General features: G+C 69.2%; 51 protein-coding genes and 3 pseudogenes (1 of these 54 only partly in view). 25 read left to right on the forward strand and 29 right to left on the reverse strand.

Annotated features, from left to right (window positions below):
* Window positions 1-842 carry the 5' portion of an aldehyde dehydrogenase family protein gene (locus AB0L00_RS31760; RefSeq protein WP_364440753.1) on the reverse strand. The gene continues 532 nt to the left of window position 1, outside the view, so 842 of the gene's 1,374 nt are visible here — the first part of the coding sequence; it begins with the start codon at window positions 840-842; its stop codon lies off the left edge, out of view.
* A complete protein-coding gene (locus AB0L00_RS31765) occupies window positions 842-1,933 on the reverse strand; it encodes a phenazine antibiotic biosynthesis protein (RefSeq protein ID WP_364440754.1) in 1,092 nt (363 codons plus the stop codon). Before AB0L00_RS31765 ends, AB0L00_RS31760 begins: the two co-directional genes overlap by 1 nt.
* Before the next feature lie 137 nt (window positions 1,934-2,070).
* Here AB0L00_RS31765 and AB0L00_RS31770 point away from each other — a divergent pair, with 137 nt between their 5' ends.
* Both AB0L00_RS31770 and AB0L00_RS31775 read left to right on the forward strand, forming a co-directional pair.
* Window positions 2,071-2,718, forward strand: a complete 648-nt coding sequence (locus AB0L00_RS31770; protein WP_364440755.1) for a TetR/AcrR family transcriptional regulator — start codon at window positions 2,071-2,073, stop codon at window positions 2,716-2,718.
* Window positions 2,719-2,776: 58 nt separating this feature from the next.
* The gene (locus AB0L00_RS31775) at window positions 2,777-3,076 is read left to right on the forward strand and encodes a hypothetical protein (RefSeq protein ID WP_364440756.1); all 300 of its coding nucleotides are present in this window, start codon (window positions 2,777-2,779) and stop codon (window positions 3,074-3,076) included.
* A gap of 199 nt (window positions 3,077-3,275) precedes the next feature.
* Here AB0L00_RS31775 and AB0L00_RS31780 read toward each other — a convergent pair whose 3' ends face one another.
* The 3 genes from AB0L00_RS31780 to AB0L00_RS31790 all read right to left on the reverse strand — a co-directional run bounded on the left by AB0L00_RS31780 (window position 3,276) and on the right by AB0L00_RS31790 (window position 6,509).
* Window positions 3,276-4,106: an oxidoreductase gene (locus AB0L00_RS31780; RefSeq protein WP_364440757.1), complete on the reverse strand. Its 831-nt coding sequence runs from the start codon at window positions 4,104-4,106 to the stop codon at window positions 3,276-3,278.
* A gap of 16 nt (window positions 4,107-4,122) precedes the next feature.
* Window positions 4,123-4,980 (reverse strand): NAD(P)H-binding protein, encoded by an 858-nt coding sequence (locus AB0L00_RS31785; protein ID WP_364440758.1) that lies wholly within the window; start codon window positions 4,978-4,980, stop codon window positions 4,123-4,125.
* 107 nt (window positions 4,981-5,087) lie between these two features.
* Window positions 5,088-6,509: an MFS transporter gene (locus tag AB0L00_RS31790; RefSeq protein WP_364440759.1), complete on the reverse strand. Its 1,422-nt coding sequence runs from the start codon at window positions 6,507-6,509 to the stop codon at window positions 5,088-5,090.
* Window positions 6,510-6,562: 53 nt separating this feature from the next.
* Between AB0L00_RS31790 and AB0L00_RS31795 the strand changes: the two genes are divergently transcribed.
* The gene (locus AB0L00_RS31795) at window positions 6,563-7,243 is read left to right on the forward strand and encodes a TetR/AcrR family transcriptional regulator (protein WP_364440760.1); all 681 of its coding nucleotides are present in this window, start codon (window positions 6,563-6,565) and stop codon (window positions 7,241-7,243) included.
* A 408-nt stretch (window positions 7,244-7,651) separates the two neighbouring features.
* Here AB0L00_RS31795 and AB0L00_RS31800 read toward each other — a convergent pair whose 3' ends face one another.
* Entirely contained in the window at window positions 7,652-10,405 is a 2,754-nt protein-coding gene (locus AB0L00_RS31800) for a lectin (protein ID WP_364440761.1), read from the reverse strand.
* 234 nt (window positions 10,406-10,639) lie between these two features.
* Between AB0L00_RS31800 and AB0L00_RS31805 the strand changes: the two genes are divergently transcribed.
* The 6 genes from AB0L00_RS31805 (at window position 10,640) to AB0L00_RS31830 (ending at window position 15,017) form a co-directional block, all read left to right on the forward strand.
* Complete coding sequence (locus AB0L00_RS31805; RefSeq protein ID WP_364440762.1) at window positions 10,640-11,149, forward strand: MarR family winged helix-turn-helix transcriptional regulator; 510 nt, start codon at window positions 10,640-10,642, stop codon at window positions 11,147-11,149.
* 176 nt (window positions 11,150-11,325) lie between these two features.
* A complete protein-coding gene (locus AB0L00_RS31810; RefSeq protein WP_345362992.1) occupies window positions 11,326-11,961 on the forward strand; it encodes a UbiX family flavin prenyltransferase in 636 nt (211 codons plus the stop codon).
* Window positions 11,962-12,075: 114 nt separating this feature from the next.
* On the forward strand, window positions 12,076-12,687 hold the full coding sequence (locus AB0L00_RS31815; RefSeq protein WP_364440763.1) for a UbiX family flavin prenyltransferase: 612 nt from the start codon (window positions 12,076-12,078) through the stop codon (window positions 12,685-12,687).
* A 73-nt stretch (window positions 12,688-12,760) separates the two neighbouring features.
* Complete coding sequence (locus AB0L00_RS31820) at window positions 12,761-14,182, forward strand: non-oxidative hydroxyarylic acid decarboxylases subunit C (protein ID WP_364440764.1); 1,422 nt, start codon at window positions 12,761-12,763, stop codon at window positions 14,180-14,182.
* Window positions 14,179-14,427 carry a non-oxidative hydroxyarylic acid decarboxylases subunit D gene (locus tag AB0L00_RS31825; protein WP_364440765.1) on the forward strand — a complete coding sequence of 83 codons (249 nt, stop codon included), beginning with the start codon at window positions 14,179-14,181 and terminating at the stop codon, window positions 14,425-14,427. Before AB0L00_RS31820 ends, AB0L00_RS31825 begins: the two co-directional genes overlap by 4 nt.
* 47 nt (window positions 14,428-14,474) lie before the next feature.
* Complete coding sequence (locus AB0L00_RS31830; protein WP_364440766.1) at window positions 14,475-15,017, forward strand: hypothetical protein; 543 nt, start codon at window positions 14,475-14,477, stop codon at window positions 15,015-15,017.
* A 33-nt stretch (window positions 15,018-15,050) separates the two neighbouring features.
* On the opposite strand, the gene AB0L00_RS31835 is transcribed toward AB0L00_RS31830, so the two are convergent.
* Complete coding sequence (locus tag AB0L00_RS31835; protein WP_364440767.1) at window positions 15,051-16,937, reverse strand: ABC transporter ATP-binding protein; 1,887 nt, start codon at window positions 16,935-16,937, stop codon at window positions 15,051-15,053.
* Between the two features lie 95 nt (window positions 16,938-17,032).
* Between AB0L00_RS31835 and AB0L00_RS31840 the strand changes: the two genes are divergently transcribed.
* Entirely contained in the window at window positions 17,033-17,512 is a 480-nt protein-coding gene (locus AB0L00_RS31840; protein WP_364440768.1) for a MarR family transcriptional regulator, read from the forward strand.
* A gap of 46 nt (window positions 17,513-17,558) precedes the next feature.
* Here AB0L00_RS31840 and AB0L00_RS31845 read toward each other — a convergent pair whose 3' ends face one another.
* The 7 genes from AB0L00_RS31845 to AB0L00_RS31875 all read right to left on the reverse strand — a co-directional run bounded on the left by AB0L00_RS31845 (window position 17,559) and on the right by AB0L00_RS31875 (window position 27,748).
* Entirely contained in the window at window positions 17,559-18,839 is a 1,281-nt protein-coding gene (locus AB0L00_RS31845) for a patatin-like phospholipase family protein (protein ID WP_364440769.1), read from the reverse strand.
* 179 nt (window positions 18,840-19,018) lie between these two features.
* Complete coding sequence (locus AB0L00_RS31850) at window positions 19,019-20,173, reverse strand: MFS transporter (RefSeq protein WP_364440770.1); 1,155 nt, start codon at window positions 20,171-20,173, stop codon at window positions 19,019-19,021.
* 34 nt (window positions 20,174-20,207) lie between these two features.
* Window positions 20,208-21,083 (reverse strand): family 3 encapsulin nanocompartment shell protein, encoded by an 876-nt coding sequence (locus AB0L00_RS31855; RefSeq protein WP_364440771.1) that lies wholly within the window; start codon window positions 21,081-21,083, stop codon window positions 20,208-20,210.
* Between the two features lie 12 nt (window positions 21,084-21,095).
* Window positions 21,096-21,821, reverse strand: a complete 726-nt coding sequence (locus tag AB0L00_RS31860) for a sulfotransferase family protein (RefSeq protein ID WP_364440772.1) — start codon at window positions 21,819-21,821, stop codon at window positions 21,096-21,098.
* A complete protein-coding gene (locus AB0L00_RS31865; protein WP_364440773.1) occupies window positions 21,818-22,801 on the reverse strand; it encodes an aldo/keto reductase in 984 nt (327 codons plus the stop codon). Before AB0L00_RS31865 ends, AB0L00_RS31860 begins: the two co-directional genes overlap by 4 nt.
* A gap of 23 nt (window positions 22,802-22,824) precedes the next feature.
* Window positions 22,825-25,950, reverse strand: a complete 3,126-nt coding sequence (locus tag AB0L00_RS31870; RefSeq protein WP_364440774.1) for an amino acid adenylation domain-containing protein — start codon at window positions 25,948-25,950, stop codon at window positions 22,825-22,827.
* A gap of 673 nt (window positions 25,951-26,623) precedes the next feature.
* A complete protein-coding gene (locus tag AB0L00_RS31875) occupies window positions 26,624-27,748 on the reverse strand; it encodes an FAD-binding oxidoreductase (protein ID WP_364440775.1) in 1,125 nt (374 codons plus the stop codon).
* A gap of 147 nt (window positions 27,749-27,895) precedes the next feature.
* Here AB0L00_RS31875 and AB0L00_RS31880 point away from each other — a divergent pair, with 147 nt between their 5' ends.
* The 6 genes from AB0L00_RS31880 to AB0L00_RS31905 all read left to right on the forward strand — a co-directional run bounded on the left by AB0L00_RS31880 (window position 27,896) and on the right by AB0L00_RS31905 (window position 35,957).
* Window positions 27,896-29,407, forward strand: coding sequence for a cytosine permease (locus AB0L00_RS31880; RefSeq protein WP_364440776.1), 1,512 nt, complete (start codon window positions 27,896-27,898; stop codon window positions 29,405-29,407).
* 321 nt (window positions 29,408-29,728) lie between these two features.
* On the forward strand, window positions 29,729-32,488 hold the full coding sequence (locus tag AB0L00_RS31885; protein WP_364440777.1) for an AAA family ATPase: 2,760 nt from the start codon (window positions 29,729-29,731) through the stop codon (window positions 32,486-32,488).
* A gap of 159 nt (window positions 32,489-32,647) precedes the next feature.
* Window positions 32,648-33,472: an alpha/beta hydrolase gene (locus AB0L00_RS31890; protein ID WP_364440778.1), complete on the forward strand. Its 825-nt coding sequence runs from the start codon at window positions 32,648-32,650 to the stop codon at window positions 33,470-33,472.
* Between the two features lie 40 nt (window positions 33,473-33,512).
* Window positions 33,513-33,836, forward strand: coding sequence for a putative quinol monooxygenase (locus AB0L00_RS31895; RefSeq protein ID WP_364440779.1), 324 nt, complete (start codon window positions 33,513-33,515; stop codon window positions 33,834-33,836).
* 49 nt (window positions 33,837-33,885) lie between these two features.
* Window positions 33,886-34,578, forward strand: a complete 693-nt coding sequence (locus AB0L00_RS31900) for an SDR family NAD(P)-dependent oxidoreductase (RefSeq protein WP_364440780.1) — start codon at window positions 33,886-33,888, stop codon at window positions 34,576-34,578.
* A complete protein-coding gene (locus AB0L00_RS31905) occupies window positions 34,578-35,957 on the forward strand; it encodes a low temperature requirement protein A (RefSeq protein WP_364440867.1) in 1,380 nt (459 codons plus the stop codon). Before AB0L00_RS31900 ends, AB0L00_RS31905 begins: the two co-directional genes overlap by 1 nt.
* On the opposite strand, the pseudogene AB0L00_RS31910 reads toward AB0L00_RS31905, so the two are convergent.
* From AB0L00_RS31910 to AB0L00_RS31925, 4 genes and pseudogenes are all read right to left on the reverse strand, one after another.
* Window positions 35,930-36,380: pseudogene (locus tag AB0L00_RS31910) on the reverse strand (SulP family inorganic anion transporter); the annotation flags it as partial. The gene AB0L00_RS31905 and the pseudogene AB0L00_RS31910 overlap by 28 nt on opposite strands.
* A gap of 2 nt (window positions 36,381-36,382) precedes the next feature.
* A complete protein-coding gene (locus AB0L00_RS31915; protein WP_364440781.1) occupies window positions 36,383-36,730 on the reverse strand; it encodes a metalloregulator ArsR/SmtB family transcription factor in 348 nt (115 codons plus the stop codon).
* Window positions 36,730-36,909 (reverse strand): DUF3073 family protein, encoded by a 180-nt coding sequence (locus AB0L00_RS31920; protein ID WP_364440868.1) that lies wholly within the window; start codon window positions 36,907-36,909, stop codon window positions 36,730-36,732. The genes AB0L00_RS31915 and AB0L00_RS31920 overlap by 1 nt, the downstream gene beginning before the upstream one ends.
* A gap of 79 nt (window positions 36,910-36,988) precedes the next feature.
* Window positions 36,989-37,132, reverse strand: a complete 144-nt coding sequence (locus AB0L00_RS31925) for a hypothetical protein (RefSeq protein WP_364440782.1) — start codon at window positions 37,130-37,132, stop codon at window positions 36,989-36,991.
* 197 nt (window positions 37,133-37,329) lie between these two features.
* Here AB0L00_RS31925 and rmuC point away from each other — a divergent pair, with 197 nt between their 5' ends.
* Entirely contained in the window at window positions 37,330-38,994 is a 1,665-nt protein-coding gene (gene rmuC / locus AB0L00_RS31930; RefSeq protein WP_364440783.1) for a DNA recombination protein RmuC, read from the forward strand.
* Window positions 38,995-39,078: 84 nt separating this feature from the next.
* A complete protein-coding gene (locus AB0L00_RS31935) occupies window positions 39,079-41,166 on the forward strand; it encodes a hypothetical protein (protein WP_364440784.1) in 2,088 nt (695 codons plus the stop codon).
* Here the strand turns inward: AB0L00_RS31935 and AB0L00_RS31940 are convergent.
* The 9 genes from AB0L00_RS31940 to AB0L00_RS31980 form a co-directional block, all read right to left on the reverse strand.
* Window positions 41,163-41,762: an HAD domain-containing protein gene (locus AB0L00_RS31940; RefSeq protein WP_364440785.1), complete on the reverse strand. Its 600-nt coding sequence runs from the start codon at window positions 41,760-41,762 to the stop codon at window positions 41,163-41,165. The two genes, AB0L00_RS31935 and AB0L00_RS31940, sit on opposite strands and share 4 nt — an antisense overlap.
* A complete protein-coding gene (locus tag AB0L00_RS31945; protein WP_364440786.1) occupies window positions 41,701-42,456 on the reverse strand; it encodes a class I SAM-dependent methyltransferase in 756 nt (251 codons plus the stop codon). The genes AB0L00_RS31940 and AB0L00_RS31945 overlap by 62 nt, the downstream gene beginning before the upstream one ends.
* The gene (locus tag AB0L00_RS31950) at window positions 42,457-43,275 is read right to left on the reverse strand and encodes a hypothetical protein (protein ID WP_364440787.1); all 819 of its coding nucleotides are present in this window, start codon (window positions 43,273-43,275) and stop codon (window positions 42,457-42,459) included. It lies immediately after the preceding gene.
* Between the two features lie 177 nt (window positions 43,276-43,452).
* On the reverse strand, window positions 43,453-44,196 hold the full coding sequence (locus AB0L00_RS31955; RefSeq protein WP_364440788.1) for a hypothetical protein: 744 nt from the start codon (window positions 44,194-44,196) through the stop codon (window positions 43,453-43,455).
* Between the two features lie 127 nt (window positions 44,197-44,323).
* Window positions 44,324-45,175, reverse strand: a complete 852-nt coding sequence (locus AB0L00_RS31960; RefSeq protein WP_364440789.1) for a helix-turn-helix transcriptional regulator — start codon at window positions 45,173-45,175, stop codon at window positions 44,324-44,326.
* A 10-nt stretch (window positions 45,176-45,185) separates the two neighbouring features.
* Complete coding sequence (locus AB0L00_RS31965) at window positions 45,186-45,704, reverse strand: DUF6879 family protein (RefSeq protein WP_364440869.1); 519 nt, start codon at window positions 45,702-45,704, stop codon at window positions 45,186-45,188.
* Window positions 45,701-45,916, reverse strand: coding sequence for a hypothetical protein (locus AB0L00_RS31970; RefSeq protein WP_364440790.1), 216 nt, complete (start codon window positions 45,914-45,916; stop codon window positions 45,701-45,703). Before AB0L00_RS31970 ends, AB0L00_RS31965 begins: the two co-directional genes overlap by 4 nt.
* Before the next feature lie 104 nt (window positions 45,917-46,020).
* Window positions 46,021-46,383 (reverse strand): hypothetical protein, encoded by a 363-nt coding sequence (locus AB0L00_RS31975; protein WP_364440791.1) that lies wholly within the window; start codon window positions 46,381-46,383, stop codon window positions 46,021-46,023.
* Between the two features lie 2 nt (window positions 46,384-46,385).
* The gene (locus AB0L00_RS31980; protein WP_364440792.1) at window positions 46,386-46,691 is read right to left on the reverse strand and encodes a hypothetical protein; all 306 of its coding nucleotides are present in this window, start codon (window positions 46,689-46,691) and stop codon (window positions 46,386-46,388) included.
* 117 nt (window positions 46,692-46,808) lie between these two features.
* Here AB0L00_RS31980 and AB0L00_RS31985 point away from each other — a divergent pair, with 117 nt between their 5' ends.
* The 5 genes from AB0L00_RS31985 to AB0L00_RS32005 all read left to right on the forward strand — a co-directional run bounded on the left by AB0L00_RS31985 (window position 46,809) and on the right by AB0L00_RS32005 (window position 54,067).
* Window positions 46,809-47,627 carry a helix-turn-helix transcriptional regulator gene (locus AB0L00_RS31985; protein WP_364440793.1) on the forward strand — a complete coding sequence of 273 codons (819 nt, stop codon included), beginning with the start codon at window positions 46,809-46,811 and terminating at the stop codon, window positions 47,625-47,627.
* Window positions 47,624-47,806: a DUF397 domain-containing protein gene (locus tag AB0L00_RS31990; RefSeq protein ID WP_364440794.1), complete on the forward strand. Its 183-nt coding sequence runs from the start codon at window positions 47,624-47,626 to the stop codon at window positions 47,804-47,806. Before AB0L00_RS31985 ends, AB0L00_RS31990 begins: the two co-directional genes overlap by 4 nt.
* Window positions 47,807-48,091: 285 nt before the next feature.
* Window positions 48,092-49,702: a class I SAM-dependent DNA methyltransferase gene (locus tag AB0L00_RS31995; protein ID WP_364440795.1), complete on the forward strand. Its 1,611-nt coding sequence runs from the start codon at window positions 48,092-48,094 to the stop codon at window positions 49,700-49,702.
* Window positions 49,695-50,888, forward strand: coding sequence for a restriction endonuclease subunit S (locus AB0L00_RS32000; protein ID WP_364440796.1), 1,194 nt, complete (start codon window positions 49,695-49,697; stop codon window positions 50,886-50,888). Before AB0L00_RS31995 ends, AB0L00_RS32000 begins: the two co-directional genes overlap by 8 nt.
* Window positions 50,885-54,067 carry a type I restriction endonuclease subunit R gene (locus AB0L00_RS32005; RefSeq protein WP_364440797.1) on the forward strand — a complete coding sequence of 1,061 codons (3,183 nt, stop codon included), beginning with the start codon at window positions 50,885-50,887 and terminating at the stop codon, window positions 54,065-54,067. Before AB0L00_RS32000 ends, AB0L00_RS32005 begins: the two co-directional genes overlap by 4 nt.
* Before the next feature lie 162 nt (window positions 54,068-54,229).
* Here the strand turns inward: AB0L00_RS32005 and AB0L00_RS32010 are convergent, their stop codons facing one another.
* Window positions 54,230-54,586, reverse strand: a complete 357-nt coding sequence (locus AB0L00_RS32010) for a hypothetical protein (protein ID WP_364440798.1) — start codon at window positions 54,584-54,586, stop codon at window positions 54,230-54,232.
* 265 nt (window positions 54,587-54,851) lie between these two features.
* On the opposite strand from AB0L00_RS32010, the pseudogene AB0L00_RS32015 reads away from it, so the two are divergent.
* A pseudogene (locus tag AB0L00_RS32015) lies at window positions 54,852-55,199 on the forward strand (ADP-ribosylation/crystallin J1); the annotation flags it as partial.
* Between the two features lie 792 nt (window positions 55,200-55,991).
* A complete protein-coding gene (locus AB0L00_RS32020) occupies window positions 55,992-56,336 on the forward strand; it encodes a HEAT repeat domain-containing protein (RefSeq protein WP_364440870.1) in 345 nt (114 codons plus the stop codon).
* 15 nt (window positions 56,337-56,351) lie between these two features.
* Here AB0L00_RS32020 and AB0L00_RS32025 read toward each other — a convergent pair.
* Window positions 56,352-56,721: pseudogene (locus AB0L00_RS32025) on the reverse strand (hypothetical protein); the annotation flags it as partial.

The following is a 56,721-nucleotide window of genomic DNA, read 5'->3' on the forward strand; positions in this document are numbered from 1 at the left end:
GTGTTCACGCAGGCCGTCCCGCCCTCGTGGCTGATCGAATCGACGATCATGTCGATGTGGTCGCGCCAGTCGGAGTCGGCGGTGATGAGGATCTTCGACCGTCCGGGCCCGTTCGGCAGGACCGTCGTGTCCGCGGCGTACTTGTCGATCACCTCCTGTCCGCCGTACACCATGCTCAGGTCGGCCTGGCGCAGGATCTCGTCGGCCTCGGCGTAGTCGGTGGGCAGCAGCACGATCTGGTCGTCGCCGAACCCCGACGCGCGGAGTGCGGAGATCAGGCGGTACGGCGTGAGCGGCTCGCGGCGCGAGGGCCGCACGGCCACCCGGAATCCGAGGGCGAGGGCCTCCAGCCACAGGCTGTGCACGCCGGGGTGGTTGCCGGCCGCGTGCACCGCGAAGACGTCCCCGCGGCGGATCCACACCGCCGTGCCCTCCTGGGCCTTCGGGTCGCGCCAGTCGTTCACCGCGCCGACGGGCCGGGCCTTCTGGGCGCTGTCGTACGAGCCGACGGCGCTGCGGGCGATGGCCCGTACCGCGCGCTGGACGATCGGCAGCGGGGTGCCGGAGATCCGGCTCACCGTGTACTGGTAGTCGGCCGCGGACATGCCGTCGACCACTCCGGTCGCGAACAGCTCGCCCGCCGCGCGGAGCGCGGCGAGGCGCTCCTCCGTGGGAAGGGTCTCGGCCTTGTGCAGCGCGGACATGGCGCGGGTGACGAACAGCCTCGGGACGAGGCTGAGCTCGACCAGCGGGTTCCCGGCCACGTCGGAGACGGTCAGCCGGTTGCGGGCGCGGTAGGGGCCGTTCGGTCCCAGCGCGTCGATGAAGATCGGATCGGTCATCAGTACACCCCCTCGATGACGGCCTCGTCGTCGAAATGGGCGACGGGGGAGACGTCGGCCACCGAGTCACCGGCCCGGCCGGCCGGCGGTTCGACCCGGGTGGCGAGGTCTCGTTCCAGGTTGTTGGGCAGCAGCATGTTCCTGGTCACGTGGTTCATCACGACCTGGCCGCGCTCGCCGTAGTCGACGGTACGGCCGGTGTCGGGGTCGACGACGCGGAAGGTGATCCACGGGGCGGGCGGGTCGAAGACGCACGCGTCGTCATGGGCGAGGTCGAGGCGCTCGTTCGAGCCGCCGAGGATCATCGTGCTCCCGTAGGTGCCGCGGAGCTTGATGCCCGGGAAGACCTCGGTGCGGTACAGGTAGCGGGTGTCGGCGTCCATGTGCGCGCCGCCCCAGACGATGCCCTTGACCTTCTCGTTGATCAGGTCGACGAGGTCGTCGTGCCGCGTGATCCGCTCCAGCAGCGGCGGCGTGGTGATGATGACGCCGATGTCCTGGGTGCGCAGCACGAACGCGGCCTGCTCCACGAGGTGCTCGGCGTACGCCTCGGCCTCCTCGGCCTTGCCCGCGGCGACGAGCTTCTTCACCCAGCGCGGATCCATGTCCACCGTGAACCTGATGCCACCGCGGTCGGTGGCGTGCTGTTCGGACATCTTGCCGGCCATGTGCGGGCCGCTCGGCATGACGACGAGCCAGTCGACGCCCCTCGGGAACCCGGCGGCGTCCATCCCGGCGTTCATCCACGCCATGATCCGCGTCCACCAGTCCCGCAGGATGACCACGCGCTTCGGGGCGCCGGTGGTGCCGCCGCTCTCGTACACGCCGACGACATCCGGCTCCGGGCCGTAGCCCCGGGGGATGAGGTCCGCGGCGCGGACGTCGCGCAACTCGTTGACGATGTTGGGGAACAGGGCCAGGTCCTCGACGCTCTTGACGTCCCTGCGCGGGTCGAAGCCGAGCGTCTCCGCCCTCCGCAGCCAGTACGCCGAGCCCGTCTCCGGGTTGAAGTGCCACTCCATCGCGGCGCGGACGAACTCGTCGGGGTCCGGCCGAGCGTCGAGTGGAAGATCCAGAATATTTTCGCTCACTTTGGAACACCCTCCTTGGCCGCGACGGGCGGCCAGGCGGTTCGTGGGTTGTCTTCGTTCTCCTTCCAGAGTATTTTTTATTACGGTACTGTCAAGTAAAGAAATGATCGTTTGTGCAGGTCAGGAGGCGTGTGACGGTGGCGGAGGCTTCGAGAAGGCAACGGGGGCGCCCGCGCGACCCGCTGATCGAGGAGGCGATCCTGCGGGCGGCGCGCCGCCGGCTCGCCGTCGACGGCTACTCCCGGATGACCATCGGCGACGTCGCCGCCGACGCCGGCGTCACCCGGCCCACGGTGTACCGGCGCTGGGAGAGCAAGCACGACCTGGTCGTCGACGCGCTCGACCATGGCTTCCGCGCCCTGCAGGAGGCGGCCCCGCCGATCGACCTCGAGCGGCTCACGGCGCGCGAGGCCGTCACCGAGGCCGTCCGCCGGCTCGACCTCCGGGCGCCCGACCGGACGGGGATCATGCTCGTCGGCCACGTCATGGCCGAGGCCGAGCACAACCCCGAGCTCCTGGAGATGGTCCGGGCCCACGCCGTGCTGCCCCGGCGGCGGCTCCTGCTCGACACGCTCCAGGCCCTCCAGGAGCGCGGGGACCTCCGTTCCGGCCTCGACCTGGACGCCGTCGCCGACATGTGGATCGGCAGCTACTACGCGGCGTTCATCCGCGGGGGAGAGGACGAGGAGCTTCCGGCGCGGGTGGTCGACACCCTCTGGCCCGCGATCTCGACGCGATCCGAGGAGCCCGCCGACGATGGCGAGGCCGCGCAGTCCAAATCGTGACCGAGGGTCTCCCGGAGCATGTGAGGAAGCACCTGAAGGTGTCACCTCACGCGTCCAGATGACGGCGAAGGAACGCGGCCACGAGATCGTCGTCTGGTACTACTTCCCCCAAGAGGGCCCACATGCCTCGATCCCGAAGACGGCCACGACCACGCAGATGCGGTCCGGCGAGGCACTGAGGCCCATCAACGACGGCCTGGCTGCGCTCGCCCGGCCTTCGATCACGCCGCCGGCACCGCCGTCCCCCGCCGTCGTCCGCCCCAGCGACGGGCAAAACGGACAAGGGCGGAACGGCCACGACCTCCGGCTGACGCGGGATAGAAACCGCCCGATCGGCGAAAGGGCAGAGCGGCTTTGAGACTCAAAGAAGCCGCGCGAACTCTCGCCGCGTGGTTGACCCGACACCTCGATAGCGCGGGTAGACCTGCAGGTCCGCCCGGCCGGGTGCGTGCGGGCCGAATAAGCGTAAAAAACCGGCAGCAGCGCGTGTGTCTCGCCTTCATCAGCATCGCTGCACCCTCATCTGCCGTCGCAGACTCACCAAATGAGATGACCTCTTAGTCGTGGTCGGTGGAGAGGGCGACGTGCCGCCAGATGTCCATCTCCTTGCGGAAGCTGTCCAGCTTCGCTTCGAACGCCTGCAGAGTGTCGGCTCCGAGCTGGACACGCAGGGGCGGCTCAGGGGCGGCGGCGATCTCGACGATGGCGCGGGCGGCCTTGGCCGGGTCGCCGGGCTGGGCGTGGTTGAGGCCCGCAGCGGCATCACGCATCGCGCCGGCCGTGGCCGCGTAGTCATCGATCACGGTGGGACCGGTGTTCAGGCTGGCCGGGTCGAGGAAATCGGTGCGGAAGAAGCCCGGTTCGATAAGCGTCACGTGGACGCCCAGAGGGGCCAGTTCGGTATGGAGGGTCTCGGTGAAGCCCTCGACAGCGAACTTCGTCGAGGCGTAGATGCCCCAGCCCGGAGCGGTCGCGAAGCCCACGATGGAACTGATGTTGATCACGTGCCCGGAACGCTGGCGCCGCAGCAGCGGCAGTACGGCGCGCTGGACGGCGAGCAGGCCGAACACATTGGTCTCGTACACCGCGCGCACCGCGGCGTCGTCGGACTCTTCCACGGCGGCGAGCAGGCCGGTGCCGGCGTTGTTGACCAGGACGTCGATGCGTCCGAATCGTTCGACCGCGGCGTCGACCGCGGCCTGGATGCCCTGGGGGTCGGTCACGTCCAACGGCACGGCCAGCAGCGCGTCACCGGCATCGGGGAACTGCTCGCGGACGGCTTCCGCCTTCCGCGCAGTGGCCACCACCTGGTGTCCGGCGGCGAGCGCCGCGCGGGTGATTTCCAGGCCGAGTCCGCGAGACGATCCTGTGATGAGCCAAACACTCATTGTCTTCTCCTAGGCTTTAGGCGGTGTGCAGGTCGAAGGACGCCCGGTTGAGGGCGGTGAAGCTCTCGACATCGAGGGGGTCGGCCCCGCCGATCGTCTTGACCAGGTCGTTCGTACCGGCGAAGATGCCGTTGCGGTAGTCGATCGCGACGGCGAGAAGGTGCTGGATGAGGTGCTCCGCTGCACCGCGCTTCTCCAGAATGGTCCTGAATTCGTCGAGGCTGATGGGCACGTAAGTGACCTCGCGGCCCAGCACCCGTGACATCTTCTCGGCGATCTCGTAGTGGTTAAGCTCCACCGGCCCGTACAACGGGTAAATCTGGCCAGCGTGCGGTGCGGGATCCTCCAGGATGGCTGCGATCACCCTCGCCTGGTCGCTTTCGGCGATCGGGGCATGGCGTCCGTCCGCGAAGGGCAGCCGCAGCTCGCCGGTCCCATCGGCCCAGGTATCGATCAGCCACTGGGCGAAGAAGGTGGGCCGGATGTGGGTGACGGCCACCGGGAAGCGATCCAGCACGCGCTCCGCGACCCAGTGCTGCCGTGCTGCATTGCTGGCGGTCTCCCGGCGCGCGGAGATCTGGGACATGTTCACGATCGCCTGCACCCCGTTCTCCTCCGCCGCCTGAGCCACGTTCACCGTGGCGTCGACCAGACCGGGCGAGATCGGATAGGTGAAGTACAGGGCATCGATCCCCTTCGTCGCCTCTGCCAGGGAGTCGAGGCCGAGGACGTCACCTTCCACGATCTCTGCACCGAGACCGGCGAGCCTCTCGGAGCGCTCATCGACCCGGCGGACGAGCGCACGGACGTGATGGCCACGTTCGAGCAGCAGCTCAGCCGTGTGACCACCGGTCTTTCCGGTCGCCCCGACCACCAGGAGGTTGCGTTTCGTAATCATGATTTTCCGTCTCCAGACAGGTGCCGGTGTGGGGAGTGAGTCCTTCGCGCGGTGCCGCACGAGGAGCGATGGGGGCCAGGCGGTCAGAGCGTGCGGCGGGGCCGGAGCGCGAGCAGGGCGGTGCCGGCGGCAAGTCCGGCTCCGGCCTGGACCCACCAGGCGTAGTCGAACCCACTGATCGTGGCGTGAGGTGTGAGGGCGACGAGTACGGCCACGCCCACGGCGCTGCCGATCTGCCGGCTCATGTTGAGCACGGCGCTGCCGGTGGTGGCGCGTTCGGGGGCGAGGGTACCGGCGGCGGCGAACAGCGGGGCTTGGGCCAGGCCGCCGGCCAGGCCCACCAGGATCAGGCCCGGGAACATGCCGCTCCAGTAGCTGGGGGTGGTGTGCACGGCCGCGAGCCAGTAGCCGGCCGCGAACGCCATCATGAGGGTGCCTGCAACGGCGGGGGCGATGCGCCCGAAGCGGCGCTGGATCGGGCCGGCGTTCATCGCAAAGGCGATCGAGGCCAGGGGGGCCGGGGCGATACCGACGCCTGCGCGCAGTGGGCTGAAGTGCCACACCTCCTGCATGAACAGGGCGGTGCTGAGCAGGACGATGGCGAAACCGACGAAGAACAGAAACAGGGCCAGGGTGGCGGCGGTGAACGGCCTGCTGGAAAAGAGCTGCTTCTCGATCACCGGCGCCTTGGCGCGTAGGGTCCGCTCGATGGTCGCCGCCCCGGCCAGAGCAGCGGCGGCGAACAGCGCCACGGTGCGTGGGTCCGTCCAGCCCCACCCTGGTCCCTGGACGGTGGCGAGCACCAAGAGGCTCACGGCCAGCAAAAGTGTGAGAGCGGAAGCCGCATCCGGCAAGGAGGCGCCCCTGGGCTGACGCACCTCGGGCAGCAACAGCGCGCCGGCCACGAGGGTGGCGATCCCCACGGGAACGTTGATCAAGAAGATCCACCGCCAGTCGAGGGTGACGAGCAGACCACCGACGGGCGGGCCGACCGAGGCCGCGATCGCGGCCACGCCCGCCCACAAACCGACCACGAGGGTGTGCTGGCGTTTGGGAAAGCTCGGGTAGAGCAGGCCGAGCGAGGTCGGCACGATCATCGCCGCGCCGACGGCCTGGAGGGCGCGGGCACCGATCAGCACGCCGAGACTCGGTGCGGCGGCCGCGGCGACGGAGGTAAGGGTGAAGACCCCTACGCCGGACAGCAGCACCTTCTTGCGTCCCCAGTGGTCCGCGATCCGGCCCGCGGGCACGAGCGCGGCGGCGAAGACGATCGCGTAGGCCGACAGGACCCACGACACGCTCGCGACGCTCGCGCCCGGGAACGACCGGCCGATCCCGTCAAGGGCGACGTTCACGACGAAGAAGTCGAGCTGCGCCAAGAAGGCGACCGCGCCGAGCACCGCCATGATGCTCCAGCGGCGCGGGTGGCCCGTCTCGGTGGCGACCGGGGCCGGGCCGGTGTGCGGCGTCGTTGCGACACCTTGCAATGAAGCCTGTGTGGGCATCCCGTCCGCTCCTCCAGCAAAGTGGGCTTCCTAGCCCTTTTTGATCCGCCTCCATGGAACACGACAAAAAGTGGGCTGTCAAGCCCTTTTTTGGTACGATCGTCACCATGCCGACAACCAGCGACGCGCCGGCCCAGAAGCTGACCGCCAAGGGCCTTGCCACACGCGAGCGCATCATCACCGCGGCCGCGGAGCTGATCTACGAACACGGCGCGCAGAACACCAACAACGAGCAGATCCGCGAGGCCGCCGGAGTCAGCGGCTCTCAGCTGGCCCGCCACTTCCCCACCAAGGAGTCCCTGGTGCGCGCGGTGCTCGCCTGGCGCGCCGACGGCATCCTTGCCCGCCATCAGATCCCCGAGCTGGGCGAACTGGACAGCTTCGCCGCGCTGCGCCGGTGGGCCGACTCCTACATCGCTTCGCGGGAGGCGTTGCGCGGCGGGTGCATTTTCGGCTCCCTTGCCGCCGAGGTCGTCAAGGCCGAACCTTCCCACCGCGGCGCGGTGGCCGAGGGCTTCGAACGGTGGCAGGAGTTGTTCAGGCACGGTCTGAGCAGGATGCGCGAGCGCGGCGAGCTGCGGCCGGAGGCCGACCCGGTTGCTCTCACCCACCTGCTGACGGCCGCGTTCCAAGGCGGAATGCTGCTGGACCAGGCGGCTGGCGAGTCCACGCCGCTGCGCGACGCCCTGTACGGCGCCCTGGCCTACATCGAGTCATTCGCCGCAGAGAGATGAACGGCCCTCCGACGCCGCCTGACCCGTGAGCCCCAACAGCTCCAGGCCGGCCTGTAACGACTGCCTGCTCCGAGCGTGATACCAGTGCGCCGTCACACCGACGGCCATCGCGTTGGTCTCATTCGATCTTGACTTCGTATCTCGAAGGATCACGCGATGGCCGCCTCAGTTCACGACGCCCCCTCTCATCAGCGGAAACTCGTACACCACGCCCCGGACGCACCCCGAGACACAAGAGCGGATGCCTCCCCCTGGATGAGACTGAGTCGGCTCCAGTGAGACAGGACACGTCGGCATGGCGCCGGGCGTCCGGCCGCTGGTCGGCAGGCGTCCGGAAGAAGGTCGCGAAGGTGCGGCCGTCGACCGCGCGGCGTGCGGGGGCGGGGCTCCCGCACGCCGCGCGGCGTGTCAGCCCGGCAGCGTCCACTGCTGGGCGGCGGTCTTGTTGCAGCCGTAGATCTGCAACTGGGTGCCGTCCGTGGTGGTGCTGTTCGGGTCGTCGAGGCACTTCCCCGACTCGGGGTTGGTCAGCGCCTTCGCCGTGGAGTCGTAGGTCCACTGCTGCGCGCCGGTGTTGTTGCAGTCGTACAGCTGGACCTTCGTGCCGTCGGCCGTGCCGCTGTTGGAGACGTCCATGCACTTGCCGAAGGCCGTCAGGGTGCCGTCCCCCTGCACGGTCCACTTCTGCGCGTTGCTGCTGTTACAGGTGTAGAGCTGGACGTGCGCGCCGTTCGCCGCGGAGCTGTTCGCCACGTCGACGCACTTCCCGGCGATGCCGGAGGTGATCGCTCCGGTGCGGGTCGTCGTGCCGCCGCTGCCCGGGTACGACGGGGGAGCCGACGAGGCGGCGGTCGCCCACGAGGTGTTCGCCGTCGTGCCGAGCGTGAAGCCGAGCGTCCCGCCGGACGTCACCGCCGAGGCGGGCAGGTACGCGTTGCTCCAGGCACCGCCGTTCCAGGTCGCGCTCTGCACGTACGGCGTGTCGGTCGCGGCCTGCGGCGCGTTGATGGTCAGCGTGTTCCCGGTGCTGAGCGTGATGACCACCTGGGTGAACAGCGGACTGCCCAGGGCCAGGTCGGCGGTGCCCGGCGTCTCGGGGAACATCCCCATCGCCGACCAGACGTACCAGGCGCTCATCGTGCCCAGGTCGTCGTTGCCGACGCCCCAGCCGGTCGGGGAGTCCGGCCACAGCTTGTTCTGCACGCTCCGGATGACCTCCTGCGTGCGCCACGGCCGGCCCACGTAGTCGTACTCCCAGGGCAGTTCGACGCTCGGCTCGTTGCCGAGGTCGGCGTGGTCGCCGCCGCTGCCGTCGTACGCGGCGAGCACGTGGTCGAGATAGCTCACCATCCCGGCGTTGCCGCCCTTCGCGTCCGCCAGGCCACGGACGTTGAACGGCACCATCCCGGTGTACTGCCAGGACGTGCCCTCGACCATCTCGGTGCCGCTCGTCGGGGAGAAACCGCCCGCCCACGGCCCGCTGGCCGTACGCGGCTGCATGAACCCGCTCGAGGTGTTCAGCAGGTTCTTCCAGTTCTGGGCGCGGTCGACGAACTTCTTCTGGTTCGCGGTGTCACCGAGCGCGCCGGCGAACGCCCCGAGCGCGAAGTCGGCCGTGTCGTACTCCAGGGTCGTCGAGACGGACCCGTAGTAGTTGCAGCAGCCGTACGTCCCGTCGCTGGGCAGGTAGCCGATGCTGGAGAGGTAGTTCAGGCCGGGCCGGTCGTTGTTCGTGACGGTCGCCTGGTGGATCATCGCGTTCTTCGCGGCGGTGGTGTCGAAGTTCCGGCCGCCGAACGCGTAGATGTCGGCGATGATCGAGGCGGCCGGGTCGCCGACCATGACGTAGGACTCGCCGTTGGCCTGCGCCCACTTCGGCAACTGGCCGCCCTGCGCGTAGTCGTTGACCGCGGACTGCGCCACGTCGCTCGCCTGCGCGGGCGCGATCATGCCGATGAGCTGGGCCTGGCTGCGGTAGATGTCCCAGCCCGAGTAGTTGGCGTACTGCGCGTGCCCGGACGCGGCGGTGTGCACGGCGTTGTCGAACCCCATGTACTGGCCGTTCCCGTCGCTGAACACGTTGGGGTGCAGCAGCGCGTGGTACAGCGACGTGTAGAACACGTGCTGCTGCGCGGTGGTGCCGCCGGCCGTCTGGATCTTGCCGAGCATGGTGTTCCAGGCGTTATGTGCCGCGGTACGCGTGGCGTCGAAGCCGAAGTTCGGCACCTCGGCGTCCCGGTTCGCCTTCGCGTTCGCGTCGGAGGTGAACGAGATGCCGACCCGTGCGGTGACCACCTGGTTCGCGGTCGTGTCGAAGGTCAGGTATCCGCCGTTCGGGGCCGCCAGCGGGGCCGCCGTGGTCCCCGCCGGGCCGTGCAGGCGGGGCTTGTCGGGCCGGTCCGCCGCGTGCGGCGACACGGTCGTGAGGGTCGCCCGCGCGGTCGACTTCTGGGCCAGCCGCTCGGCTCCGGTCCGCACACCGGACGCGAGCCAGGTTCCGGTGCTGAACGGGTGGTCGAAGGCCACCGAGAAGTGCAGCGTGTAGGCGTTGCCGGCACCGCAGAACCGGCCGCTGGTCACCGAGCCGACGACCTCGGTGTTCCCGACGGTCTGCCAGGTGGTCGCGGAGTCGCCGTTCTGGCTCCCGGTCAGCTTGAACAGCAGGTTCGCCTGGGTGGTGGACGGGAAGGTGAAGCGGCCGATGCCGCCCCGGGTCGTCGTGGTCAGCTCGGTCTTGACACCGTTGCCGAGCGTCACGCCGTAATACCCGGGGGACGCCGACTCGTTGGCGTGCGAGTACGACGAACCGGCCGAACTGGGATTGCTCACCGCGCCGGTCGTCGGCATGATCGGCACGTCACCGTACGCGCCGCAGCCCGGTCCGGCCATGTGGGTGAGGCTGAACCCGGTGATCGTGGAGCTGTTGTAGGAGTAACCGCCGCCCAGGGCGCGGCTGGAGGTGTCGGGACTCCACTGCAGCATGCCGAACGGGACGTCGGCGCCGGGGAAGTCGTTGCCGCCGTTGGTCGTGCCGAGGAGCGGGTTGACCAGGGAGGCGGGGTCGGAGACGAGGGCGGCGGCGCTCGCCGTGGCGGGGAGGAAGAGCGCGCCTAGGAGGAGGAGAGCGGGCATGAGAGCACGCAGCAGGCGGGGGAGTGCCATCCGGACTGCCCTTTCGCGGAGGGAGATAGGGCGATGACAACGTTGTCGCCTGGTTCTTATGCCAGGGTTCAGGGTGCGTCAAGGCATTTGTCATGAGTCGGCCATGAGGGAGAACCGACCCGGCGATCGCCGGAAGGCCGTCCGCGGGTGGCGCGGTTCCGCCCTCCGGGCGGCCTCGCCGAAGAGCCCGCCCTCTATACTCCGTGCACGTCCGATGAGCGAAGGAGTGGCCGCATGACCGGTGCGGACGGCGGGCCCGCGGCTTCCGGTCCCCATGCGGCGGCCGGGGGCGACGCGGAGATCCGGGCATTGGTCGATCAGGGGACCAGCGGCGCCGGTCACCTCATCCGGCGGTTGTTCCAGCTCCGCACTCGGATATGGCAGGACATGATGCCCTGCGACCTCACCGGACCGCAGTTCACGGTGCTCGGCACGCTGTACCGGCACGGCAGCATGGACCAGGGCACGCTCGGGCAGCACGCGGGGCTCGACAAGTCCACGGCCGCCCCCATCGTCGAACGCCTGCGCGGGCGCGGTCTTCTCGTGATCAGGCGGGATACCGCCGACGCCCGGCGCAAACTGGTGGACCTCACCCCGGAGGGCCGGCAGATGGTGATCAAAGCCGCGCCGTTCGCCGCGCAGGTCGACGAGCGCCTGCTCGCGACGCTGACTGCGGGCGAACGCGAGGGGTTCTTCCGGATCGCGCACCGCGTGCTGAACGTAGAGGTGGAGGGACCGCAGTAGGCCCCGCGTGCTCGGGTGGCCCCTCCGGGGCCACGGCCTGCTGCAGGATGCCTCTGTGCTGGTCAGGGCGCCTCTGAGGTGTGGGCGGGCAGGTTTTCGCCGGCTCGCGCGCGGGAACCCTTGCGAGATCGGCCTCCGCGGAGGCATCTTCCTGTGCTCACGGGGGAGCGGACATCATGCCCGAGAACCGGAGGATCACGGTCGCGGTGACCGGCGCCGGCGGAGTCGGCGCGTCCAAGCGGCTGTTGGCCGCCCTCCAGGAGGACGACCGCGTCACCCATGTCGACCTCCTCGTGTCGGCCAACGGTCGCAAGCTGGCGGCGCTGGAGTTCGGTACGCAGGAGGACCCCGACTCGGTCGTCCAGGCGCTGGGGGCCACGTCGCCGAAGGTGCGGCTGCTCGATCCGGCGGATCTCTCCGGCCCGGTGACCAGCGGGAGCTACCCGTCCGACGCGATGGTGATCCTGCCGTGCGCCGCCGGGGTGCTCGGCCGCATCGCCCATGGGCTGGCGCTCGACCTGATCGAACGCGCCGCCGACGTCACGCTGAAGGAGCGCCGCAGGCTCGTGCTCTGCCTGCGGGAGACCCCGCTGCACCTCGCCCACCTTCGCAACATGGTCGCGGTCACCGAGGCGGGTGCCATCGTCTATCCGATGATCCCCACGTACTACAACGTGCCGGAGACGCTGGCCGAGCTGCAGGATGAGCTCGTCGAGCGGCTGCTCCAGCTGCTCGGGCTGCAGCATACCGAGCGGTACCGCTGGGACGGCGTCAGCACGCCCGCCCGTCGCGAGCACACCGGGACGCCCTGAGCGGACGCGGTTTCCGGGCCGAATTGGTAATAGGACGTGCACGGAGTATCGTGGGCCGAGTTAGGACGTACACGTACTAACTGTGCGTCGCACATCTGCACCTGGGAGGTTGCCGTGCGACTCGTCGTCGCCATGACGGGGGCCACCGGCGCGATCATCGGGGTGCGCCTCCTGGCCGCCCTGCGTGATCTCGACGTGGAGACCCATCTGGTGGTGAGCCGCTGGGCTCGCGCCACCATCGCGGAGGAGACGCCGTACACCGTGCGCCAGGTGACCGACATGGCCGACGTCAGCTACTCGCCGGACGACCAGGGGGCGGCGATCTCCAGCGGCTCGTTCCGCACGGACGGCATGATCGTCGCGCCGTGCAGCATGAAGACGGTCGCCGGCATCCGGACCGGCTACGCCGACGGCCTGATCGGCCGGGCCGCGGACGTCACGCTCAAGGAACGTCGCCGGCTGGTCCTGCTCGCCCGTGAGACCCCGCTGTCGACCATCCACCTCGAGAACCTGCTGGCGCTGTCCCAGATGGGCGCGACGGTCCTGCCGCCCGCACTCGCGTTCTACAACCATCCGTCGAGCCTCGCCGAGGTCGTCGACCACATCGTCGGACGCACGCTTGATCAGTTCGGACTCGAACTGCCGACCGTCCGCCGGTGGTCCGGCATGCGACCGGACCCGCGCCGGGGCGCGGTGAACGACGACCCCGTGGCCGCGACCGCCTGAACAGGCCGCTCCACCGCCTCACCGGAACGGCCGCCCAGGTGACGGTTCCCTCATGTAAAGGAAGATCCGAACAATGGCCTACGCCGACCTGCGCGAGTTCCTCCGGGCACTCGATCGCGACGGTCAACTGCTCACCTACTCCGAACGCGTCGACCCCGAACCCGACCTCGGCGCGGCGGCCCGCGCGACCGCCAATCTCACCGACCGCGGTCCGGCCCTGCTGTTCGACAACATCAACGGGTACGAGCCCGGCAACGCGCGCGTCGCCCTCAACGTCGTCGGGTCCTGGCCGAACCACGCCCTCATGCTCGGCCTGGACAAGAGCACCTCGGTCAAGGACCAGTTCTTCGAGTTCGCCGGCCGCTGGGACGCGTTTCCCGGCCCGGTCGAGCGGCGCGACGACGCGCCCTGGCAGGAGGTGACCGTAACCGAGGACATCGACCTGTTCCACCTGCTGCCGTTGTTCCGCCTTAACGGCTACGACGTCGGCTGCTACATCGACAAGGGCGCCGTCGTCAGCCGGGACCCCGACGACCCGGAACACTTCGGCAAGCAGAACGTCGGCATCTACCGGATCCAGGTCAAGGACAAGGACCGGCTCGGCATCCAGCCGCTCGCCGCGCACGATCTCGGACTGCATCTGCAGCGGGCGGAGGAGCGCGGCGAGAACCTGCCCATCGCGATCGCCCTCGGCAACGAGCCCGTGATCACCACGGTGGCCGGCATGCCGCTCGCCTACGACCAGTCCGAGTACGAGATGGCGGCCGCGATCCAGGGCGCTCCGTACCGGATCACCAAGGCGCCGCTGACGGGCCTGGACGTGCCGTGGGGCTCCGAGGTCGTCATCGAGGGCGAGATCCTCGCCGGGGAGCGGGAGATCGAGGGGCCGTTCGGGGAGTTCACCGGGCACTACTCCGGCGCGCGGCGTCAGCCGGTCGTCCGCGTGCAACGCGTGACGCACCGCCGGAACCCGATCTTCGAGCACCTGTACCTCGGCATGCCGTGGACGGAGATGGACTACACCCTCGCGCTGAACACGAGCGTGCCGCTGTACCGGCAGCTGAAGGCGGAGTTCCCCGAGGTGGCGGCGGTGAACGCCATGTACACCCAGGGCCTGCTCGGCATCATCTCGGTCAAGCAGCGCTTCGGCGGGTTCGCCAAGGCGGTCGGCATGCGGGCCATGACCGTCCCGCACGGCCTCGCCTACTGCAAGGTGATCATCCTGGTCGACGACGACATCGACCCGTTCAACCTCGCGCAGGTGATGTGGGCACTGTCGGTGCACTACCACCCGCTGCACGACACCGTGACGATCCCGAATCTCTCGGTGCTCGCGCTCGATCCCAGCTCCGACCCGGCCGGGATCACGCACAAGGTCATCCTCGACGCCACCACCCCGATCGCGCCTGAGGAGCGCGGTCACTACTCCCAGGTGGTGGGCGACCCCGAGGGCACCGCCGACTGGGAGAACATCATCAAGGGACTGCTGAAATGACCGACGCCACCGTCAACGTCACGACCTGCCCGCGGTGTGACACGGAGAACGCCCGGATCCTGACCACCTCGCCCGTGCCCGGCCGGTGGACGATGTACATCTGCGACACCTGTATCTACAGCTGGCGTTCGACCGAGCCGCGCTCGGCGACGGACCCGCAGAGCTACCCGGCGGAGTTCAAGATCGATCCAGCTGAGATCCCGAGCCTTCCCGCGATCCCGACCGTCCCGCCGCGACGCCGCTGAGCCGGGGGGTCCCGGGCCCGTACGATGGACGTGAGGGACCGATCGACATGGCCGAATCGCTCGGAAACCGCCTTCCGGACGAGCTCGTTCAGGCGCTGGGCGACGAAGCGCTCGTCGCGCCGGACCAGCCCGCCTTCCTGCTGATCACCACGGATCCGGACGGAGCGCCGCGAATCTGCATGCTCAGCGTCGGCGAGCTGTTCGTACGGGACGAGCGAACGCTCCGAGTGGCGCTGTGGCGCGGCACGCGGACCGCGCGCAACCTTGGCCGAGGCGGCACCGTACTGCTCGGAGCCGTCTCGCCCGGGTCCGTGATCTACGTACGGGCCACGCCGCGTCACCTGACACTGCCGGAGCCGACCGGACCGGACTGCTTCGAGCTGACCGTGACCGGTGTCGAGTCCGACGTGCACGCCGGCATGCCGGTCACCAGCGGCATCATGTTCCGGCCCGACGAGCCCGACCGCGCGACGACCCTCACGGCCTGGCGCCGGCAACGGGAGATCCTGGCACGCGCGGCCGCCCCGGCGGATCCGGCGGGCGAGCCCGCCGCGTTCCGGAACCCGGCCGCGCCGGGGGATGGTCGGTGACCGGGGTTTCCTCTTGGCGCGGCGCCCCGGTGCTCAGGCGGAGCGGGCCTCGGTCTCCTCGTGGAGCGCGGGGTCGTCGGCCAGGTGGGCGTCGCGGCGCACGAGGGCGGCGTAGCGGCCGCCGAGGGCGAGCAATCTCTCGTGGGTGCCCCGCTCGACGACGCGACCGTGGTCGAGCACCACGATCTGGTCGGCGCCGCGGATGGTGGACAGCCGGTGCGCGATGGTGATCGTGGTGCGTCCGGCGGACAGCGCGTCGATCGCCTCCTGCACGGCCCGCTCGGTCCGCGTGTCGAGCGCGCTCGTCGCCTCGTCGAGGACGAGGATCGGCGGGTCGCGCAGCACGGCCCGCGCGATCGCCAGGCGCTGTTTCTCCCCGCCGGAGAACCGGTACCCGCGCTCGCCGACCAGGGTGTCGTAGCCGTCCGGCAGGGCGGCGATGTGCTCGTGGATCTGTGCGATCCGCGCCGCCTCGACGAGTTCGGCGTCGGTGGCGTCCGGCTTGGCGAACCGCAGGTTGTCCGCGACGGAGGCGTGGAAGAGGTAGGTCTCCTGCGAGACGACGCCGACCGCGCGGGCCAGGTCGTCGAAGGACAGGTCGCGCACGTCGACACCGTCGATGGTCACGCTCCCGGAGGTCACGTCGTACAGGCGCGGGATGAGGTAGCTGAGGGTGGTCTTCCCCGAACCGGTCTCGCCGACGACCGCCAGGCTGCTTCCGGCGGGCACGGCGATGTAGACGTCGCTCAGCGTGTCGTCCTCGGCGGCTCCGTAGCGGAACCCGACCTCGCGGAGCCGCACGTCACCGCGGATCTCGCCGACGCGTACGGGACGCTTGGGCTCGGCGACGTCGATGGGCAGGTCGAGGTACTCGAAGATGCGGCCGAACAGCTCGAGCGAGGTCTGCAGGTCCACCCCCACCTGGAGGAGCTGCACGGTGGGCCGGAACAGGCTCTGCTGGAGCGTCGTGAAGGCCACCAGCGTCCCGATGGAGATCAGCATGTGGCCGTTCCGGCCGGTGAGGCCCGTCGCCCAGTAGATCACCGCGGGCATGGAGGACATGACGATCTGGATGATGGACTGCCGCCACCGGCCCGCCATGTTCGCGCGGACCTCCAGGTCCGACAGCGTCGCCGACTCGGCGGCGAACGCGTCGGTGAGCGTACGCGAGCGGCCCATCGTGTGCCCGAGCAGGATCCCGCTGACCGACAGGGACTCGTGGACGATCGAGGCCAGCGTGGCGAGCTGCGCCTGGCGCATCCGGGTGATGCGGCGGCGCTCCCGGCCGACGCGGCGGCTGACCCACACGAAGACCGGCATCATGACCAGTGACACGACCGTCAGCCGCCAGTCGAGCGCGGCCATGGCGATGACCGTGGCGACGACGGTCGTCAGGTTGGACACCAGCGTGGTGGCGGTGGTGGTCACCGTCGCCTGCATGCCGCCGATGTCGTTGGCGATGCGGGACTGGACCTCGCCGGTGCGGGTGCGGGTGAAGAAGGCGAGCGACATCCGCTGCAGGTGGGCGTAGACCGCGGTGCGCAGATCGTGCATCACCCGCTGTCCGACCTTCGTGGACACGTACGTCTGCGACACGCTGAAGCAGCTGTTCGCGACGGACACGACGATCATTCCCGCGGCGAGCACGGTGAGCAGGCCCACGCGTCCCTTCGGCAGCGCGACGTCGATCACCTCGCGGATCAGGAACGGGTTCAGCAGCGAGACGAGCGACGACGCGGCGACGAGCAGGCCGACGAAGGTCAGGCTCCAGCGGTACGGACCGAACAGGCGGACGATCCGGCGCAGCGGCACACGCGGCGCGGATGTGGCCGATCCGCCGGTGTCCCCGGCGGCCGGTCCGCCGGAGTCGCCGGTGTCCGGCGGGGAGGGGCGATCGCGTTCGTGGAAGTTGAAGTTCAAGGGCGCCTCACGATTCGGTGGTTCTTGGGCCATAGCAGAGTAACACTCACAATGTGCCTGACTCAGTATGAGTACCGTCCGGTATGCTCGGCGCCATGGATCAAGAGGAGTCGTCGGCGCAGCTCGCGGACCTGTTCCAGCGGCTGACCAGGCGCCTGCGGCGGGCTCAGCTGGCCCGGCTCGCCCCGCTGGGGCTCACGCCCGCCCAGGAGCGGGCGTTGCGCATGATCACTCGCAGTGAGGAGCCGCTGCGGATGACCGAGCTGGCCGACCGGCTCGGCGTCGTGCCCCGGTCGGTCACCACCGTGATCGACTCCTTGGAGCAGGCCGGCCTCGTCCGGCGCGTGGTCGATCCGGCGAATCGGCGCGCGATCCGGCTGCACCTCACCGACGCGGGGCTGGCCGTACGGGAGGAGATGCGTCAGGCCCGCCGGCAGGCGAGCGAGGATCTGTTCGCGCCGCTGTCCGCGGACCAGCGGCGCAGCCTCATCGACCTGCTGTCCGCGCTGGACGACGGGCTGGGGGAGCGGCGGGCGGCAGGCGATCTCGTGTCCGATCGGGAAAGCGGGAAGTAGCCCACCGGCCTGGGCGCGGTGGGCTGCCTCCGGAGAGTGTGCTCGCCTAGTCGCAGAGGGCCCAGATGTCCCCGTCCTTCTCCTTGAGCGGCTCGAGGATGCGCAGGGCGTCCCGCCGGCCCAGCTCGATCGCCTGGTCGATGAACTCCGGTTCGAACAGCAGGTAGCTCATCAGCTCACCGCGGCTCGTCGTCGGCCCGATGAGCGCGCTGAGCAGACGCAGCTCGGGGTGCTGGAGCCCGCGCACCCCGGCCATGGCCGTCGACAGGACCGTGTTGGCGAGCTGCCCCAGCTCGTCCACGTCGCCCGGAGCCGGTCCGGCGAAGAGGCAGTCGATGACGCGGTACTTACGGCCGGTGGCCCGGCTCATGACGTTCGTGGCGCCCGCCCGTACCAGTTGGTTGATGTCTCGCAGGGTGTTCAGGTCCTCCAGCATGTAGTCCACCAGCGCGCCGTTGAGGAGTTGGGCGAAGGTGTCCTGAACGGTCGGCGGCATCCCGGCGTGGTCGCCGATCGGCTTGTCCAGGCGCTTACCGGGGTCGGTGGCGATCACGACGACCCGTTCGACGCCGAGGTCGATCGCCGGCTCGATCGGCGCGTTCAGCCGGACTCCGCCGTCGATGTACCAGCCGTCGGTCTCCTCGGTCTTGATGCGCACCGGCGGGAACAGCACCGGGATGGCGGCCGAGGCCATGATGTGGTCGGGCATCAGGTGGGCGTCGAGATAGTCGACCGCGCGGATCAGGTCGTTCTCCGGGGTGCGGACGTTCGGGCTCTCGACGAAGATCTGCGTGCGCCCCGTGTGACTCGCCGTGGCGGCGACGGCCACCGCCTTCACGGCTCCGGTGCGCAGGTTCTTGTGCAGGTCCCGCCAGTTCAGCATGCCGGCCAGGGCGGTTCCCAACGGCCGGGTGTCGAGCAGACCGCCGGTCATCGGGATCGGGAGGTTGCCCAGCCTGAGCAGGTAGCGCATCGCCGCGAACGGCAGCGTCGGCAGGATCGGCCGGAAGACCATGCCGCGGCGCACCGATCGCCACATCGACAGCGCTCGTTCGGCGGCCTCGGCGGCGTCCAGATGCGCGAGGGAGGCGAAGAGCGCGGCGTTGATCGCACCCGCGCTGGTGCCCACGAAGACGGACGGCCGGTAGCCCCGGTTGTCGAGCTCCGGCAGCAGGACCGACAGCACCCCGGCCTCGTACGCGCCGCGCGCGCCGGCCCCCGCCAGCACGACGCCGACGCTGCCGTCCGATGGCTCTTCGCGTCTGCCGCGCTGCTGCGGCCGTTCCCGCTGCTCCTGTTGCCGCGCCCGCTGAGCCGTCTCTGTCATCGGTGCCCTCCTCGAGTTCCGTGGCGTTTCGGGACATGCGAGGGGGTCAACGACGCAATGCCCGGTGTCGCGACGGGGAACCCCAAGAGAACGCACAGGTAGTTCGCGGATTCCGCGCGAACCCACGTCAATCACGCGAACCGGGTCAGACCGTGCGAACCGCTCGAGGAGGGGAGGGGTCACGGCTCCTGCATCGCCGGCCTCCGCTGCGGGTTCGTCGTCCAGGACAGCAGCGCCGACCCGACCGCGCAGACCATCATGACCCAGTACACGGCCGGGTAGCCGGACGCGTTGGCGATGAGTCCCGCGAACGGGCCGCCCACCGCCAGCCCGATGTCCCAGAACGAGGTGAATCCGCCCAGCGCCGCGCCCTGCTGCGCCGGCTCCGTACGGTTGATGACGAGCAGGGCGAGCGCCGGGAACAGCAGGGACAGGCCCGCGCCCATCACCAGACCCCCGATGATGACGGTGACCAGGTTCGAGGCGACGGCGACGACCAGCAGCCCGACGGCCTCGACGATCGCCGACCAGAACGCCACCTGCCGCGCGCCGATCCGGTCCGGGAGGTTGCCGATGACCAGGCGGACGCCCACGTACGTGACGCCGTAGGCGTTCAACCCGGCGATCCCGTCGGAGACGCCGCGCGCCGCCATGTGCAGCGCCACGAACGACGACAGCGCCGCGTACCCGAGGGCGGCGAGCGACAGCGCGACGCCGGGCAGCACCGTGCTGGCCGGCAGGATGGCGGCGCGGGTCATCGTCGCGGCCTCGGGCTGCTCCGGGCGTTCCCGGAGCGACACGACGAGGAGGCCGAGCGCGCCGACCACGACGCACAGGCCCCAGACGGCGGAGAAGCCGCTCTCCCGCATCGCCACCGTGCCGAGCAGCGCGCCGAGGGTGATCCCCAGCCACATGGAGATCCCGTACAGCCCGACGACGCGGCCGCGCCGCTCGGTCGGGCACAGCCGCACCAGCCAGGCCGCGCCCGACGTGTAGACACTGCCCTCCCCGATGCCGTGCAGGATCCGCACGGCGACCAGGACCGGGACGTCGCGGGCGGCGTAGTAGCCCGCGCCGGCCAGGACGCAGATCGCCGCGCCGGCCAGCATGACGAGCTTGTAGCCGTGGCGGTCGCCGATCCGCCCGGCGATCGGGCGCGTGACGACCGCGGCGACGGCGATCGTGGCGGTCACGACGCCCACCTCGACCTTGTTGCCGTGCAGTTCGTCCAGCACGTAGAAGGGCAGGGTGCCGAGCGACGCGCCGACGCCGAGGAGGCAGAAGAAGATCCCGCCGAACATCGCGGCGTACGGACGGTAGAACCCGAGGTTCATGCGGCCTCCGTCGGGGGAGTGGCCAGAGTCGCGCTCATGCGGCGGCGTCCGCCGGAGCGACGATGTAGAAGAGCGCGGGGAGGAGCACGGCGAGCCCTTCGTAGACCTCGGCGCAGACGGCGACGCCCGGCCGCGCGAAGGTCCCCGGCGGAGGCTCCGCGACGCGGATCACGGACCGGCGCGCGTCCAGGAGCCGGGCCGCCACCGAGATGTCGCCGACCAGGGCCGTGCCCGGGGCCACCCAGCGGTTCCGGCTGATCTTCATGCCGTTGCTCGTGGCCAGCTCCGCCAGCAGCCCGTTCCGGCCGAGGAGGTGGTGGTAGAAGTCGTTCGGGTTGACGATCATCGCGTGCGGGGTGGCGCCCGTCTGCTCGATCTCGTCGCAGGCCGTCAGGATCCCGGTGACGTAGTCGCGGTAGGCGATCCGGGCGATGTCCGGATGGTTGAGCAGGCCGTACGGCCCGTTCGTCAGCGCCTGGTTCTCCGCGGTCGCCAGGCGTACGAGCAGCCGGTAGTCGATGAACTCCGCGAGCGCGTCCGGGTCGGCGGCGAGCCCGTCGGGGATCTGCACCCACGCCTGGATCGGGTGGACGCCCGCCTCGGCCATGCCGAACCGGAACGCGGCCTCGCGGCGGGTGTCGGCGTCCAGCACCGCCCCGGCGTCCTCGGCGGCCGGCCGCGTCTCGGTCCAGAACCGCACGACGTCCTCGTCGACCGGGCGCACCTTCAGCAGGTTCCGTACGGTCAGCCGCGGCCGGTCCTTCGTGGGCTCGTGCGCCTCGGTGATGGTGTAGTCGAACCGCACCTCGGCGCGCTCGGGGTCGGCCGCGAAGGCCCGCGCGAACAACCGCCCGGGGGACTCCCGCAGCAGACCGGTGGTGGTGTCCGCCGGCACTGTCTCTGTTGCCATGCCTGCTCCTGCTCAGAACGCGTGCTGGACGAGTTGCTCGTAGAACGGCAGGTGGTGGTCGTAGAAGGACTTCAGGGTGGTGTCGTTGTCGACCGTGACGGGATAGGTGTTCCGGCGGCTCGTGAAACCGGTGCTGTGGCTCGCGTCGACGTGCCACTCACGGGTCCGCCGCCACTCGGGCCGCTCACCGGCCTTCCAGGCGAGCGCCTCGGGGAGGAACGGCAGCCCGGTGTACGCGCAGAAGCTCCTGACCACCGCCTCCGGGTCGCGTACGAGGCGCTCCGCGCGGATGACGAGCGGTACGCGGCCGGTGGCGGACCGGACGGCCTCGAAGAGCTCGTACAGGCGCTCGTAGCCGATCTCCGCGCAGGTCACCGCGGGCTTCACCGCGTAGTGCGAGCTGATCGTCTGCTTCGGGTCACGGACGATGAAGGTGTGCGTCAGCCCGGCGAGCTCATCGGACCGCTCGCGCACGAACGCGTAGTCGTAGTCGACGACCTCCTTGACGAACACCGGGCGGGTCCGGCCGAGCTCCGCGAGCCGGGCGAGGAGCTCCTCCTCCGACCGCGCGGTCGCGCGGCCGCCGTCCGCGGCGGGCACGGAGACCTCGCCCTCCTCGATCAGCGCCAGGAAGGGCTCGTGCAGGACGGCGACGTCGCCCCGCTCGATCATCATGCGCAGGAACGCCGTCGAGGCCGAGCGCGAATGCGCCCACATCATGATCACTCCGGCGCTCACATCGACCACCACGTCGGGACGCGGTCCCAGCGGTGTTCGCGCAGCTCCCGCAGCAGCGCGTCGTCGAGCGGCCGGCCGTCGCCCACCGCGAGGTTGGCGCGGACGTGGGCGGGCTTGCGCATGCCGGGGATCACCGTGCTCACCGCCGGGTGGTGCAGGATGAACCGCAGCGCCATCTCCGGCAGCGACATGCCCTCCGGCAGGACCTCCTTCAGGCGTTCGGCGCGTTCGACGCTCGGCTTGAGGTTCTCGTCGCAGAAGTAGGTGGCGCGCCAGTCCTCCTCCGGGAACGTGCTGTCGGCGGTCAGCGTGCCGGTGAGCGTTCCCTCGTCGAACGGCACCCGCGCGATGATCCCGACGCCGTCCCGCCGCGCGCGCTCGAACAGCTCGTCCTCGGGGGCCTGGTCGAAGATGTTGTAGATCACCTGGATCACGTCGATGAGGCCGGTGTCGAGCGCGGCGAAGCAGTTGGCCGGCTCCCACCGGTTGACGCTGATGCCGACCGCGTCGACGACGCCCTCCCGCTTGAGGTCGGCGACGACCTCCTGCCAGCGCTCGTCGCCGGCCCAGCGGTCCTCCCATGTGTGGAACTGCAGCAGGTCGACGCGGGAGGTCCCGAGGTTCTCCAGGCTGCGGTAGGTGTACTCCCGCATGTGGTCGGCCGGGTAGGCGTCGTCGAGGGTGTCCTCCGGGCCGGGCGGCCACTCGCGGTTCTTCGGCGGGATCTTCGTCGCGACGTACAGCCGCCGGTCGGGGTGGCGTTTCAGCAGCGCGCCCAGCATCTGCTCGCTGATGCCGCGCCCGTACACCCAGGCGGTGTCGAAGAACGTGCAGCCCAGCTCGACCGCCTCGTCGAGGCAGCGCGGCGCGAGGTCGTAGTCCCAGCCGGTGAAGTTGCCGGGGCCGCCGCCGATGCCCCACATCCCGTAGCCGACCTCGCTGACCTCCCAGCCGAGTCTTCCCATCGTGCGATAGCGCATCGCTCGCCCTTCCCGTCTCGTCGTCAGCTGGTGGAAACCTGGCGTCGCGGCCCCAGCGCGTCGTGGGGCTCCGGCGTCTCGCCCCGGACGAGGCGGTCCCGGTACGCGGCGATCGCGCCGTCGAGCCGCCCGTCGGCGAGCTCCCGGCGCTCCTCGAGCCGGCGGCACTCGTCCTTGCGGAACAGCCGTGGGTTGTCGGTGAGCATGGCCGCGAACGCCCCCTTCAGCGTTCGCTCGTCCGCGTCGGGCCGGCCGGGCAGGAGCGACGCCAGGGCGGTCAGCTCCCGGTCCCCGGTGGCGAGGGCGGCCTCCCGTACCCGGGCGAGGAAGTCGCCGCAGGGGATCGCGGGCAGCGGCGCCATCACCGCGCCGAAGTCGACGCTCTCCGGATGGAAGACGTTGAACGTACGGCCCCACGCGTCGCGGTCGCAGACCGCGGCCACCACCCGGGCGGCCACGTAGTCGACCGGTGTGTAGTCCGACAGGATCGCGGCGTCGGGCCGCACGCCGAGGCGCGGGAACGCCGCGAGCAGCAGGTGGGTGAGCGCCGAGGTGTTCGGGTACGCGTTGTCCGCGCTCGGCATCACCTCGCCGAGCCGCAGCACGGTCACCAGCGCGCCCCGCGCCCGCGCCGCGGCCAGGTGCCGTTCGGCGACCAGCTTCGAGCGGGCGTACCCGCCGTCGGGCATCCTGGCGCGGGACGGTTCGAACCCCTCGGACAGCGGGTCGTCGTGTCCGAGCGCCTCGCTCTGCAGCGTCGCCAGCGTCGAGACGTGGTGCAGCGGGACCGGCCGGTGCGCCATCGCCAGTCGCAGCAGCTCGACGGTGCCGCGCACGTTCGCGTGGCGGTGTGCGCGGTAGTCGAACAGGAAGTTGACCATCGCGCCGTTGTGCAGCACCAGGTCGCAGGTGCGGGCGAGGTGCTCCCAGGTGGCGGGATCCAGGCCCAGACCGGGCCGCGCCAGGTCGCCGGCGTAGCCTTCGATCCGGTCGGCGAATCGCGACTCCCACAGGCCGCGTTCGGCGAGCGCGCCGACCACCCGTGCCGTGGCGCCGAAGTCGCCGCCGGCGCGGGTGAGGCAGCGCACCCGCAGGTCGGTACGGGCCAGCAGCTCGTGCACGAGGCGGCTGCCGACGAACCCGGTCGCCCCGGTCACCAGCACGGTCCGCAGCCTCCCGGCAGGGTCGGCGGCCCGGATCGGCTCGCCGTCGGGCACGGCCGCGTCGCGGACCATGAGCACCGACTCCGCCTCGATCACCGCTCCGCCACGCCGCCGGGCCTCGATCAGCCCGGTCAGCCCGTCGGCGGTCGGCCGCTCGTACAGGTCCTGGACCTCCACCTCGACCCCGCACTCGGCGGTGAGCATGCGGACGAGCGACAGCGCCTGGAGCGAGTCCCCGCCCGCCTCCATGAAGTGCGCGTCGGCGGCCAGGTCCGGCCGGCCGAGCACCGAGCGGAGCGCCCGCAGCACCTGGTCGGCCGGCGTCGCCGCGGGCGGGCTCTCGGCCAGCCGTGCGGCGTCCTCCGCGAGCCGGGCGTCGAGGATGGCCTGGAGCCGTCCCCGGTCGGCCTTGCCGTTGTCGTTCAGCGGAATGTCGGGCAGCAGGAAGTAGTACCGGGGCACGCTGATCCGGGGCAGCGTGCGGCGCAGCCCGTCCCGGAGCGCGTCCACCGTCAGGCCCGTCCCGGACGCGAACAGGGCCAGCGACCTCGTGCCCGCCTGCTCGGCGACGAGGACCTCCGCCTGCCGCACCCCGGGGCACTTCTCCGCCGCCACCGCGATCTCGCCGAGCTCGATCCGGACGCCGCCGATCTTGACCTGGAAGTCCTTGCGGCCGGAGAAGTAGAGCAGGCCCTGGTCGTCGAGGTGGCCGAGATCGCCGGTGCGGTAGAGCCGGTCGCCGGGAATTTCGGGGAAGGGATTGCGGACGAACGCCTGCGCGGTGGCCGCCGGCGCGCCCAGGTAGCCGGCGCCCAGGCAGGCACCGCCGATGACGATCTCGCCGACGGTGCCGGGCGGCACGGGGCGGAGGCCGTCGTCCACCACCACGGCGTAACAGTTGTCGATCGGGCGGCCCAGCGGCACGGCGTCGCCGTCCGCGGGGGAGACGGTGTGGAAGACCATCCCGATGCTCGCCTCGGTCGGCCCGTAGCCGTTGGTCACCGTGAGACCCGGCAACTGGGCCATCATCCGGTGGACGGCGTCGGGGTTGAGCGGCTCGCTGCCCACGATCAGCCATCGCAGCGACGAGAGCCTGCGCAGCGACCGCTCGTCGCGGTCCACCTCGGCCGCCAGCGCGTTGAAGATGCTCGACACGAAGTCCGTGGCGGTCACGCCGTACTCCGCGATCGTGTCGATCGTCCGCCGCAGGTCCAGGAACTCGCCCTGGACCTGCAGCACGGCGTGCCCGCCCATGATCAGCGGCAGGAACAGCTGCCAGAGCGAGGAATCAAAGGTGTGCTTGCTGTTCTGCAGCACCACGTCCGCGTCGGTCACGCCGAAGTAGCGCGCCATGGCGCGGAGCCGGTTGGTGAGCCCGGCGTGCCGGTTCATCGCGCACTTGGGCGTGCCCGTCGTGCCGGAGGTGAAGAAGCCGTAGACCAGGTCGTCGGGCCCCGGCGCCGCGGTGGCGCGGTGCTCCGCCGGCGTGATCAGGTCGACGTCGACCACGACCGCGCGGCCGCGGTGCTCCTCCGGGACCGACTCCGCGGCGGCGCACGGCACGGGGGTCCGGGGCAGCACGCCGAACGTGCTGCGGATCCGCTCCCGCGGCCACGCCGGGTCCAGCGGCACGAACGCCGCGCCGAGCCTCATCAGCGCCAGGTACGTGATCGGCAGCTCGAGGCTGTTGACGAGCAGGACGGGCACCACGTCGCCCCTGCGCACCCCGCGCTCGGCCAGCGTGGCGGCGAGGCCGCCCACCAGCTCGTCCAGCCGCCGATAGGTGAGCGTGCGCCCGCCGCATGAGACGGCCGGGCGTTCGGGATGCCGGTCGGCCCGCTCCTGGATCAGTGCGGAGACCGGACGGAACCCGCCGTGGTCGACCGCTCGTCCGGTGAAGCGCCGCTTGGACGGATCACGCTGGTCTGTGGAACTTTTCGGTGACTTCGAATCACCGCATACGTCGTCGGCCGACTGTCCGGGCATCCACACCTCCCCATCCGGGGGTCACAAAAGGTGGGCGGGCCCTTTCTGGGACCCGCCGGAGATATGGCTGCGAAGCTGGCGGTAAATTAAGCCGCTCGCCGCAGATTTCGCAAGGCCCTCTTCCGAGTACCTCATCGGACCTCGCGCCCGGAACGGATGGTGGCCGTTTCGTCGCCGTACGGAGTCGCCCGAGAGGCTCCTGGCCGGCAGGGACCCACGCGGAATCGTCATCGACCGGCCGAGTTGACTGAGCACGGACCGGCGTCGACGTGGCCCTGTGACCATCGGATTCGCCGAGCTCCGCCAGAGTGGGGGCCGCCGTCATATGCGGCGATCCCGAGCGCCCGCGGCGCGAGCCGCGGGCGCGCCGGCCGCGACGGGGCCCCTATCCGAACGCCGGTCGACCGGGGCCGGAACGTACATTATCGACGGCCTGCGATGACCTCGACCTGGCCGCTCCTGATTTCGGTCCGGTGGGATCTCGACGCGAATCTGTTTCGGTCAGATGATCTTGCAAAATGGCGATCGATGATCGGTATTCTGATCATCTCCGACGTTTTTCGGGTAGAGCCTCACGCATTTACCGATGCCTTTTCTCGCCGAAGCAGGGTTGTCGGATGATGTTTCTGACTCTGTAATATGACTCGCCATCGCGACCTGCCGTGGTCGGCGGTCACCGGACCGGGCGGGCCTCCTGGAACCGCGTTGGCGACAGCGCCGCCGGGTCGACGCCGGCGTCGGCGGGCGGCGTACGGGTCGCGGCGGCCGCGGCGATCCGGCCGACGGCGGCCGATGTCTGCACGCCGTACCCGCTGAGGCCGGCGAGCCAGACGAAGCCCGGCGCGTCCGGCGCCTCGCCGATCACCGGGGTGTCGTCCGGCGCCGCGGTCCGCAGCCCGGCCCACGCGTGCCGGACGCTACGGATCCGCAACGTCGTGGCCTCCCGGACCCGTTCGACCGCGCGCGCGACGTCGAGGTCGTCCGGGCGCGCGTCGCACGGCGGCACGGGCGTCGCGTCGGACGGGGAGACGAGCAGCCGTCCCGACTCCGGCTTGAGGTAGAAGGTGTCGGCCACGTCGGTCACCATCGGCCACCGGGCGGCGTCCATCCCGTCGGGCGGGTCCGCCAGGAACGCCGTACGGCGCAGCGGCGTGAGGCCCAGCGGGCGGACGCCGGCGAGCGCGGCGACCTCGTCCGCCCACGCCCCGGCCGCGTCGACCACGACGGGCGCGGTGAACACGCCCGCGTCGGTCGCCGCCCGCCAGCGCCCACCGTCACGGGACAGCTCCCGTACCCGCGCGCCCGTGACGACCGTGCCGCCGCGCGCCCGGACGCCGCGCAGGAACCCCTGGTGGAGCAGGTCGACGTCGATGTCCATCGCGCCCGGCTTGACCATCGCGCGGATGTACCGCCCGGTCCGGACGATCGGGCAGTACTCCGTGACCTCGGCGACGTCGATCTCCCGGACCGGGACGGGAGCGGACAGCCCGTCGGCGAGCATCGCGGCGAAGTCGTCCTCCGCGCCCGCCGGGCACAGCGTCAGCACGCCGCGCGGAGAGAGCAGCGGTCCGTCGGCGAAGCCCGGCGGCGGTGCCGTGAGGAACGCGCGGCTCGCCGCGGTGAGCGCGCGCACGGTGGGGTTGCCGTAGTACTCGGAGAACAACGCGGCGGACCGCCCGGTCGAGTGGTACCCCGGAGCGGACTCCATCTCCAGGAGGGTCACGTCGCCGAACGCGGACAGGAAGTAACCTGCGGCGGCGCCGGCCATACCGGCGCCCACAACGAGGAAATCGCCCATCCTCGCAAAGGATCACACCGTGCCGGAACGCGCAATCGTCGTCCGGTCCCGCACGGCGGGGCATTTTGAACCGGTCATTGACCGCTATAACGGGCGGCCTCTACGGTGCGCTGGACAGCAGAGACGGGTCGGGACGGGCAGGTACCAATGAGCGGTGTCCAGGGCGGCGCCTCGGCGGACGGCGAGAGCGGGCGGCCACTCCGGATCGAGACGCACGGCATCGACGTGATCGGAGACGCCGACCGCAAGGGACGGCCCCGGCAACTCTTCTTCCCCTGGTTCGGCGCGAACGTGTCGATCCTCGGGCTGAGCTACGGGTCGTTCGCGCTCGGCTTCGGCATCTCGTTCTGGCAGGCCCTGCTGGCCGGGCTGGTCGGCATCGTCTTCTCGTTCCTGCTGTGCGGCCTCATCGCGGTCGCCGGCAAGCGCGGGTCGGTGCCGACGATGGTGCTGAGCCGGGCGGCGTTCGGCGTCCGGGGCAACCGGCTGCCGTCGGCGATCTCCTGGCTGCTCACCGTGGGCTGGGAGACCGTCCTGACCGCCCTGGCGACGATGGCGACCGCGACCGTCTTCGGCCGTCTCGGCTGGGGCGGCGGCACCGCCACCAAGGTCGTCGCGCTCATCGTGGTCGCGGTGCTGATCGTCGGTGGCGGCGTCATCGGCTTCGACCTGATCATGCGCATGCAGGCGGTCATCACCGTCCTCACCGGTGCGCTGACGGTCGTCTACATCCTCCTGGTCGCGCACCGGATCGAGTGGCACACCGTCAGCGCCATCCACGCCGGCTCCACCCAGGAGGTCATCGGCGCCCTGGTCTTCATGATGACCGGTTTCGGCCTCGGCTGGGTGAACGCCGCCGCAGACTACTCCCGCTACCTGCCCAGGAGCACCTCCGGCCGTGGCGTCGTCGGCTGGACGACCTTCGGGGCGTCCCTGGCGCCGGCCGTGCTGCTCGTCTTCGGCCTGCTCCTCGCCGGATCGTCGGCCGACCTCGGCAAGGCGATCGCCAACGACCCGATCGGCGCGCTCACGACGATCCTGCCCACCTGGTTCCTCATCCCGTTCGCCGCGGTGGCGGTGCTCGGCCTCGTCGGCGGCGCCGTACTCGACATCTACTCCTCCGGGCTGGCGCTGCTGGCGGCCGGCCTGCGGGTTCCGCGGTACGCCGCCGCCCTGGTCGACGGCGTGCTCATGATGCTGGGGACCGTCTACGTCGTCTTCGTCTCCGGCGACTTCCTCGGCCAGTTCACCGGTTTCCTCACCACCCTCGGCGTCCCCGTCGCCGCCTGGTGCGGGATCATGCTGGCCGACATCGCGCGCCGCCGCCGGGACTACGACGAGACCGACCTCTACCGGCCGGCGGGCCGGTACGGCGACGTTCCGCCGCTGCCCCCGGTGATCCTGCTCGCCGCCACCGCCGTCGGCTGGGGGCTGGTGACCAACACGGCCGCGAGCTGGCTCAAGTGGCAGGGGTACCTGCTCGAGCCGCTCGGCCTCGGCGGCAGGTCCGGCTCCTGGGCCTTCGCCAACCTGGGCGTGCTGGCCGCGCTCGTCATCGGTTTCGCCGCGATGTGGGCGCTGAACCGCTCGACCGTACGCGCCCAGGAGACCCGCCCGTCCGCCGCCCCGGAGGCGACCCAGGACGCCGCCTCGGCCTGACCGCCGCGCCGCCACGATATTCGGTGGCGGAACGCTCCGGGGCGTCGCGACACTGGGGCCTCGGGAACAGAGGAGCGGTGAGCGACGACGGGGCGGCGACCGCCGAACCCCTCATCGGCACTGAGGAGGCCCGCCGACTGCGCCGGCTCCTGGGCGGCCGCTGATGCGTCGTAGTGGCCGCCCGCGTGGACACGGGCTCTTCGCACGCGCGTTCTGCCGGTGAGATAATGCCTGCTCAGGTGCGCGACCGGTCGTTCGACTGCTCGGCGCGGCAGGACGCGGGACGCGGCGGATGCGAGGCGGGCGAAGGTAGTGGCAGGCGTGGGCGCCGACTCGACAGGACTGGTCGGGCGAGACCGTGAGCTCGCCGAGCTCGCGGCGTTCCTGGACGAGGCCGGGACGGACGGAGCCGCCATCCTGCTCACCGGTGATCCGGGGGTGGGCAAGACGGCGCTCCTGGACGCGACCGCCGAGCTGGCGGTCGCGAAGGGGATGCGCGTCATCCGCGGGAGCGGGGTCGAGTACGAAACGGACATCAGCTTCGCGAGCCTTCACCAGCTCGTCGTCTCGCTGTCGCGCGAGCTCGGCAGTCTGCCGCGTTCCATGAGAGAGGCCCTCGAGGTCGCACTCGGTCTGGGCGCTGGCCCCGCGCCGACGCCGATCGCCGTCCTGAATGCGGCGCTGGTGCTGTTCGGCGAGGTCGCGAAGGAACAGCCGCTGCTCCTCGTGGTCGACGACCTCCATGTCGTCGACCACGCGAGCCGATCCGCGGTGGCGTTCGTCGCAAGAAGACTGGGCGGTCACCGCATCGGGCTGCTCGGAGCCCGGCGAGCGGAGTCCAGCGGGTCGTTCCAGCCCACCGGTCTGGCGGAGCTCGAGATCGCGCCGCTCAACGCCGCGGACGCACTGCGACTGCTGTCCCGGCGCTTCGCTCACCTGCCTCGTCGAGTCCTCCTGACGGTGGCGGGAGAGGCGCAGGGAAACCCCCTGGCTCTGCTCGAGTTCGCCGGGTCCACCAGCGTGTCCGGCGATCCGCACGGCGGAGGGGCGGGGTGGGCGAGCGGGCCGGCGCGAGATGTCCGTGCCCTGTACGCCGCCCGCGTCGAACGACTCCCCCGGGAGACGCGCGACCTGCTGCTGCTCGCGGCCCTTGAGGGCTCCGGCGACATCGGCGTTCTCGAGGCGGCCGGCGGGGCGGGTCTACTCGACGGACTCGCTCCCGCGGAGCGTGACCACCTGGTCAAGGTCGCGGCGAACGGCCGCGCCGTGCGCTTCCGGCATCCGCTGGTCCGGTCCGCGGTGGTCGACGGCTCCACCGGCGAGCAGCGGCGCGGTGCCCACCGCCGGCTGGCCGACGCCCTGGTCGACCAGCCCGAACGTCGCGGTGATCACCTCGCGAGAGCGACGACGGCACCCGACGAGACGGTCGCCGCCGTCATCGAGTCGGCGGCCCGGAGCAGCCTGCGGCGCGGTGACGCGGCAGGCGCGATCGCGCGACTGCGGCGTGCGGCCGAGCTGAGTCCCGACCAGGCGGACCGGAGGCGCCGCCTGTCGCAGGCCGCCTACGCCGCCGCCTGGCTCGCCGGCCACTTGGAGATCTCGCACGAGATCATGCGCGAGGTACGGGGCGGCCCGGCGGCCCGGTCACTCGCGGCGGCGGCGGCCGCCGGCTTCCTCGTGCTCGTCACGGAGGGTGACGCGGACACGGCTCACGCGCTCCTGCTGAAGGCGATCGAGCAGGCTCCGATCCCGCCCGGCCTGCCACGTGGCGAGCTGGAGACCGCGCTCTTCACCCTCACGCTCGCCAGCGAGTACTCGGGCCGGCCGGAGCACTGGGAGCCTCTGGCCGGCATGCTCGCACGGTTTCCCGACGCGCCGCCCGCCGCCGCCGTGTCGCTGGGGCGGGTCCACCACGACCCCGGCGCCGTCACCGACGACCTGCTGCGCCGCCTGGACGACGAGATCGCACAGCTGAAGGGCCAGGCCGACGCCGACGTGGTCATCCGCACCGCCCTGGCCGCCTCGTACCTCGACCGCCTCCCGGCCTGTCGCGAGGCCGTGTCCCGCGTCATCCGCGACGGCGGCACGGTCGGAGCGAGCATGCCGGGTCTGATCTTCATCGCCCTGGACGACCTGTACGCCGGCCGGTGGCAGTCGTCGGCGGACGCTGCGGCCGAGCTCATCGCGCTGTGCGAGGAGACGGGCTACCACCTGTTCGGTCAGGTGGGGCACTACGCCGCTGCGATGGTCGCGGCCCAGCGCGGCGACCTCGACGCGTGCCGTGACCACTGCGAGGCGATCTGGGGCTGGTCGGGGCCCAGGGGCCTGCGGCGGATGGAGAACTGCGCCCACTACGCGGCGGCCCGGGCGGCCCTCGGCGCCGCCGACTTCGAGACGGCCTACCGGCACGCCACGGCGATCTGCACCCCCGGCGTGCTGCCCCACTTCAACCCCGAGGCCACGTGGTCCGCACCGGACCTCGTCGAGGCGGCGGTGCGCTCCGGGCGCCTCGATGAGGCGCGACGGCACGCGGACGCGATGCGCGACGCCGGCGTCGCCCGCCTCTCGTCGCGGTTCGCGTTGAGCTCGGCCACGATCACGGCGATGACCTCGGCTCCCGAGGACATGGCCCGGTGCTTCGAGGAGGCGCTCGCGGTGCCGGGCATCGAGCAGTGGCCCTTCGAGGTCGGCCGTGCCCATCTGGCGTACGGCGAGACGTTGCGCCGTCAAGGACTGAACCGCGACGCTCGCGTACAGCTGGCCGCCGCCCGCGGCTGCTTCGAGCAGCTCGGGGCCCGCTCGTGGGAGGCCCGGGCAGCGGCGGAGCTCCGCGCCACCGGAATGACGCGGACCGCCCCGAGCAAGGCCGGCGCGACCCTCACCCCTCAGGAGCTGGAGGTCGCCAGGCTCGCGGCGACAGGGCTGTCGAACCCGCAGATCGCGTCGAGGTTGTTCCTCTCGCCGCGAACCGTCTCGTCGCACCTGTATCGCGTGTTCCCGAAGCTGGGGATCACGTCACGCGCCGCGCTCCGCGACGCCCTCGAGGCGCTGCCCCCCGAGCCGCCGGCCGCCCGGCCGTGAGGTCCGCCCTCCGGGCCGCAGTACCGCCCCGGCCCTGACGTCGGCATGCCGGCCCTCAGATGTCAGTCAGCTGACGGAGGCTGTCGGCATGGCCGCTGAGCCACCCTCGTAGGTACATCGACCCGCCCGGCACCCGGGCGAGACCGCGAGGAGCACACCATGCCGTCCGTCACCACCGACGACGGAGCCGAGATCTTCTACAAGGACTGGGGCTCGGGTCGGCCGATCATGTTCCACCACGGCTGGCCGCTGAGCTCGGACGACTGGGACGCCCAGTTGCTGTTCTTCGTCCAGCGGGGCTACCGCGTCATCGCCCACGACCGCCGCGGGCACGGGCGCTCCGCCCAGGTCGGCCACGGGCACGACATGGACCGCTACGCGGCGGACGCCGCCGTCGTCGTGACGCACCTCGGCCTGCGCGACGTCGTCCACGTCGGCCACTCCACCGGCGGCGGAGAGGTCGCCCGGTACGTCGCGCGGCACGGTGCCGGCCGAGTCGCCAAGGCCGTCCTCATCGGAGCGGTTCCGCCGCTCATGGTCCAGACGGCGTCGAACCCGGGAGGGCTGCCGATCGAGGTCTTCGACGGCTTTCGCGAGGGCGTGGCCACCGACCGTTCCCAGTTCTACCTCGACATCGCCTCCGGGCCGTTCTACGGGTTCAACCGCCCGGGCGCGGACGCGTCCCAGGGCGTCATCTGGAACTGGTGGCGCCAGGGAATGGCCGGCGGCGCGAACGCGCACCACGAGGGCATCAAGGCGTTCTCGGAGACCGACTTCACCGAGGACCTCCGGGCGATCGACGTGCCCACGCTGATCATGCACGGCGATGACGATCAGATCGTCCCGATCGCCGACTCCGCCGAGCTGGCGGTCACGTTGGTCGAGGACGCGACCCTGAAGGTCTACCCGGGCCTGTCGCACGGCATGTGCACCGTCAACGCCGAAATCATCAACGCCGACCTCCTCACCTTCATCAAGAGCTGACACGGCAATCAGCGCCGACACCACTCGGAAAGGGATCAACATGACCGCGACCCCCAACGGCTACGTGACCGTCATCTGGGACGCCACGGCGAAGGCGGGCAGGGAGGCCGACCTCAAGGCGTTCATCACGGCGGCCGTCACCCCCTCGCGCAACGACCCGGGCAACATCGACTACGAGGCCCACGAGGTCGAGGGCCGGCCCGGCTCGTTCGTCATCTACGAACGCTGGGAGACCCGCGCCCATCTCGAGGCCCACCTCGCCGCGCCCCGCATGCAGGAACTCGTCCCGCAGATGCTCGAACTGATCGAGGGCTCCATCGAGGACGGCATCCGCCTGCTGCGCCCGTTCCGCCCCGCCAACTAGAACGACACCCCCTCACACCCGCCCCGACGGCACATCAGGAGAGAGAAACATGACGACCACATTGATCACGGGTGGCAATCGGGGTCTCGGCCACGAGGTGGCACGCCGGCTCATCGAGGCAGGCCAGACGGTCTGGATCGGAGCCCGGGACGCGGAGAACGGCCGCAAGGCCGCCGACCGGCTCGGCGCCGAGTTCGTCCAGCTGGACGTGACCGACGACGCGTCGGTCGACGCGGCGGTCGAGACGCTGCGCGCGCAGGCCGGCCACCTGGACATCCTCATCAACAACGCCGGGATCCTGGGTGAGGTCACCGCACCCGAGGACATGACGGCCGACCAGATCCGCCACGTCTACGAGACCAACGTCTTCGGCCTCGTACGCGTCACGCACGCCTTCCTGCCGCTCCTGCGAGCGGCGACCGCTCCGTCCGTCATCAACGTCACCAGCGGACTCGGGTCGTTCACGCTGACCCACGACCCGGAGCGCGTCGAGTCGCAGTATCCGCTCGCCGCGTACGGCTCATCCAAGAGCGCGGTCACCATGCTGACCATGCAGTACGCCAAGACGATCCCCGACGTCCGCTTCAACGCGGTCGACCCCGGCCAGACCGCGACCGAGTTCACCGGCCACATCGGGCACAGCGTCGAGGAAGGCGCCGAGGCCGCGGTGCGCATCGCCACCCTCGGGCCTGATACGCCCACCGGCACGGTGACCGACCGCGCCGGTGTGCTCCCGTGGTGATGCCGCAGGTCCGACGCGGTGCCGGCGCCGAGGGTCGGCGGACGGCGACGCCGGAGTTGTTCTACGACCTCGTCTTCGTCTTCGCCATCACCCAGGTCTCCCACGTGCTGCTGGGGAATCTGACCTGGGCGGGCGCAGGCGAGGCGATGATGGTCCTGCTCGCGGTCTGGTGGTCGTGGAACTACACCACCTGGGCCACCAACGAGCTCGACCCGGACTCCACCACCGTACGCGTGCTCCTGATCGCGTTGATGCTCGCGAGCCTGCTCATGGCCATCGCCATCCCCGGTGCGTTCGGTGACGAGGGACTGCTGTTCGCCGGCGCCTACGTCACGATCCAGGTCGGCCGTCACGTGTTCCTGACCTTCGTGGCGGCCGCGTCGGGCACGATCGAGCGTGAGCGGGCCGGCCGGATTCTCATCTGGTTCATCGCCGCGGGCGTGTTCTGGATCGCCGGCGGCATCGCGGACGGCGAGGCGCGGGTGGCGCTGTGGTTCGTCGCGCTCGCACTCGACTACGGCGCGCCGCTGGTCCTCTTCCAGATCCCCGGCCGGCCCCGGCCGGCCGGGGAGACCTGGCAGGTCGCCGTCGGCCACTTCGCCGAGCGATTCGGCCTGTTCGTCATCATCGCCCTGGGGGAGACGATCGTCCTGACGGGTGCGACCACCGCCGGCCTCGACCTCGACGCGACCACCGTGACGGCCTTCGGCGGCGCGTTCCTAGGAACGGCGGCGTTATGGTGGTCGTACTTCACCTCGATCCGCGAGCTCGCCGAACACGCGCTCACCGAAGCGGCGAGCCGCACCCAGGTGGCCCGTGATGTCTACACCTACGGGCACGTCCTGATCATCGCCGGCATCATCCTGACGGCGGTCGGTGACGAGCTGGTCATCGCCCACTCGACCGAGGAACTGGCGTCCGCGCAGATGACCGCGGTTGTCAGTGGCCCCGCCACCTACCTCCTCGCCCAGGCCACCCTCCGGCTACGGGTGACAGGCGCCGTCAGCCACCGCCTCGTCGCCGGAGCGCTCGCGTGCGTGGCCATCGGGTTCTTCGGAACCCCGCTGCCGGCATTGGCGGTCGGCGGGCTCCTCGTCGTCGTCCTGCTCGCCGTCATCATGGCCAAGGAGACGGACCGGTCCGGCCGCCTCCCGGCGGAGGAGCGTGCGGGCGTGCGCGATCGCCGCCGGTGTGTCCGGGAAGATCAGGCCGTCGCGGCGGAGGTGGTCCGCGACGCCGAGGGCGGCGAGAGTCTGGTCGTGCCCCGGCTTGATCCCCGAGATGAGCACGGTGACGCCGCGCTGCTGCCGTCCGCGCTGGCCGTGGCAACCTTGTCGGCGTGCACGCCGGTCACCCCGAGCGCGGCGGGCACCTGCTGAAGCGCGATCACCACCGCGATCCCGGCGGTGAAGCCCTCGATGACCGGCGTGGGCAGCAACCCGGCGAACCGGCCCGCCCGCAGCGCCGCGAGGATCATCAGCACGAATCCGGCCATCAGCCCGACCATGGGCACGCCGCTGGTGCCGTACCGGCCGACGATCGGCACCAGCACGACCGTCATCGCCCCGGTCGGACCGGAGACCTGCAGGTTACTGCCGCCGAACACGGCGGCCGTGGTGCCGGCGACGATCGCGGTGACCAGCCCGGCCTGGGCGCCCAGCCCGGAGCTGACGCCGAACGCCAGGGCGAGCGGCAGCGCGACCACCGCCACGATCAGCCCGGCCAGCAGGTCACGGCCGGGCGGGCGCCCAGTCGAGCTGGCCGGGAAGCAGGCCGCCCAGACGGCGCAGGGTCAGGGGCATGCTCACGACGTCGTCCCCGCGGCCGGTTCGCCCTTCAGCTCGGCGAGCAGCTCACCCTGGCCGGCGAGCAGGTCGGTGAGGATGCGCCGAGCCGCGCGCATCAGGTCCGACACGTCACCACCGGCCAGCTCGTACACGACGGTCGAGCCCTCCCGGCGGGCGGTCACGATCCCGGCCCGGCGCAGCACCGCGAGCTGCTGGGACAGGTTGGACGCCTCCACCTCGATCGCGGCCAGCAGGTCCCGGACCGGTGTGGGCCCTTCGCACAACAGCTCCAGGACCCGGATGCGCACCGGGTGACCCAGCGTCTTGAAGAGTTCGGCCTTGGCCTGGTAGAGCGGGACCGGCATCACTCGGTCTCCGCGTCGTCCGCGCCGGCCCGCCCGGCCTCGGCCCGCTCGTTCTCCTCGGCGACGGACGCGTCGGCGCCCAGCTCCCGCCGCAAGCGATCGAGGTCGGTGCCCGCGCCGCCGTACTTCAGCCTGCGCGCGACCTTCGCCTGCTTCGCCTTCGCTCTCCCACGACCCACCCGCTCGACCTCCTCCACCGGGACCGCGTACGGCCCGCACGCCTTCACCAAGTGAGCATGTTAGCAATTGAATAATTCTTCATTTCCTCAGCGTGGTGGAGAACGCGATCCCGCCCAGCGCCATGACCTTGTTCGGCCCGCGTTCAGCCGGGCGAGGCGGGCGCACCCCGGAGCTGGCGGTGACATGGCCGTAGTCGCGCTTCATCTCGGCGATGCCGTTCACATTGACCATCAGTCAGTTCGCAAAGAGAGTACTGATATCAGGGGTTATCAGTATTTGTAAAGTGCTGCCGACTTATTCCGGTCTATGGTCAGAACCGCTGTGACTGACGTGGCTTCGCGAGGGTCGGTCCGTCACAGCGATCACACCCTTCCCGCCGGCCCACCCCGGCCGGTGGCACTTCCCGGGAGGTCTCAACGTTGCATGCACTTCATTTCGTCATTACTGCACTCCTGTCCGGTCTCGTCTCCGGCGTATTGGGCTACGTGCTCGCTCGGAGCCGGAACGGCGCTGAGTACGGCCGGCTGAAGGGGGATCTGAAGGTCGCCGAGGAGATCGCTCACCAGACGCGCGGGCAGGCCGACGACCTGCGCGAAGAGCGCGACCAGCTGAAAGAGCGCGCCGACCGCCTGGAGAAGGGGCAGGTGCAGCAGCTGACAGAACTGCGCGGCCAGGCCGAACAGGTGACCAGGCTCGATGCGGAACTGGCCACCGTCCGGGAGAAGATGAGCGCCGCGACCGCCGAGGTCGATCGGCTTCACGCCACGGTCGCCGCCGAGCGGAAGGACAAGGAGACCCTCGGCCGCGACCTGCAGATCTCCGAGCGGCGGGTCGCGGAGCTGAGCGCTCTCGGCGAGCAGCATCGGCAGGACCTGGCGGAGTGCAAGGAGCAGGTGGCCGCGCTTCAGGCGCAGGAGCAGACCCTGCGTGAACAGATCGTCGCCGTCGAGGCGGCTCGCAAGGAGCTGGACCAGTCCCGCGAGGAGAACAACCGGCTGCAGGTCGAGCAGTTCCAGGCCCTGGCGGAGCAGATGCTCGTCGCTTCCCAGGAGAAGCTGCTCACCACGGCGGACGGGAAGCTCAGCGCGACCACCACGGCGGTGGGAGAGCGCCTCGATCGGCTCGACGAGCGGCTGCGGCAGTTCGATGTCCAGCGTGCCACGGCGGATACTCAGCTCAAGGAGCAGATCACCCACCTCGTCAAGGACATCGCGGAGGGCCGCGAGCAGACCCGGTCGCTGGTCGAGGCGCTGCGCCGGCCGCAGGTGCGCGGAGCCTGGGGCGAGATGCACCTGCGGCGGTCGGTCGAGCTCGCCGGAATGCAGGAGCATTGCGACTTCGACACCCAGGTGACCGTCGACGGCGACGACGGACAGCTCCGCCCGGACATGGTGGTGCATCTGACCGACGGCAAGCATGTGGTGGTCGACGCCAAGGTGTCTCTGGCCGCGTTCCTGGCCGCCACCGAGGCGACCGACGATGCGGAGCGCGAGCGCTGCTGGATGGAGCACGCCAAGCAGCTCCGCAAGCACGTCGATCTGCTCGCCGGCAAGGAGTACTTCCGGAGGATCGCCGGAAGCCCGGACTTCGTCGTGATGTACCTGCCGGGAGAGTCGTTGCTCCAGCCGGCGCTGGAGCGTGATCCGCAGCTCCTTGAGTACGCCGTGGGCAAGCGGGTTCTCATCGCGGGACCGACCAACCTGATCATGATGTTGCGCACGGTCGCGTTCGCCTGGACGCAGGCCGCGCTGCAGGACAACCTGCGGCAGGTGTACGAGCTGGGTCGGGAGCTGTACGAGCGCCTCGCGACAATGGGCGGTCACCTCAGCGCCCTGGGCGGCAGTCTCGACCGATCGGTCAGTGCGTACAACAAGGCGATCGGTTCGCTGGAGAGCCGGGTGCTGGTGACGGCGCGCAGGTTCCAGGCCCTCAAGGTGGTCGAGGGGGAGCTGAAGTCGCCGAAGTCGGTTGAACAGTCCGTACGCCCGATGGGCGGCGCCGAGCTGCTCGCCTCGGCTGAGGCGGAGCGCACCGTCCGCGCCCTGCCCGCGGCGGAAGCCGAGGCGGACACGGAGATCGCCTGACAAGCCCATGCTCCAAACGGCTGGTCCGGCTTTGCGCGGTGATCTAGAGTTCCGGGTCGTGCGACGGCAAAGGGAGACCTTGGCATGACGGCTTCCCATGACGCCGCGCCCCTGATGTCGATGACGGAGATCGCGGAGCTCGCGGGGGTGCAGCGACCCGTCGTCAGCAACTGGCGACGCCGGCATAAGTCCTTCCCCGAACCCGTGGAGGACCAGGCCCGTCCGTTGTTCGACTCCCGGCAGATTCTGGACTGGCTTGTGGACACCCGGCGTGTAGAGCGCAGCAAGGTCGAAGGTGACCTGCGGCTCTACACGCTCGGTCGGCTCTCCGACCAGATGCCACCCCGTACGCTCGTCGCCTCGCTCACCGCACTGATCTGCCTACGCCACCTCACGGGCGACGATCCTCTCGACGACGGGACGCCCGGCCTGACTCTGCGTCTCCGTGAACGCGCGCGCGACGTCGACCCCGAGGACCGGCTCCTGCTCTCAGAGGTCATGGATCTCCAAGTCCGGCGGCTGCCGGGAATCGTGGACGAGCTGGTCGAGGCGGCCTGGGGCACGTGGGGCGCCTTCGAGCGGGTGATGGAGGTCCGTGACCGGCTGAGCGCGTCCGAACTGTCCGTGGACCGCCTTGACCCGGCGCTCGTCCGGCTGGTCTGCAGACTCACCGACGCCATCCAGCAGGCCGACCGCGACGGGACCGCCAGGATCATCGACTTCAACGCCGGCCCCGGAGACCTCCTCCTCGCCGTGGCCGACGCCCTCCGGGACGACCAGGAGGCACAGGTCACCGCGTGCTGCCCGGACCCGTACGTCGCCAGGCTGATTCGGCGGCGGCTGACCGTTCGTGACCTGCAGGAGGACGGCTTCGACGTCCGCTCCGATCCGGCCGGCGCCCTGGAGGGCGCGAACGTCATCATCGGTCAGTACCCCTACCGCCCCGGCGAGGACCGCTCGCCCGGGGAGATGATCGAGACTCTCAACGACATCTCGTTGCGGCTCGTTCCCGGCGCGACCGCGGTGATCCTCGCGCCGGTGGACACCATCGGCGGGCTGGATCCGGCCGATGAGGCCGGAATGATCCGTAGCGAGCTGCTGGCCTCCGGCGCGGTCAAGGCGGTCATCCGGCTGCCCGGCGGGCTGGTTCCCTACCGTCCCGGCTACGAGGTCGCGTTGTGGGTGCTCGGCATCGACTACGACTCACCTCTCCGGGGCCGAGTCCTGCTCGCTGACGTCTCCGACCGCGAGCTCACCGCGGACGTCATCGAGGGACTGGCGATGGACGTGCTCACCTGGCGGCAGGAGGGATTCGACCCCGATGCGCACAGCCGCACCTACGCCGTCTCGACGTTAATCCGCGATGTCGTACGGTCACCGCTCCCGCTTACTCCCCGATACCTGCCGGCCGAGCACGAGTTCGCCACGGAGATCCCCGAACGGGTCGCCAGGGCACTTGAGCTGGAGCGCGTGCTGCGGGAGACACGGCCGGACCGGCCGGCGCTGCACAGCGACCTCGCCACCCGCCGCAACCCGACTCCACCCCGTACGGCGACCATCGGCCAACTCGTCCAGGGCGCTCGGAACCGCACCAACCGGCTTTCTCTCCGCAAGGGCACCAGGGTCTCCTCAGCGCTCATCGGGCCTGACGACGGCCCTGCCTCCCGGGCGTCGTCCTACACGGTCATCGGCTCGCCGGAGGTCCTGGGCCGGTCCACGGTCGGCAGTAGGCGCGTCGACCGGATCGCGTTCGAGTCGGCCTATCCCAACGCCCAGCGGAGCCTGCCGGGTGATGTGATCATCACCGACGCGCCCGAGCCCGCCGTACTGGTCGACCACGATGGCTACGCGGTCATCGAGTTTCCCGCACGCATCCTGCGGCTGACCGAACGCGGCAAGGAGCAGTTCACCCCACGGGTCCTGGCCGCACTCCTCGCGCGCTCCGGCCGGGTCGACGGGGCGGTCCGCCCGGTCCAGCGCCTCGAAGAGGTACGGCTGCCGCTGCTCGGCGCGGACGAACTCGCAAGATTCGATCGGCTGCTGCGCGAACTCGACGAACGCCACCGCCTGGCCCGGAAGGAGATCGACGCGCTCGACGAACTGCGCCGCATCGCCACGAGCGGCCTGTCCGACGGCACCTTGACGCTCGCCGATCCCGGGCGCCGTTCTTAGGAGTCGCGGTCTCGTGCCCGGTTCGTGGGTTTCGCCACCGCAGAGCGTGTTACGGCACCACGAGTGTCGGGCAACGTCGCCGCCCACGTCAGTGCCACCAGTAGATGTTCGGGAAGCAGCCCGACGTACGAGTCCGGCTGTATGAGCAGCGTCGGGGCTACGGCCGTGGTGCGCTGGGCGGCCCACTCGTGATCCAGGGAGGTGAAGTCGTCGTCGATCCAGACGGCTGGAGCACCGCCCAGCCAGGCGTCAACGTGATCACGCTTCCAGAGGTAGCCGTTGGGGTGGCTCGTGGTGATGATCGGACGGGGCAGCCCAAGGTAAGGGAAGGGCGGAAGGCCGAGGAGACGTCCGATCAGTTCGGGCGCGTCCTGGCGCCAGCTGGTACACCACACAGGTCTCAGCAGCCGGGTTGTGATGACGTCGTTGATCATTCGACCGTGGAGTGGATTGAGCCAGACTGCTACGGGGTCCTCGGAGCTCCGTCCGGTGGGGACGACCTGGTGATGTACGTGGTCGGCTGGAGTGCTGCCGTCATCGGCGGGGAACGGTATCAGGACGCCGTCGATGTCCAGTAGCAGGTGGGGTGGGTTCACGGGCGTCTCCCGTCAGAGCCTGTGCGGTGATGAGGAGGGTGGTCGGCCACGGACCGCCTCCGGGCGGGAAGATCTCGCGTACGCCGGTGGGTACGAGCCCGGCCGCGTTCAGAGACCGGAGCCAGCGTTCTACGGTCAGCTCCCAGCGCAGGACAGAGGCGCGGAGGCCATCGGGCAGGGTGATGTGTTGGAGTACCGCCCTGTTGGCCGGGCGTCGGCCATGGCGTCGCGGGTGTGGTACGGAGAACGCGACCAGGCCGCCTCCCTTGAGGACTGCGGTGGTCTCCCGTAAGAGCGGTGTGGGCGGGGCCAAGCCGATGGCACCGAACACCGAATAGACGACATCGAACGTCGCGGGGCAGGTCCGGAGATATGCCAGGGCATCTTGGGCGATGAACGCCATGTTGGCGATGTGACCGTAGTACGTGCGGGCGCGACGAATCTGCAGACCGGCCTGGTCGACGCCGATCGCGAACGCGCAGCGGTGAGCGGCGAGGTGAGCGAGGTTATGCCCGGCACCGCAGCCAAGCTCCAGGACGTCCTTGTCGCGAACATCGCCGAGGATCTCCGCGCCTGGTCCGGAGCCTGGACGCTGAGTCCAGCGCATCGTGTCCGGGGCGGGTACGGGACCGGGCAAGCCGACGGCGATGCGCTGACGAGCGTGGGCCTGCCAAGGAGACAGCGTGTGCCGCATCTACGGCTCCAGCAGCCGCGTCGCGTCGTTCAGGTGCCTTTGTACGGTCTTCACGTACGCGGGATCGGTCGCGGGATCGTTGACCCAGCGGACGGACTGTTCCATGAACCACTCGACCACCCAGACCCGGTGCCAGCCGAGCCCCCATGCTTCGGCGGGCAGTCCGGCCCGTTGCGCCAGGGCGTCGTGGTGGCCGCCCGCGTGGACATAGGCCTCGATGAGCCGCCGCAGGCGGGCCGGGTCCGGAGGATCCACCGTGCCGTACCAACTGGCCAGGTCGAGTAGTCCCGGGCCGGTGAACGCACGGGCGAAATCGAGCAGGTGACGGCCTCGCCGGCCGACATGGATGCTCGTGGGGTGGAATTCCGAATGCACCCAACCGTACGGCTCGATATCGGCACCCCTCGCGCGATGCTCGGCGGCTCCGGCGATCCGGACCAGTGCGTCCTCGATGACGTTCGTGTCCTGCCATCGTCCGGCGTCTCGTAGCCGGCTGAGGTGTTCCAGGGCACGGTCGGGCAGACGTCGCAGTGCCTCCTCATCGAGTGCGGGGAGTTCGACGGCGGCTCTAGCCTGGTGCACGATGACGGCCGCGGTGACGCCATCGTGGTCGTCGGCTTCGCGAAGCGGGGTGCCGAGGTCTTCCAGCAGCATGCCGAGGTGACCGTCCTTCACGGTGGAGGCGATCACTTGCGGCACTGGGATGCCATACCGGGCAGCGAGCAGGAGCACCTGGCCTTCCCGGGTGAATGGCTCGGTGGCGTACTTGAAGACGAGCGAGGTGCCGTCGGGGAACCGGAGACGCTCCACGCCGGACATGGACCAGACTCGTATCGGCTCTCTTGGCGGGACGGGAAGCCCGGCGGCCCGACATAGTCCGGCGAGCAGGTCGTCGCTGCGAGCGGTGTCCACGGTGCGGTGCTCCGTTCAATGGATGGGCGCGGCGGCCGGCCCAGGCCGGGGGAGCTCCTACCGGCCGCCGATCGTGCGGGTTCGTCAGGCTCTGGTCGCGCGACGGGCGTAGACCTGGGCGATCCACTCGGCCTTCATTCCGGACAGCTCTCGCCGGAAGGTCGACATGGACGCGCCGTACGGCGCCACGACGCCGCCGGATTGGTCCGGAACCGACTGGCAGCCGTGTACCAGCCGGCCACCGAGGGCGGCGTGCGCCTTGATGGACTCGATGCGCCGGTGCTCGTTGAACCAGCCGCCGTGGTAGACCTCGTCGAGCATGCCGCCCGTGACGTCGTCCAGGTCGAAGACGACCGAGGTTGCGGCAGGGAAGAACCAGCATGGGCCCACGTTGGAGATGTGCCCGTCGACTTCGACTTTGTTGAGCGCCATCAGGGTGGCGGCCTCGCGGAGCATCCGCAGGTGTTCGGCGGTGAAGCCCGGGAGGCCGAGTCCCTTCAGGTGCTCGTCGCGGAAGAGGTAGGCGTAGACCTCGTGTGCGGTCCTCAGCACCCGGGCCGCGTCTCCGGTCGGGCTGCCGTGGGATTTGACGAAGTCGAGGACGACCTGTTCGATCGCGCTCTCGGTCGTCTCCTCCACGGGCAGGAGCCGGGTCTTGACCAGCTCCCAGTCGGTGAGGAGCCAGGTGTGCGATTCGAAACGGAAGAAGTACCGGGCCGGGTCGATGCTGATGCGGTGCCCGTCGACCTCGATGCCGGGCAGGCGGTTCCAGCGAGGGTCGAATGCCGTGGGGAGGGCGGCGGTGATGGTGCCGGTTGTGATCGTCACGTCGTGTCCTTTCCCGGACGACCTGATGGCTTCGCCGGGAGCGTACGACCGAGCCCATCAACAAGGAAGAAAGTTTCGCTCTATTTCTCGAAACTCGCCTTCGCTGCGTCGAGTAGAGAAATGTGAGCTACTCGGCGTCCTGCTCGCTCGCCAGGTCGTCGATCACGCGGGTGAGGATCGCCCGGGCCTCGGCGCCATAGTCGGCCGTGGTCGCGAGCTGATCGAAGATGCGGGCGTAAAGAGCGATCTCCTGGGGTTGAGCCAGGTTCAGCTCCGCCGAGTAGGTCTCCACCATCACCCGCTCGTCGTTGAGCAACCAGAATCCGTGCCAAGGTGCTACCGCGTAGCGGACCTCGAAGGGGATGATGCCGAGCTTGACGTTGCGCAGGGCTGACAGCGCCACCAAGCGGTCAAGCTGGGCGAGCATCACGTCGACCGCGCACAGGCGGAGGCGTAGCGCCGCCTCGGTCAAGATGAAGTGAAAGGTCTTGTCCCGCCGGTAGAGGATCTCCTGACGCTGCACTCGCGCTCGTACGGCGGCGTCGAGGTCGTCAGGGACCATGAAGACTCGGGCGCCCTCGGCGAGGCGGGCACGCGCGTATTCGGCGGTCTGTAGCAGGCCGGGTACGACCATCGGCTCGAACGCGCGGAATCGGCGTGTCTTCTCGTCGAGATCGGCTAGTTCGGCCTGGTGTGCCCGAAGGCCTGTCTTGAGTTGGCGCCGCCATTCGGCGTGCTGAACCTCGAGCGTGTGAAGAGCAGCCAGCAGTTCCGCGACTTCCTGCTGCGCACCGGCCGCCTCGGCCCACGACAGCAGGTCGTCGTCGGTCGGAGTCTGCCGTCCGTTCTCCAGCTTCGAGACCTTCGAAGCGGGCCAGTCAAGCAGCTCTGCAAGCTGCTTCCCGGTCAGCCGGGCGCCCTGACGCAACTCACGAAGACGCAGGCCCAGCGCACGGCGTGCCTCCTGCACGCTGGTCACGCCGATGTCCTTATGCTGCGGCAAACTCATCCCGTCGCACCGCGTAGTGCCAGGCGGCGTCACGCCAGAAGCAGTGGCGCACCACCACGGCCGGGTCGTCGATGATCTCAGCGCCGATGAAACGGTCTGCGTCATCGAAGTGCATGCGCACCAGTTTGCTGGAGTCGAACAACCAGTAGTCGTGGTTCGGGATACCGACCGACTTGGCCATGTCGCGTACCAGGTAGCGGATATCTTCTCCCGCGCCGCCCGTGAACTGGGAACACCACACGCCGAACCGGCTGTAATCGGTCAGGGGGCGGCTCACCACGCGCACTCGAGAGAAACGCCGGCCTGCTGCGGTGGCGGCCCTGATCATGGCGAGCCAGTCCTGCATCCACGGCAGGTCGTCCGGCTCGTCGGCGAGAAACCGCCGCAGCGACTCGTTCTCATAGGACGAGTCGTACCGGTCGCGGACCTCCAGCCGGAAGGCCGTGTGCTCGAATGAGGTGAACAGCCGGTCGAACTCCTCCCCGACGAGCAGGCTCAGCGGTCCTCCTCCGGTTCGTCGTTGGCCGCGAACCGCAGCAGGGCCTTGGGGATCTCGACGAAGGTCTCGCCGTCCAGCACATCGCGCAGGTCCGCGAGTGCCTCCGGGTCGGTGACCTTCCAGCCCTGAACGACGTAAGTGTCGCGATCGGTGGCGTACAACGTCGGACACTGGCCGACCTGCGAGTCGGTCCCGAGAAATCTCAGCCGCATCTGGCCGTCTCCTCGAATGTTCGAGAACTTTCTCGCATCATGAATCGCGAGCCGGGAAGCGTCAAGGCATTCGGCCGCCGTCCGGCTCTGCCAAGCCTGTTCCGTCAGCGGCGGAGGTAGGCCTGGAACTCTTCGGCGGTCATCTCGTCGAACCGCCGCAGGGCGACGGCGAGGTAGCGGAGTTGGTCGGTATCGCCGGTGGCGACGCAGACCTGGCCGCCGACCCACTGCCAGAGCGGCAGGCCGCCGGTGTCCAGCACCGGTGACCATCCCGGCGGCGGCACCGGCAGGTCGGGGTGCGTCCGCTGCCGGCGCTGCAGGCTCATCCGCGCGGCGGCCGGGTACTTGCGGACGAGGAAGTCCAGCCGCAGCAGTTCCCTGGCCTCGGACGGCGGGTGGGCGGTCAGCGAGTCGACCAGCGCCCGCAGGGCCGGCAGCGAGCGCATGAGCTGTTCTTCGGGCGTCATCGTCACATTCCTCGCCGGAGCGGAACACAGACGACCTTGCTGATCACCCGGAGCAGGTCGCCGATGTCGTCGACCGAGAGGAGCCGGGACGAGTCGTTGAGGTGGCCGATGGGGACGCCCCACGACCAGTGCCACCGGATGTTGTTCTGGTCATCCGGTTTGCAGATGATTCGCTCGCTGAGGTGATTGCTCGCCCCGTGGATGAGGATCTCCGCCCCGTACTGCTCGGCGTTCAGGCCGGCGGCCTGGCATTCCTGGGTCAGCCACTTCGCGTACGCGTAAATGTCTTCCGCTGTGTACGGTTTCACGACTTATTCCCTTTTAATCGCCTACCGTTTTCCAGTGACCAGGCTCACACGTTGAGTTACTTTTGGGCTACAGACAGGCATCACCCGATGTCGGACTCGCCTCCCGGAGGACTCACCATGACCAACGGCGCCCTCACCCGAGACCCCCTCGTCCGAGCGTTCGGCGCGGTCCTGCGCGGTCACCGCGAAGCCGCGAAACTCTCCCGCGCCGCCTTGGCCGAGGCCCTCGGCTGCACCCCGCAGTGGATCGAAAAGCTCGAGACCGCCCTGCGCGCGCCGTCGGAGGCGACCTCCGAAGACCTCGACACCTACTTCAAGACCCCCGAGACCTTCCACCGCATGTGGCTGGAGATCCGCCGCGCCGGCAAGCACGCCGAGCTACCGCCCGGCTTCTCCGGCTTCGTCGAGCTGGAGGCCAAAGCGACGATCATGTACATCTTCGAGCCCATGGTTATCACGGGACTCTTCCAGACGCCGGAGTACGCCTGTGAGGTGCTCAAGGTGGGTCGAAGGCCCGAGGCGGTGGAGAGACTCGTCGCCACACGCCTGGAGCGCCAGCAAATCCTTGCCAGCGAAAACGCCCCTGAAATCGTCCTCGTCCTCGATGAGTGGGCTCTCCGCCGTCCGATCGGCGATCTCAAAATCCGTAAAGAGCAGATACGGCGTTTGCTCGAGCTCGCCGAGAGCCCCAACATCAGCATTCAGCTCGTATCAAGTCAAACCGGCACATACGCGGGCCTGCCGGGTGCTTTCATCCTCCTGCGTCTGGAGGATGGGACTGACTACGCGTATATCGAGGGCCACGTGGAAGATCAGGTGATCGATCGGCCCGACAAAGTACGGGCCTATGAACTACGCTTCAACTTGATCAGGAGTGCGGCTATGTCCGCAGATGACTCCCTAGCGCTACTTCGCGAAGGTTGGGAGAACCTATGACGGCTTCGGACCTGACGGCCCTCTGGCGCAAGAGCAGTCGTAGCACCGACACGGGCGGTGCCTGTGTCGAGGTTGCCGCGCTGTGGCGAAAGAGCATCCGCAGCGGCGACACGGGCGGCCAGTGTGTCGAGGTGGCCGTCACATCCCCAGCAATCACCGTGAGCGAGGCTGCCCTGTAGGGAAACGCATGGTCGAGACCCCGGGCACCCACCGCCTCGGAGACGGACCGCGGAGCAGGCGGTCCGCGTCCGCGCTGTCTCACGGTCTTCCTCAGTATCGAGCGGGCTCCCACTACCGAAGTCACGGTTGTATCCGGCCCCGAGGTCACCTGCCTCAGCATTGACCCAGAGCTACTGGTAACCCTCCTTACCAGTGGACTTGCTGCTCTACGTCAAAGAGATGGCCTAGAGTCCTCCACGCACAGGTCGTCAGTTGGATCCTGCGCCGTACCGACGAGGAGAGCGATGCCGCCACGGAAGAAGACCGCCGCCGGCCAGGGCGAGCTGCCCGGCATGACGTCGATGGCGGACCTCAAGGAGATCCTCTGGAAGTCCGCCGACAAGCTCCGCGGCTCCATGGACGCCGCGCAGTACAAGGACTTCGTCCTCGGCCTGGTCTTCCTCAAGTACGTCTCCGACGCGTTTGAGGAGCGGCGTCGCCAGATCCGCGAGGAGTTGACGGCCGAGGGCGTGCCCGAGGGTCGGCACGAGACGTTCGTCGACGATCAGGATGAGTACGAGCGCGAGGGTGTCTTCTGGGTTCCTGAGGGGGCGCGCTGGCCTGAGTTGGCCGCCCAGGCGAAGTCCGCTGCGATCGGCGAGCTGATCGATGGCGCGATGGACGCCGTCATGAAGGCCAATCCATCGCTGACCGGCGTCCTGCCCAAGATCTTCAACCGGGACAACGTCGATCAGCGTCGCCTCAGCGAACTGGTCGATTTGATCAGCGACGCCCGCTTTACGGGTCATGATGGCAAGTCCGCCCGCGATGTGCTCGGCGAGGTCTACGAGTACTTCTTGGAAAAGTTCGCACGCGCCGAAGGTAAGCGTGGTGGCGAGTTTTACACCCCCGCCAGCGTTGTGAAGGTGCTCGTCGAGATCCTCGAGCCTTACAAGGGGCGCGTGTACGACCCGTGCTGCGGTTCGGGCGGCATGTTCGTGCAGGCGGAGAAGTTCGTACTCAGCCACCGAGGTCGCCGCGACGACATCGCCGTTTACGGCCAAGAGCTCAACGAGCGGACTTGGCGGCTAGCCAAGATGAACTTGGCCATCCACGGCATTAATGGCGACCTGTCGACCAGGTGGGCTGACACCTTCTATGAAGACAGGCATCCTGACCTCAAGGCCGACTTCGTGCTTGCCAATCCGCCTTTTAATATTTCGGATTGGTATCGCAAGACGGACGACGCTCGGTGGCGTTTCGGTACACCCCCGACGGGAAACGCCAACTTTGCCTGGATACAACATATTATCTCCAAGCTCGGTATCCACGGCAGCGCTGGCGTGGTTATGGCTAATGGCTCGATGGCGTCCAATCAGTCAGGTGAAGGGGAGATCCGCGCCGCACTGGTAGAAGCGGACCTTGTTGCATGCATGGTTGCACTACCGTCCCAGCTCTTCCGTACGGCCCAGATCCCTGCTTGCCTGTGGTTCTTCGTCAAAGACAAAAGCTCACGCGGTGGGCACACCGATCGCCAAGGCGAGGTGCTCTTCATCGACGCTCGCAATATGGGCACCATGGTGGACCGTACAGAGCGGATCTTGACAGAGGCGGACATTGCTAAGATTGCAAGTTCGTACCACGCATGGCGCGGCACGACGAGCGCCCGTGACGCTCGTCTAACGTACGCCGACGAGCCTGGCTTTTGCTACTCGGCCACTCGAGGTGAAATTAGCGAGAATGGCCATATTCTTACTCCTGGCCGCTATGTTGGGGCAGCTAGCGAGGGTTTCGGTGACGACGAGCCCGTGGCCGACAAGATCGACCGTCTCACCAAAGAACTTTTTATTCAGTTCGATGAGTCGGCTCGTCTCGAACGGGTAATCCGCACTCAAATGGAGCGCTTCGATGTCTGAATGGCGACGCATCGTTATGGATGAATTCATTAGCCTTCAGCGGGGTTATGACCTAGCTACACCGAAGCGCGTACCGGGCAACGTCCCCGTCATCGGGGCTGGTGGCCGATCAGGCTGGCATGACACTGCAATGGTCAAGGGTCCCGGCGTCGTAATCGGTCGTGCTGGTGCTTCGATGGGGCAGGCAACCTACTCGACCGAGGATTTCTGGCCTCTTAACACCTCGCTTTTTGTGACAGATTTCCACGGTAACGATCCCCGGTTCGTATACTACGTCCTGGACCAGATCGACTTTTCTGGATACAACTCCGGTGCTGCGCAGCCGATGTTGAACCGGAACTACATCAAGCAAATACCACTAAGTATTCCCTCGTTGGATGAACAGATATCTATAGCGGCACTCCTGGGAGCGCTTGATGACAAAGTTGCCATTAATAGTCGCCTTGTGGAGACCATAGACGAACTAGGTGCTGCCCTCTTTCTGGGTTTTTTCCGCGAAGCGATTGATGTGCTCACGGTAGGCTCCCATCTTCCGTGTGGGTGGCGACAAATTAAGCTCGAAGATGCGATGTCTTCTTTCGAGACGGGCATGCGCCCGCGTGGAGGAGTTGCGCGGTATAAGTCGGGTGTACCTAGCGTTGGCGCCGAAAGCATCGTCGGTCTAGCAAGATTCGATTATTCCAAGGTCAAGTACGTTCCATCTGATTTCTACTCTAGAATGAAGCGTGGCAAGCTCGAGAGTCACGATATCCTTCTTTATAAGGATGGCGGGCGGCCTGGTTCGTTCGAGCCTCACGTGGCTTTGTTTGGCGATGGTTTTCCTTTCTCTGAAGTATGCATCAATGAGCATGTATATAGAATTAGGCTTAAGCGTCCTTTTACGCAAGCATTCGGTTATTTTTGGCTGTCTTCGGGCTACCTGATGGACGAAATGAGGAGGCGGGGAACGGGTGTCGCAATTCCTGGCTTGAATTCACTGGCAGTTAAGGGATTGCCGATTGTTCAGCCTCCAGCTGACCGGATCGGAAAATTCGATTCTGAGGCTTCTCCGCTAATTGACAGGGCGCTTCATGCTGCCAAAGAGTCTCGTGTACTTGCGGAGTTGCGAGACGCAATGCTGCCGAAGTTGATGTCGGGCGAGATGAAGATCCGGGACGCGGAGAGGGCCGTTGAGGAGGCCACGTGACCAGGTACAGCGAAGGGGAATTGGAGCACGACGTTCTGGAGATCCTGGCCGAACTCGGCTGGGAGCCGCGTGAGGGGAAGCAGGTCGCTCCTGGCTCGGGCGAGCGGGAGTCTTGGGTCGAGTTGATCATCCCGGACAGGCTGAGGCATGCGATCGTACGGAACAATCCGGGCCTGCCGACGGCCACGGCCGACGAGGTCATGGACCTGATCCTGTCGCCAGAGTCACAGGACGTCCGGAGTGAGAATCGTCGCATCCACGAGTATCTGACCAAGGGCGTGCGCAAAAGCTACCTCGACGAGTACGGCGCGGAGCAGAACCCGACCATCTACCTGATCGACCGGTCTGACCCATACGGCAACGACTTCCTCGCGGTTCGGCAGGTGACGATCGTCGACGGCGACACCCGGCGGCGCTTCGACATCGTCCTCTACGTCAACGGCCTGCCGCTGGCGGTCTTCGAGTTGAAGAAGGCCGGTGACGAGCATGCCACGCCCGAGACCGCGCACGCCCAGCTCATGGCGTACGTCCGGGACGTATGGCAGGCGTTCCGCTGCAACGTCGTCTGCGTCGCCTCCGACGGCATCCAGGCCCGATACGGCACCGCGTTCACCCCGTACAACCACTTCGCGCCCTGGAACGTCGACGAGGCCGGTGAGCCGGTGAAGCAGCCGGCGGCGACGTGGCCCGAGATGGAGCTGCCGCTCGCCCTCAATGGCCTGTTCGAGCAGCGGCGGTTCATCGAGTTCCTCGACGGCTACGTGGCCTTCTCCCAGTTGGATGAGGGCGTGTCGAAACGTATCGCCAAGCCGCACCAGTACTTTGCGGTGGCCAAGGCCATCGACAAGACCGTTGAGGCCGTGCGCAGCAACGGCAAGGCCGGTGTCGTCTGGCACACGCAGGGATCCGGCAAGTCGATGGAGATGGAGCTGTATGCCAACCAGGTGCTCAAGCACCCGGCGCTCGGCAACCCGACCATCGTCGTCATCACGGACCGTACGGACCTGGACGACCAGCTCTTCGACGGGTTCAACGCCAGCGAGCTGCTGCCGGAAAAGCCTGTGCCGGTGACGAGCCGGGACCAGTTGCGGACCGAGCTGACCAACCGCCGCACGGGCGGGATCTACTTCACCACGCTGCAGAAGTTCAGTCGGACCCGCGCGGAGCGGGACTCCGGGACCGCCCATCCGCTGCTGTCGGACCGACGAAACATCATCGTGATCGTCGACGAGGCGCACCGCAGCCACTACGACAGCCTCAACGGGTACGCGCGGCACCTGCGCGACGCTCTTCCGTACGCCACGATGATCGCTTTTACCGGCACGCCGATCTCCGAGGCCGAGCGCGACACGCGACAGGTGTTCGGCGGTGACATTCATACCTATGATCTCACCCGCGCTGTCGAGGACGGTGCAACCGTCCCGGTGTATTACGAGAGCCGTATCATATCGCTCAGCCTGCCGAATGGGGCCGACCCGGAGAAGCTCGATGAGCAGGCCGATAAGGCCGCTGAGGGTTTGGATGACTCGGAACGTCGGCGGGTCGAGCAGGCCGCCACCGTCCTAACCGCGGCGTACGGCGCGCCGAACCGGCTGAAGAAGCTGGCCGCTGACATCGTTGAGCACTGGGCGGCTCGCTCGGAGACGATGAAGGAGTTTATCGGCGCGCCCGGCAAAGCGATGATCGTGTGCAGCACGCGGGAGATCTGCGCCAGGCTGTACGAGCAAATTATCGCCATAAAGCCGGACTGGCACGCGGACGCCGTCGACAAGGGCAAGATCAAGGTCATCTACAGCATCACGAACGGCGACTCCGAGGAAATCCTCAAGCACCGGCTGCGACCGTCCGAGCGCAAGACCGTCGAGCGGCGGATGAAGAACGCCGATGATGAGCTCGAACTCATCATCGTCAAGGACATGCTGCTCACCGGCTTCGACGCCCCGCCGCTGCATACGCTCTACCTCGACCGCTCGATGCGCGGCGCGCAGCTCATGCAGACCCTCGCCCGCGTCAACCGTACGTTCCGCAATAAGCAGGACGGACTCATGGTGGGGTACGCCCCGCTGCACGAGAACCTGCTCGCGGCCCTCGCCGAGTACACCACCAGCGACCAGCGGTCCAAGCCGATGGGCCGGGACCTGGATGACGCGCTGGCCAAGGTCCGCGACCTCGTGGACGTCCTCGGCAACATCCTGCTGGCCGGCTATCCATGGCGGGAGAACCTTCGGTCCAAGGGCCCCCACGCGTACCGGGACACCTTGGCGGGCGCGACCAACTACCTGCGCGACCCGCAGAACCCGCTCAACCAGCCCGATGACCCGGAGGAGCTCACGCTCAAGGAGCGGTTCAGTATCCAGGCCGCGCGGCTGGCGCGGTTCTACGCACTGTGCGCCAGCAGCGGCGAGCTGAACGACCTCCGGGACGACATCGCGTTCTTCCGCGACGTACGAGTGTGGGTGGCCAAGTTCGACGCCGCCGAGCGGCGGGCCGAGGGCCGGCCGATCCCCGCCGAGGTGGAGCTGTACCTCAAGCAGCTCACCGCCGGTGCGATCGAGGCCGGTGACGTGACCGACCTGTTCTCCGCCGCCGGGCTCGAACGGCCGGACCTGTCGCACCTCGACGACGCGTACATCGCGCGGATGCAACAGGCCAAGAACCCCGCCCTGGCGATCGAGGCGCTGCGCCGGCTGGTCCAGCAGGAGATGCGCAAGGTCACCCGGCACAACATCGTCCGCCAGGAGAGTTTCTCCGACCGGCTGGTGGCGTTGATGCGCAAGTACACGAACCAGAACCTCACTGCGGCAGAGATCATCGCGGAGCTGGTCGCGATGGCCAAGGAGGTGGCCGCGGACGCCGACCGCGGCAAGCGGTTCTCGCCGGAGCTGGATGAGAACGAGCTCGCCTTCTACGACGCCGTCGCGGCCAAGGACTCCGTCAAGGCCCTGATGGGGGAGGGGAAGCTGGCGGACATCGCCCGGGACCTGGTCAAGGCCGTCCGCCGCAACCTCTCGACCGACTGGACCGCGCGCGACGACGTCCAGGCCAAACTCCGCTCCACCATCAAACGCCTGCTGGCGATCCACGGTTATCCGCCGGACGAGGAGAAGGACGCCATCGACAAGGTCATCCGGCAGTTGGAGACCTTCGCGGACGAGTGGGCTCCCGGAGGCGACGGATAGGCGGCCGTGGGGCAAGAGGACGGCACACATGACCGGGGGGCGGGGAGGAGAGACCTTGATCTCTCCTGCCCGCCCCTTCGCGGCAGTCTGTTCATCACTGCCGCGGGGCACCGCCTTCGCGATCGGGTGCGCCTCCCGACGCGGCGGCCCACAGACGTGGAATCAGCAGTGCAGGCAGATCTGGGTCATGTCGTAGGTCCAGCCGGGTTCTCCGGACAGACGGATGGGATCGTTGGGGCCGAAGGACCAGATGGCGCCGTCCGTGGTTCCGCTCGGGTACAACTTCACCCATCCGAAATCGGTGGCTTCGAGGTCCACCAGCTTGTTGATCCGGTAGGCGGTGTATCCCGTGCCGGAGAAACAAGTCGTGCGGCCGCCAGCGTCGGTGATTCTGACCTTGGTGGCGGGGTTGTCGCAGCTGACGATGTTGGTCATCGGAGTGACCACCCCGCGCGGGGCCGCGTCGGCGGAGGTGGCGACCCCGCCGAGGCCGGCTGCCGCCAGCACCGCCGTCGCCATGACCTTGGCTGCCGTGTGATGTCTCATGCTCGTCCTCCTGGACGGATCGCGGGAAACGCCGCTCTGGCGGCGCCTTGCGATCAGCCTGTGCAAGGCCCGTGACGGTGCCAAGCGTCGGCGGCGGGGCTGGAACAATGCCCGATCAATCGATCAATTCGGCCGGGAGCCCCGAGCGGGCGCCACTCGTCTGAGCTCCGATATTCGGTGGTGGAACGCTCCGGGGCGTCGTGACACTGGGACCTCGGCGACAGGAGAGCGGTGAGTGATGACGGGACAGCGGGCCACCCTGACGTTGTGGCGGCCGGTCGGGCCCGCCGAGCTGGCGCTGCTGCGCGCGTCCGGGTGGCGGGCGTGGCCGCCTCGGCTGCCCGACCAGCCGATCTTCTATCCGGTGCTGAACGAGGCGTACGCGGTCAAGATCGCCCGGGACTGGAACGTCCCGGCGTCGGGCGCCGGGTTCGTGACGCGCTTCGAGGTCGACGCCGGCTTCGCGCGCCGCTACCCGGTCCGGCAGGCCGGCGGCCGGACCATCCTGGAGCTGTGGGTTCCGGCGGAGGAACTCGAGGAGTTCAACGCCCACCTGGCCGGTCCCATCCAGGTCGTCCGCGAGTACCACGTCCCCGGTTACGGGCCGCTGGCGGCTCGCGTCGCCGACGCCGCCATCGGTCGCGAGCCCGCGGACGAGGTCACGGCGGTGCTGTCGGTCGCGAGCGCGACGACCTGGATCGGGCTCGACCGGGCGTTCCGTACGGCCGGGGTGAGGTACGGCGGCGGTACGGCGGCGTCCTCGTCGCCGAGGGACGCGCGCCTGTCGTCGCTCGTCATGGCCTGCTCCGGAGACGGGCACCGGAGGGAGGCCGCGGTCGCGAGCGCGGCGTGGAGCAGGCTGCCGCTTCCCATCCTCGTGCTGCGCACCGCCGACTGGGTGCCGCAGGTCCGCGAGCGGGCGCGCCGGTCCCTGGAGGCGGCGTTGTCCGCTGTGGACACCGCCGCGCTCCCGGCGGCCGCGAGCGTCGCGGTCGCGATGGGATCGTGGGCGCGGGGTTCCCATGCTCTGGAGGCCGTGGCGGAGGCCCTGCGGTCGGCTCCCGAGGACGTCCTGGCGTCGGCTCGGGCTCACCGCGACCGCGGGCTGCGGCGCTGGGCGTACCGGCTGTGGCTGGAGTCGGGCCGGGCCCGATCCGAGGAGGTCATGCGCGCCGCGCTGGGGGAGCGGGACGTGGTCTGCCGCGCCCTGTGCGCGGAGCGGGTCGTGGCCGAAGCCGTACGAGACGAGCGTCCCGACGTGCTGGAGCGGTTGCTCCGGGAGGGCGGCGCGAACGTCCGGATCGAGGCGCTCACGGCCCTGGTGCGACTCGGCCGTCCCGAGGCCGGTGCCGCGTATCTGGCGGACCGGCCGACGATGATGCGCGCCACCGCGCAGTGGGCCGTCCGCCGTGAGGGGCGTGACCCCGCCGTGCTCTACCGCGAGGCCCTGGCCGCGAATCCGGCGGCGGGCCGGATTCGGACGCTGGTCGCCGGGCTCGGTGAATGCGGTACCCGGCAGGACATCGATCTGCTGCTGCCGTTCCTGGAGCACCCGAGTCCTCGGGTGCGGGCGGAGGCGGTGCGTGCCGTCCGCCGCGTGGGGGCGTCTCTCGCGCGGATCGCCCCGATGCTGGCCGACCCGGCTCCCGTGGTCGTCCGGGCGGCGGGCAAGGCGTTGCGCACCGAGCCCGACGTCGTGCCGACCGCCCGGCTCTGGGAGTAGCCGAGAGGCCGGCGGTCAGTGGCAGGGTGGCGTGTAGGCGATGCCGGGGAAGTGCTGCGCCCACTCCTCCGCGGTGACGGCCGGGAAGGAACGGGCGCAGACCCGGCGGGCGACGTCTCCGGCGTCCAGGTTCCACAGTCGCGCGGTGCCGTCGCTGCTGCCGGTGGCGAGGGTGTGTCCGTCGGGGCTGAAGGCGACGGTGGTGATGCTGTCGGCGTGGCCGGTGATCGTGGCGAGCGGGGTCGGGTGTCGGGTGTCGGTGACGTTCCACAGTCGCGCGGTGCGGTCATTGCTGCCGGTGGCGAGGGTGTGTCCGTCGGGGCTGAAGGCGACGGTGGTGATGCTGTCGGCGTGGCCGGTGATCGTGGCGAGCGGGGTCGGGTGT

The organism is Actinoallomurus sp. NPDC052308 (assembly GCF_040679195.1).
GTDB lineage: Bacteria > Actinomycetota > Actinomycetes > Streptosporangiales > Streptosporangiaceae > Actinoallomurus > Actinoallomurus liliacearum.

Bases quoted from the DNA above. Each gene is read 5' to 3' on its own strand.
- AB0L00_RS31865 (WP_364440773.1), bottom strand. From the start codon at position 22,801: ATGCGCTATCGCACGATGGGAAGACTCGGCTGGGAGGTCAGCGAGGTC.
- AB0L00_RS31890 (WP_364440778.1), top strand. From the start codon at position 32,648: ATGCCGTCCGTCACCACCGACGACGGAGCCGAGATCTTCTACAAGGAC.
- AB0L00_RS31905 (WP_364440867.1), top strand. From the start codon at position 34,578: ATGCCGCAGGTCCGACGCGGTGCCGGCGCCGAGGGTCGGCGGACGGCG.
- AB0L00_RS31880 (WP_364440776.1), top strand. From the start codon at position 27,896: ATGAGCGGTGTCCAGGGCGGCGCCTCGGCGGACGGCGAGAGCGGGCGG.
- AB0L00_RS31790 (WP_364440759.1), bottom strand. From the start codon at position 6,509: ATGCCCACACAGGCTTCATTGCAAGGTGTCGCAACGACGCCGCACACC.
- AB0L00_RS32010 (WP_364440798.1), bottom strand. From the start codon at position 54,586: ATGGCGACGGCGGTGCTGGCGGCAGCCGGCCTCGGCGGGGTCGCCACC.
- AB0L00_RS31825 (WP_364440765.1), top strand. From the start codon at position 14,179: ATGACCGACGCCACCGTCAACGTCACGACCTGCCCGCGGTGTGACACG.
- AB0L00_RS31810 (WP_345362992.1), top strand. From the start codon at position 11,326: ATGCCCGAGAACCGGAGGATCACGGTCGCGGTGACCGGCGCCGGCGGA.
- AB0L00_RS31795 (WP_364440760.1), top strand. From the start codon at position 6,563: ATGGAACACGACAAAAAGTGGGCTGTCAAGCCCTTTTTTGGTACGATC.
- AB0L00_RS31995 (WP_364440795.1), top strand. From the start codon at position 48,092: ATGCCGCCACGGAAGAAGACCGCCGCCGGCCAGGGCGAGCTGCCCGGC.
- AB0L00_RS31870 (WP_364440774.1), bottom strand. From the start codon at position 25,950: ATGCCCGGACAGTCGGCCGACGACGTATGCGGTGATTCGAAGTCACCG.
- AB0L00_RS31895 (WP_364440779.1), top strand. From the start codon at position 33,513: ATGACCGCGACCCCCAACGGCTACGTGACCGTCATCTGGGACGCCACG.
- AB0L00_RS31845 (WP_364440769.1), bottom strand. From the start codon at position 18,839: ATGACAGAGACGGCTCAGCGGGCGCGGCAACAGGAGCAGCGGGAACGG.
- AB0L00_RS31990 (WP_364440794.1), top strand. From the start codon at position 47,624: ATGACGGCTTCGGACCTGACGGCCCTCTGGCGCAAGAGCAGTCGTAGC.
- AB0L00_RS31820 (WP_364440764.1), top strand. From the start codon at position 12,761: ATGGCCTACGCCGACCTGCGCGAGTTCCTCCGGGCACTCGATCGCGAC.
- AB0L00_RS31935 (WP_364440784.1), top strand. From the start codon at position 39,079: ATGACGGCTTCCCATGACGCCGCGCCCCTGATGTCGATGACGGAGATC.
- AB0L00_RS31780 (WP_364440757.1), bottom strand. From the start codon at position 4,106: ATGAGTGTTTGGCTCATCACAGGATCGTCTCGCGGACTCGGCCTGGAA.
- AB0L00_RS31900 (WP_364440780.1), top strand. From the start codon at position 33,886: ATGACGACCACATTGATCACGGGTGGCAATCGGGGTCTCGGCCACGAG.
- AB0L00_RS31850 (WP_364440770.1), bottom strand. From the start codon at position 20,173: ATGAACCTCGGGTTCTACCGTCCGTACGCCGCGATGTTCGGCGGGATC.
- AB0L00_RS32020 (WP_364440870.1), top strand. From the start codon at position 55,992: ATGCGCGCCACCGCGCAGTGGGCCGTCCGCCGTGAGGGGCGTGACCCC.
- AB0L00_RS31915 (WP_364440781.1), bottom strand. From the start codon at position 36,730: ATGCCGGTCCCGCTCTACCAGGCCAAGGCCGAACTCTTCAAGACGCTG.
- AB0L00_RS31800 (WP_364440761.1), bottom strand. From the start codon at position 10,405: ATGGCACTCCCCCGCCTGCTGCGTGCTCTCATGCCCGCTCTCCTCCTC.
- AB0L00_RS31975 (WP_364440791.1), bottom strand. From the start codon at position 46,383: ATGACGCCCGAAGAACAGCTCATGCGCTCGCTGCCGGCCCTGCGGGCG.
- AB0L00_RS31855 (WP_364440771.1), bottom strand. From the start codon at position 21,083: ATGGCAACAGAGACAGTGCCGGCGGACACCACCACCGGTCTGCTGCGG.
- AB0L00_RS31985 (WP_364440793.1), top strand. From the start codon at position 46,809: ATGACCAACGGCGCCCTCACCCGAGACCCCCTCGTCCGAGCGTTCGGC.
- AB0L00_RS31945 (WP_364440786.1), bottom strand. From the start codon at position 42,456: ATGCGGCACACGCTGTCTCCTTGGCAGGCCCACGCTCGTCAGCGCATC.
- AB0L00_RS31805 (WP_364440762.1), top strand. From the start codon at position 10,640: ATGACCGGTGCGGACGGCGGGCCCGCGGCTTCCGGTCCCCATGCGGCG.
- AB0L00_RS31775 (WP_364440756.1), top strand. From the start codon at position 2,777: ATGACGGCGAAGGAACGCGGCCACGAGATCGTCGTCTGGTACTACTTC.
- AB0L00_RS31840 (WP_364440768.1), top strand. From the start codon at position 17,033: ATGGATCAAGAGGAGTCGTCGGCGCAGCTCGCGGACCTGTTCCAGCGG.
- AB0L00_RS32000 (WP_364440796.1), top strand. From the start codon at position 49,695: ATGTCTGAATGGCGACGCATCGTTATGGATGAATTCATTAGCCTTCAG.
- AB0L00_RS31875 (WP_364440775.1), bottom strand. From the start codon at position 27,748: ATGGGCGATTTCCTCGTTGTGGGCGCCGGTATGGCCGGCGCCGCCGCA.
- AB0L00_RS31950 (WP_364440787.1), bottom strand. From the start codon at position 43,275: ATGTCCGGCGTGGAGCGTCTCCGGTTCCCCGACGGCACCTCGCTCGTC.
- AB0L00_RS31830 (WP_364440766.1), top strand. From the start codon at position 14,475: ATGGCCGAATCGCTCGGAAACCGCCTTCCGGACGAGCTCGTTCAGGCG.
- AB0L00_RS31970 (WP_364440790.1), bottom strand. From the start codon at position 45,916: ATGCGGCTGAGATTTCTCGGGACCGACTCGCAGGTCGGCCAGTGTCCG.